This is a genomic window from Butyricicoccus porcorum, from assembly GCF_002157465.1.
In the GTDB taxonomy this organism is placed as follows: Bacteria; Bacillota; Clostridia; order Oscillospirales; family Butyricicoccaceae; genus Butyricicoccus_A; species Butyricicoccus_A porcorum.
This window is the reverse complement of record NZ_NHOC01000008.1, coordinates 1-54,058: the sequence shown is the minus strand read 5'-3', so window position 1 is coordinate 54,058 and position 54,058 is coordinate 1. Positions and strand designations below refer to the sequence as shown.

General features: G+C 50.2%; 69 protein-coding genes, 2 tRNA genes and 3 pseudogenes (1 of these 74 cut by a window edge). 60 read left to right on the top strand and 14 right to left on the bottom strand.

The window, feature by feature from the left end; genetic code table 11:
- The 5 genes from CBW42_RS09880 to CBW42_RS09860 form a co-directional block, all read left to right on the top strand.
- A protein-coding gene (locus tag CBW42_RS09880; protein ID WP_087020738.1) for a Bax inhibitor-1/YccA family protein crosses the window boundary here: on the top strand, positions 1–10 show its end. It extends 680 nt beyond the left edge of the window; the window shows 10 of its 690 coding nt (coding positions 681–690); the start codon falls outside the window, past its left edge; it ends in the stop codon at positions 8–10.
- A 95-nt stretch (positions 11–105) separates the two neighbouring features.
- A complete protein-coding gene (locus CBW42_RS09875) occupies positions 106–390 on the top strand; it encodes a Dabb family protein (RefSeq protein ID WP_087020735.1) in 285 nt (94 codons plus the stop codon).
- Between the two features lie 93 nt (positions 391–483).
- Entirely contained in the window at positions 484–1,251 is a 768-nt protein-coding gene (locus tag CBW42_RS09870; RefSeq protein WP_087020732.1) for a dihydroorotate dehydrogenase electron transfer subunit, read from the top strand.
- On the top strand, positions 1,251–2,159 hold the full coding sequence (locus CBW42_RS09865; RefSeq protein WP_087020729.1) for a dihydroorotate dehydrogenase: 909 nt from the start codon (positions 1,251–1,253) through the stop codon (positions 2,157–2,159). The genes CBW42_RS09870 and CBW42_RS09865 overlap by 1 nt, the downstream gene beginning before the upstream one ends.
- On the top strand, positions 2,156–3,313 hold the full coding sequence (locus tag CBW42_RS09860; RefSeq protein WP_087020726.1) for a bifunctional histidine phosphatase family protein/GNAT family N-acetyltransferase: 1,158 nt from the start codon (positions 2,156–2,158) through the stop codon (positions 3,311–3,313). Before CBW42_RS09865 ends, CBW42_RS09860 begins: the two co-directional genes overlap by 4 nt.
- 73 nt (positions 3,314–3,386) lie before the next feature.
- Here CBW42_RS09860 and CBW42_RS09855 read toward each other — a convergent pair whose 3' ends face one another.
- Positions 3,387–4,361, bottom strand: a complete 975-nt coding sequence (locus CBW42_RS09855; protein ID WP_087020723.1) for an alpha/beta fold hydrolase — start codon at positions 4,359–4,361, stop codon at positions 3,387–3,389.
- Positions 4,362–4,597: 236 nt separating this feature from the next.
- Here CBW42_RS09855 and CBW42_RS09850 point away from each other — a divergent pair, with 236 nt between their 5' ends.
- Entirely contained in the window at positions 4,598–4,897 is a 300-nt protein-coding gene (locus CBW42_RS09850; protein WP_205703632.1) for a DUF1292 domain-containing protein, read from the top strand.
- Between the two features lie 85 nt (positions 4,898–4,982).
- Here CBW42_RS09850 and ung read toward each other — a convergent pair whose 3' ends face one another.
- Positions 4,983–5,672 carry a uracil-DNA glycosylase gene (gene ung, locus CBW42_RS09845; RefSeq protein WP_087020720.1) on the bottom strand — a complete coding sequence of 230 codons (690 nt, stop codon included), beginning with the start codon at positions 5,670–5,672 and terminating at the stop codon, positions 4,983–4,985.
- 197 nt (positions 5,673–5,869) lie between these two features.
- On the opposite strand from ung, the gene CBW42_RS09840 reads away from it, so the two are divergent.
- The 7 genes from CBW42_RS09840 to CBW42_RS09810 all read left to right on the top strand — a co-directional run bounded on the left by CBW42_RS09840 (position 5,870) and on the right by CBW42_RS09810 (position 10,676).
- The gene (locus tag CBW42_RS09840; protein ID WP_087020718.1) at positions 5,870–6,244 is read left to right on the top strand and encodes a GntR family transcriptional regulator; all 375 of its coding nucleotides are present in this window, start codon (positions 5,870–5,872) and stop codon (positions 6,242–6,244) included.
- Positions 6,241–7,140, top strand: coding sequence for an ABC transporter ATP-binding protein (locus tag CBW42_RS09835; protein WP_087020715.1), 900 nt, complete (start codon positions 6,241–6,243; stop codon positions 7,138–7,140). The genes CBW42_RS09840 and CBW42_RS09835 overlap by 4 nt, the downstream gene beginning before the upstream one ends.
- Positions 7,115–7,960, top strand: coding sequence for a hypothetical protein (locus tag CBW42_RS09830; RefSeq protein WP_087020711.1), 846 nt, complete (start codon positions 7,115–7,117; stop codon positions 7,958–7,960). The genes CBW42_RS09835 and CBW42_RS09830 overlap by 26 nt, the downstream gene beginning before the upstream one ends.
- A 55-nt stretch (positions 7,961–8,015) precedes the next feature.
- Complete coding sequence (locus CBW42_RS09825; protein ID WP_087020708.1) at positions 8,016–9,449, top strand: hypothetical protein; 1,434 nt, start codon at positions 8,016–8,018, stop codon at positions 9,447–9,449.
- 235 nt (positions 9,450–9,684) lie between these two features.
- Entirely contained in the window at positions 9,685–10,377 is a 693-nt protein-coding gene (locus CBW42_RS09820) for a helix-turn-helix domain-containing protein (protein ID WP_165761130.1), read from the top strand.
- Between the two features lie 116 nt (positions 10,378–10,493).
- Positions 10,494–10,569: transfer RNA gene (locus CBW42_RS09815), tRNA-Thr, on the top strand.
- Positions 10,570–10,591: 22 nt separating this feature from the next.
- Positions 10,592–10,676 (top strand) — tRNA-Tyr (locus CBW42_RS09810).
- A 79-nt stretch (positions 10,677–10,755) separates the two neighbouring features.
- Here the strand turns inward: CBW42_RS09810 and CBW42_RS09805 are convergent.
- The 4 genes from CBW42_RS09805 to CBW42_RS09790 all read right to left on the bottom strand — a co-directional run bounded on the left by CBW42_RS09805 (position 10,756) and on the right by CBW42_RS09790 (position 14,560).
- On the bottom strand, positions 10,756–11,874 hold the full coding sequence (locus CBW42_RS09805) for a tyrosine-type recombinase/integrase (RefSeq protein ID WP_087020702.1): 1,119 nt from the start codon (positions 11,872–11,874) through the stop codon (positions 10,756–10,758).
- Positions 11,875–11,970: 96 nt separating this feature from the next.
- The gene (locus CBW42_RS09800; RefSeq protein WP_087020699.1) at positions 11,971–12,495 is read right to left on the bottom strand and encodes a hypothetical protein; all 525 of its coding nucleotides are present in this window, start codon (positions 12,493–12,495) and stop codon (positions 11,971–11,973) included.
- A 23-nt stretch (positions 12,496–12,518) separates the two neighbouring features.
- On the bottom strand, positions 12,519–13,910 hold the full coding sequence (locus tag CBW42_RS09795) for a BRCT domain-containing protein (protein ID WP_087020696.1): 1,392 nt from the start codon (positions 13,908–13,910) through the stop codon (positions 12,519–12,521).
- Positions 13,911–13,951: 41 nt separating this feature from the next.
- Complete coding sequence (locus CBW42_RS09790; protein WP_087020693.1) at positions 13,952–14,560, bottom strand: LexA family protein; 609 nt, start codon at positions 14,558–14,560, stop codon at positions 13,952–13,954.
- A gap of 64 nt (positions 14,561–14,624) precedes the next feature.
- Here CBW42_RS09790 and CBW42_RS15390 point away from each other — a divergent pair, with 64 nt between their 5' ends.
- From CBW42_RS15390 to CBW42_RS09705, 22 genes are all read left to right on the top strand, one after another.
- Positions 14,625–14,882 (top strand): helix-turn-helix domain-containing protein, encoded by a 258-nt coding sequence (locus CBW42_RS15390; protein ID WP_087020690.1) that lies wholly within the window; start codon positions 14,625–14,627, stop codon positions 14,880–14,882.
- A 109-nt stretch (positions 14,883–14,991) separates the two neighbouring features.
- Positions 14,992–15,420, top strand: coding sequence for a helix-turn-helix domain-containing protein (locus CBW42_RS09780; protein WP_087020687.1), 429 nt, complete (start codon positions 14,992–14,994; stop codon positions 15,418–15,420).
- Between the two features lie 16 nt (positions 15,421–15,436).
- Entirely contained in the window at positions 15,437–15,682 is a 246-nt protein-coding gene (locus CBW42_RS09775; protein ID WP_087020684.1) for a hypothetical protein, read from the top strand.
- A 31-nt stretch (positions 15,683–15,713) separates the two neighbouring features.
- Positions 15,714–15,890 (top strand): hypothetical protein, encoded by a 177-nt coding sequence (locus CBW42_RS14705; RefSeq protein ID WP_165761128.1) that lies wholly within the window; start codon positions 15,714–15,716, stop codon positions 15,888–15,890.
- A 23-nt stretch (positions 15,891–15,913) separates the two neighbouring features.
- Positions 15,914–16,621 (top strand): cell envelope integrity protein TolA, encoded by a 708-nt coding sequence (locus tag CBW42_RS09770; RefSeq protein WP_087020681.1) that lies wholly within the window; start codon positions 15,914–15,916, stop codon positions 16,619–16,621.
- Positions 16,622–16,645: 24 nt separating this feature from the next.
- A complete protein-coding gene (locus CBW42_RS09765; protein WP_087020678.1) occupies positions 16,646–16,849 on the top strand; it encodes a hypothetical protein in 204 nt (67 codons plus the stop codon).
- Between the two features lie 90 nt (positions 16,850–16,939).
- The gene (locus CBW42_RS09760) at positions 16,940–17,194 is read left to right on the top strand and encodes a hypothetical protein (RefSeq protein ID WP_087020676.1); all 255 of its coding nucleotides are present in this window, start codon (positions 16,940–16,942) and stop codon (positions 17,192–17,194) included.
- Complete coding sequence (locus tag CBW42_RS09755; RefSeq protein ID WP_087020673.1) at positions 17,178–17,903, top strand: hypothetical protein; 726 nt, start codon at positions 17,178–17,180, stop codon at positions 17,901–17,903. The genes CBW42_RS09760 and CBW42_RS09755 overlap by 17 nt, the downstream gene beginning before the upstream one ends.
- The gene (locus tag CBW42_RS09750; protein WP_087020670.1) at positions 17,900–19,204 is read left to right on the top strand and encodes a replicative DNA helicase; all 1,305 of its coding nucleotides are present in this window, start codon (positions 17,900–17,902) and stop codon (positions 19,202–19,204) included. Before CBW42_RS09755 ends, CBW42_RS09750 begins: the two co-directional genes overlap by 4 nt.
- 11 nt (positions 19,205–19,215) lie before the next feature.
- Positions 19,216–19,455: a hypothetical protein gene (locus CBW42_RS14470; RefSeq protein ID WP_133058290.1), complete on the top strand. Its 240-nt coding sequence runs from the start codon at positions 19,216–19,218 to the stop codon at positions 19,453–19,455.
- The gene (locus CBW42_RS09745; RefSeq protein WP_087020667.1) at positions 19,442–20,218 is read left to right on the top strand and encodes a ParA family protein; all 777 of its coding nucleotides are present in this window, start codon (positions 19,442–19,444) and stop codon (positions 20,216–20,218) included. Before CBW42_RS14470 ends, CBW42_RS09745 begins: the two co-directional genes overlap by 14 nt.
- Positions 20,211–21,596, top strand: coding sequence for a Spo0J and HipB domain-containing protein (locus CBW42_RS09740; protein ID WP_087020665.1), 1,386 nt, complete (start codon positions 20,211–20,213; stop codon positions 21,594–21,596). The genes CBW42_RS09745 and CBW42_RS09740 overlap by 8 nt, the downstream gene beginning before the upstream one ends.
- A 265-nt stretch (positions 21,597–21,861) precedes the next feature.
- Entirely contained in the window at positions 21,862–21,999 is a 138-nt protein-coding gene (locus CBW42_RS14700) for a hypothetical protein (RefSeq protein ID WP_165761127.1), read from the top strand.
- Positions 21,986–22,273, top strand: a complete 288-nt coding sequence (locus CBW42_RS09735) for a hypothetical protein (RefSeq protein ID WP_087020662.1) — start codon at positions 21,986–21,988, stop codon at positions 22,271–22,273. The genes CBW42_RS14700 and CBW42_RS09735 overlap by 14 nt, the downstream gene beginning before the upstream one ends.
- Positions 22,270–22,449: a hypothetical protein gene (locus tag CBW42_RS09730; RefSeq protein ID WP_087020659.1), complete on the top strand. Its 180-nt coding sequence runs from the start codon at positions 22,270–22,272 to the stop codon at positions 22,447–22,449. The genes CBW42_RS09735 and CBW42_RS09730 overlap by 4 nt, the downstream gene beginning before the upstream one ends.
- A gap of 53 nt (positions 22,450–22,502) precedes the next feature.
- Positions 22,503–22,661: a hypothetical protein gene (locus tag CBW42_RS14695; RefSeq protein WP_165761126.1), complete on the top strand. Its 159-nt coding sequence runs from the start codon at positions 22,503–22,505 to the stop codon at positions 22,659–22,661.
- 173 nt (positions 22,662–22,834) lie between these two features.
- The gene (locus CBW42_RS15385; protein ID WP_108721062.1) at positions 22,835–22,978 is read left to right on the top strand and encodes a cysteine-rich KTR domain-containing protein; all 144 of its coding nucleotides are present in this window, start codon (positions 22,835–22,837) and stop codon (positions 22,976–22,978) included.
- Positions 22,979–23,069: 91 nt separating this feature from the next.
- Positions 23,070–23,282, top strand: a complete 213-nt coding sequence (locus tag CBW42_RS09725; protein ID WP_087020656.1) for a hypothetical protein — start codon at positions 23,070–23,072, stop codon at positions 23,280–23,282.
- Positions 23,283–23,285: 3 nt separating this feature from the next.
- The gene (locus CBW42_RS09720) at positions 23,286–24,029 is read left to right on the top strand and encodes a rolling circle replication-associated protein (protein ID WP_087020653.1); all 744 of its coding nucleotides are present in this window, start codon (positions 23,286–23,288) and stop codon (positions 24,027–24,029) included.
- Positions 24,030–24,233: 204 nt separating this feature from the next.
- Complete coding sequence (locus CBW42_RS09715) at positions 24,234–24,557, top strand: HNH endonuclease (RefSeq protein WP_087020650.1); 324 nt, start codon at positions 24,234–24,236, stop codon at positions 24,555–24,557.
- A gap of 103 nt (positions 24,558–24,660) precedes the next feature.
- Entirely contained in the window at positions 24,661–24,996 is a 336-nt protein-coding gene (locus CBW42_RS09710) for a P27 family phage terminase small subunit (protein WP_087020647.1), read from the top strand.
- A complete protein-coding gene (locus CBW42_RS09705; protein ID WP_242969847.1) occupies positions 24,977–26,653 on the top strand; it encodes a terminase large subunit domain-containing protein in 1,677 nt (558 codons plus the stop codon). Before CBW42_RS09710 ends, CBW42_RS09705 begins: the two co-directional genes overlap by 20 nt.
- A gap of 131 nt (positions 26,654–26,784) precedes the next feature.
- On the opposite strand, the gene CBW42_RS09700 is transcribed toward CBW42_RS09705, so the two are convergent.
- On the bottom strand, positions 26,785–28,035 hold the full coding sequence (locus CBW42_RS09700) for an IS110 family RNA-guided transposase (RefSeq protein ID WP_108721061.1): 1,251 nt from the start codon (positions 28,033–28,035) through the stop codon (positions 26,785–26,787).
- Between the two features lie 277 nt (positions 28,036–28,312).
- Between CBW42_RS09700 and CBW42_RS09695 the strand changes: the two genes are divergently transcribed.
- The 25 genes from CBW42_RS09695 to CBW42_RS09590 all read left to right on the top strand — a co-directional run bounded on the left by CBW42_RS09695 (position 28,313) and on the right by CBW42_RS09590 (position 47,888).
- Entirely contained in the window at positions 28,313–29,497 is a 1,185-nt protein-coding gene (locus CBW42_RS09695) for a phage portal protein (protein ID WP_087020638.1), read from the top strand.
- Between the two features lie 21 nt (positions 29,498–29,518).
- Complete coding sequence (locus CBW42_RS09690) at positions 29,519–30,256, top strand: head maturation protease, ClpP-related (RefSeq protein ID WP_087020635.1); 738 nt, start codon at positions 29,519–29,521, stop codon at positions 30,254–30,256.
- Entirely contained in the window at positions 30,256–31,452 is a 1,197-nt protein-coding gene (locus CBW42_RS09685; protein ID WP_087020632.1) for a phage major capsid protein, read from the top strand. The genes CBW42_RS09690 and CBW42_RS09685 overlap by 1 nt, the downstream gene beginning before the upstream one ends.
- Before the next feature lie 84 nt (positions 31,453–31,536).
- Positions 31,537–31,842 carry a hypothetical protein gene (locus tag CBW42_RS09680; protein ID WP_242969846.1) on the top strand — a complete coding sequence of 102 codons (306 nt, stop codon included), beginning with the start codon at positions 31,537–31,539 and terminating at the stop codon, positions 31,840–31,842.
- Positions 31,811–32,170 carry a phage head closure protein gene (locus CBW42_RS09675; RefSeq protein WP_087020626.1) on the top strand — a complete coding sequence of 120 codons (360 nt, stop codon included), beginning with the start codon at positions 31,811–31,813 and terminating at the stop codon, positions 32,168–32,170. The genes CBW42_RS09680 and CBW42_RS09675 overlap by 32 nt, the downstream gene beginning before the upstream one ends.
- Entirely contained in the window at positions 32,151–32,489 is a 339-nt protein-coding gene (locus CBW42_RS14465) for a hypothetical protein (RefSeq protein ID WP_133058288.1), read from the top strand. The genes CBW42_RS09675 and CBW42_RS14465 overlap by 20 nt, the downstream gene beginning before the upstream one ends.
- Positions 32,470–32,919 carry an HK97-gp10 family putative phage morphogenesis protein gene (locus tag CBW42_RS09665; RefSeq protein WP_087020620.1) on the top strand — a complete coding sequence of 150 codons (450 nt, stop codon included), beginning with the start codon at positions 32,470–32,472 and terminating at the stop codon, positions 32,917–32,919. The genes CBW42_RS14465 and CBW42_RS09665 overlap by 20 nt, the downstream gene beginning before the upstream one ends.
- Before the next feature lie 10 nt (positions 32,920–32,929).
- Positions 32,930–33,541: a major tail protein gene (locus tag CBW42_RS09660; RefSeq protein WP_087020617.1), complete on the top strand. Its 612-nt coding sequence runs from the start codon at positions 32,930–32,932 to the stop codon at positions 33,539–33,541.
- On the top strand, positions 33,538–33,942 hold the full coding sequence (locus CBW42_RS09655; protein WP_087020614.1) for a hypothetical protein: 405 nt from the start codon (positions 33,538–33,540) through the stop codon (positions 33,940–33,942). Before CBW42_RS09660 ends, CBW42_RS09655 begins: the two co-directional genes overlap by 4 nt.
- 38 nt (positions 33,943–33,980) lie before the next feature.
- Complete coding sequence (locus tag CBW42_RS14690; protein WP_165761124.1) at positions 33,981–34,130, top strand: hypothetical protein; 150 nt, start codon at positions 33,981–33,983, stop codon at positions 34,128–34,130.
- An 11-nt stretch (positions 34,131–34,141) separates the two neighbouring features.
- Positions 34,142–37,096, top strand: a complete 2,955-nt coding sequence (locus CBW42_RS09650) for a phage tail tape measure protein (RefSeq protein ID WP_087020611.1) — start codon at positions 34,142–34,144, stop codon at positions 37,094–37,096.
- A 3-nt stretch (positions 37,097–37,099) separates the two neighbouring features.
- Complete coding sequence (locus CBW42_RS09645) at positions 37,100–37,912, top strand: hypothetical protein (RefSeq protein ID WP_087020608.1); 813 nt, start codon at positions 37,100–37,102, stop codon at positions 37,910–37,912.
- Positions 37,912–39,108, top strand: coding sequence for a phage tail protein (locus CBW42_RS09640; RefSeq protein WP_087020604.1), 1,197 nt, complete (start codon positions 37,912–37,914; stop codon positions 39,106–39,108). The genes CBW42_RS09645 and CBW42_RS09640 overlap by 1 nt, the downstream gene beginning before the upstream one ends.
- A complete protein-coding gene (locus tag CBW42_RS09635; protein WP_087020601.1) occupies positions 39,098–41,287 on the top strand; it encodes a M14 family zinc carboxypeptidase in 2,190 nt (729 codons plus the stop codon). Before CBW42_RS09640 ends, CBW42_RS09635 begins: the two co-directional genes overlap by 11 nt.
- 19 nt (positions 41,288–41,306) lie before the next feature.
- Positions 41,307–41,552, top strand: coding sequence for a hypothetical protein (locus CBW42_RS14685; RefSeq protein ID WP_165761123.1), 246 nt, complete (start codon positions 41,307–41,309; stop codon positions 41,550–41,552).
- A gap of 13 nt (positions 41,553–41,565) precedes the next feature.
- The gene (locus CBW42_RS09630) at positions 41,566–42,027 is read left to right on the top strand and encodes a phage holin family protein (RefSeq protein WP_242969845.1); all 462 of its coding nucleotides are present in this window, start codon (positions 41,566–41,568) and stop codon (positions 42,025–42,027) included.
- A complete protein-coding gene (locus tag CBW42_RS09625; protein WP_087020595.1) occupies positions 42,024–42,740 on the top strand; it encodes a DNA-methyltransferase in 717 nt (238 codons plus the stop codon). The genes CBW42_RS09630 and CBW42_RS09625 overlap by 4 nt, the downstream gene beginning before the upstream one ends.
- A 14-nt stretch (positions 42,741–42,754) precedes the next feature.
- The gene (locus CBW42_RS09620) at positions 42,755–43,729 is read left to right on the top strand and encodes a hypothetical protein (protein WP_087020590.1); all 975 of its coding nucleotides are present in this window, start codon (positions 42,755–42,757) and stop codon (positions 43,727–43,729) included.
- 88 nt (positions 43,730–43,817) lie between these two features.
- A complete protein-coding gene (locus CBW42_RS09615) occupies positions 43,818–44,099 on the top strand; it encodes a hypothetical protein (protein WP_087020587.1) in 282 nt (93 codons plus the stop codon).
- 140 nt (positions 44,100–44,239) lie between these two features.
- Positions 44,240–44,632 carry a four helix bundle protein gene (locus CBW42_RS09610; protein WP_165761122.1) on the top strand — a complete coding sequence of 131 codons (393 nt, stop codon included), beginning with the start codon at positions 44,240–44,242 and terminating at the stop codon, positions 44,630–44,632.
- Positions 44,629–44,874, top strand: coding sequence for a DUF6273 domain-containing protein (locus CBW42_RS14680; protein ID WP_330395852.1), 246 nt, complete (start codon positions 44,629–44,631; stop codon positions 44,872–44,874). Before CBW42_RS09610 ends, CBW42_RS14680 begins: the two co-directional genes overlap by 4 nt.
- Complete coding sequence (locus tag CBW42_RS09605) at positions 44,864–45,928, top strand: reverse transcriptase domain-containing protein (protein ID WP_087020581.1); 1,065 nt, start codon at positions 44,864–44,866, stop codon at positions 45,926–45,928. Before CBW42_RS14680 ends, CBW42_RS09605 begins: the two co-directional genes overlap by 11 nt.
- Positions 45,904–46,851 (top strand): DUF6273 domain-containing protein, encoded by a 948-nt coding sequence (locus CBW42_RS09600; RefSeq protein ID WP_087020578.1) that lies wholly within the window; start codon positions 45,904–45,906, stop codon positions 46,849–46,851. Before CBW42_RS09605 ends, CBW42_RS09600 begins: the two co-directional genes overlap by 25 nt.
- A gap of 1 nt (position 46,852) precedes the next feature.
- Positions 46,853–47,350: a carbohydrate-binding protein gene (locus CBW42_RS14830; protein WP_087020575.1), complete on the top strand. Its 498-nt coding sequence runs from the start codon at positions 46,853–46,855 to the stop codon at positions 47,348–47,350.
- A 103-nt stretch (positions 47,351–47,453) separates the two neighbouring features.
- Entirely contained in the window at positions 47,454–47,888 is a 435-nt protein-coding gene (locus CBW42_RS09590) for a hypothetical protein (protein WP_087020573.1), read from the top strand.
- A gap of 345 nt (positions 47,889–48,233) precedes the next feature.
- Here CBW42_RS09590 and CBW42_RS09585 read toward each other — a convergent pair whose 3' ends face one another.
- From CBW42_RS09585 to CBW42_RS09555, 7 genes and pseudogenes are all read right to left on the bottom strand, one after another.
- Positions 48,234–49,301, bottom strand: a complete 1,068-nt coding sequence (locus CBW42_RS09585; RefSeq protein ID WP_087020570.1) for a tyrosine-type recombinase/integrase — start codon at positions 49,299–49,301, stop codon at positions 48,234–48,236.
- A gap of 592 nt (positions 49,302–49,893) precedes the next feature.
- On the bottom strand, positions 49,894–50,724 hold the full coding sequence (locus tag CBW42_RS09580; protein ID WP_087020567.1) for a hypothetical protein: 831 nt from the start codon (positions 50,722–50,724) through the stop codon (positions 49,894–49,896).
- Between the two features lie 146 nt (positions 50,725–50,870).
- A pseudogene (locus tag CBW42_RS09575) lies at positions 50,871–51,197 on the bottom strand (integrase core domain-containing protein); the annotation flags it as partial.
- On the bottom strand, positions 51,176–51,421 hold the full coding sequence (locus tag CBW42_RS14825) for a hypothetical protein (RefSeq protein ID WP_205703631.1): 246 nt from the start codon (positions 51,419–51,421) through the stop codon (positions 51,176–51,178). The pseudogene CBW42_RS09575 and the gene CBW42_RS14825, both read right to left, overlap by 22 nt.
- A gap of 288 nt (positions 51,422–51,709) precedes the next feature.
- Positions 51,710–51,883, bottom strand: a pseudogene (locus CBW42_RS09565) (transketolase family protein); the annotation flags it as partial.
- A 98-nt stretch (positions 51,884–51,981) separates the two neighbouring features.
- The gene (locus CBW42_RS09560) at positions 51,982–52,941 is read right to left on the bottom strand and encodes a polysaccharide deacetylase family protein (protein ID WP_087020564.1); all 960 of its coding nucleotides are present in this window, start codon (positions 52,939–52,941) and stop codon (positions 51,982–51,984) included.
- 60 nt (positions 52,942–53,001) lie between these two features.
- A pseudogene (locus CBW42_RS09555) lies at positions 53,002–53,898 on the bottom strand (IS3 family transposase); the annotation flags it as partial.
- Positions 53,899–54,058 lie beyond the last annotated feature (160 nt).

The following is a 54,058-nucleotide window of genomic DNA, read 5'->3' as shown; positions in this document are numbered from 1 at the left end:
GCGGGACTGAAAAAACAAATTGTTTTCCGGCAGGACGGCGCAAGCCGTCTTGCTTTTTTTATGCCGTCTGTGTTACACTGGCAGCAGGAAAGGATGTGACAGAAAATGATTACACACATCGTTATGTGGAAATTCAAGGCAGGCGAAGAGGAAAACATGCACAAATTCCTCGACGGGCTGAAGGCGCTGGACGGTGTTATCCCGCAGATTCGCGGCATGCAAGTGCGCGTCAGCTGCAACGAGGCGAATGCTTATGACGCCGTGCTCATCTCGAAGTTCGATTCGCTGGAGGATCTGGATCTTTATAAAAACGATCCGCGTCATGTCGCGGTGTCGCAGCTGTGCAAATCCATCCGCGAGACGCGCGCCGCGATTGATTTTGAAGAATAATATCGGAATGCCGCTGTTTTATACAGCGGTATCTTTCTTTTCTGTTCAAAATCATGTACAATGATAGCAAGACCAACAAGGAGGTTTTTGACTATGTCCATACAGGAACTGTGTACCGTCCGGGAACGACAGGCGCTGAACAGCACGATGTTCGCGCTGACGATGGAAGCGCCGCGCATCAGCGCGGCAGCGCAGCCCGGACAGTTTGTTCATATTACATGCGGGGAAGCGAACCTGCTGCGCCGCCCGATTTCTATCTGCCAGGCGCAAGACGGCCTGCTGAAAATTGTCTTTGTCGTCAAGGGAGAAGGCACAAAATGGCTGTCTGAACGCAAAGCGGGCGATGTGCTCGATATTCTCGGCCCACAGGGTCACGGCTTTGACATGGATGCGCTCGGCGCACACCCGGTGTTTATCGGCGGCGGCATCGGTGTCCCGCCCATGCTGCTGACCATGCAGACGGCACGCGCAAACGGCGCACAGCCGTCCGCGATCCTTGGTTTCCGCAATCGCGATGCGGTCATTCTGGAGGAGGATTTCCAGGCACTCGGCACGACCTATGTCGCAACCGATGACGGCTCCTATGGCATCCACGGCTTTGTATCCGACGTGTTGGGGGCACATATTGAGGAATACACATCGGTCGGCTGTTGTGGTCCGAAGCCGATGCTCCGCGCACTCGCATCCATCGCGGAGGAGGCCGGCATTCCGTGCCAGGTCTCAATGGAGGAGCGCATGGGCTGCGGCATCGGTGCCTGCCTCGTCTGTGCCTGCGCACTCAAGGCAAAGGACGGCGAAACCCGCTATGGGCATGTCTGCAAGGACGGCCCGGTTTTTGACTCGAAGGAGGTGGAGTGGTAATGGCTGATCTTCGCGTGAATTTCTGTGGGGTAGAGCTGAAAAACCCCGTCACGACCGCGTCGGGCACGTTCGGCTTCGGTCACGAGTACGGTGAATTTTATGATCTGGGCGAGCTGGGCGGCATTGGTGTCAAGGGCCTGACGCCGGAGGAACGGCTCGGCAACCCGGCACCGCGCATTGCGGAAACTCCGATGGGTATCCTCAACTGTGTCGGTCTGCAAAATCCGGGCGTTGACCGGTTTATTGCTGAGCAGATTCCGTTCCTGCGCCAGTATGATACGCGTATTATTGCAAATGTCTCCGGCACCTCCGTCGAGGAATACGCTGGAATTGTTGAAAAAATTTCCGATGCCGATGTGGATTTGATCGAGATGAATATCTCCTGCCCGAACGTCAAGTGTGGTGGACTGACCTTTGGCACACAGCCCAAGATGGTCGAGGAGGTTGTTTCTGCGGCGAAAAAGGTCGCAAAGAAACCGTTGATTGTCAAGCTGTCCCCAAATGTCACGGATATCGCGGAAATTGCCCGCGCGGCAGTCTCCGCAGGTGCGGATGCGCTGTCCCTCATCAATACGCTGCTCGGCATGCGCATTGATGTCGAAAGTCGCCGCCCGATCCTGTCCAATATCATGGGTGGACTGTCCGGCCCGGCTGTATTCCCGGTTGCTGTTCGCATGGTCTATCAGGTGCATCAGGCCGTCGACGTGCCGATCATCGGCATGGGCGGCATCCGTTCCGGCCGCGATATTGTCGAAATGATGCTCGCAGGCGCTTCGGCGGTTGCCATCGGCACTGCATGCTTTGCCGACCCGATGGCGCCGGTCAAGGCGCTGCATGAGCTGGAGCAGTTCCTCGATGACCACGGCATTGCATCCGTCACCGAACTGACAGGAGCGGTGCAGATATGAGTACAACCATTTATCTCGTCCGTCACGCCGAGGCGGAGGGAAACATCGGCCGCCGCTGTCACGGACAGTATGACAGCCTGCTGACCAGACGTGGTCTGGAACAGGCAAAGGTTGTCGGCGAGCGATTTCGAAAGGAACCGATTGATGCGGTGTACTCCAGTGACCTGTGGCGCGCTCGCCATACCGCGCTGGCCATCGCGGAACCGCATGGGCTCCCGGTCATTGAGCGCAAGGCACTGCGCGAGATTGACATGGGTGAATGGGAGGACAAGGCATGGGCAGAGCTGCCGGTTGTTCAGCCGGAGCTGTATGATACGTGGTGCAACCGCCCGTGGCTGTGCCGTGCGCCCGGCGGTGAGACCATCATGGAATCCGGTGTACGCGCGCTGGAGGAAATGCGCCGCATTGCGCGCGATGAGGACGGCAAAACGGTCGTCGTTGTCAGCCATGGTTCTGCCATCCGCGGCATCCTGACGCGCGCGCTCGGCCTGCGCGACGATGAGATGATGCAGGTCGGCTGGGGAGATAATACCTGCGTGGCAAAGATGATTTTCCACGACGACGGATCGATTGAAATCCCATACCGCAACGACAATTCGCATCTGCCGAAGGAGCTTTCCACGTTTTATTCGCTCAAGTGGAGCGACAGCGTGGATGTGCCTGCGTCGCCGCAGATGTGGTTCCGCCCGGTTAACTGGGACGATGCGGCAGATAAGGCGATGGCGCTGGACCTGTTCCACCAGATTTACTGGCCGACCTACGGAAAAGACACCTATACCGACGCGCAGATTGAAGCACGGCTGCGCGGCTTCCAGTCGGTCACGCCGGATGCAGTTTCGTTTGGCATGGTTGACCGCGAAATCGGCGGTATTATTGCGATCAATACGCTGGAAAACCGTGACACGGAGATCGGTGAAATGGGCGGAACCTGCATTCTGGAAAAATTCCGCGGCTTTGGTTTTGGCCCGCAGCTGATCGGAAACGCCGTCAGCGTCTACCGCCGCATGGGGAAAAAGGTGCTCCAGGCGACCCCCGCCAAGCACAATCCCGGCGCGGTAAAATTTTATCAGCGCAACGGGTTTGATCCGGTGGGTGAATATACCGATGAATGCGGCGAATTTTTCATCTTACAGCGCAATATTGAAGTAAAATAAGCAGTAGGCTGCATAAAAAATACCGCAGGATTTCCTGCGGTATTTTGACGTTTCGAGGGAGGGGAAATGCCGTTCAGCTGTTTTGCATCTGCCCGGCGGCGACGGCGCGCTGTGCCAGCTGAGCTTCGAGCCAGCGGCTGATGTCACCGTATACCTCTTCCTTGTTCAGTTCATTCAGAATCTCGTGCCGGGCATCTTTGTAGAAAATCATATCGACATTGCGGCAGCCCGCTGCGCGGTAGCTGGAGGCGAGGCGCTTGACGCCTGTGCCGTAGCTTCCGACCGGGTCGGCGTCGCCCGCAAGAAACAACAGCGGAAGGCTGTTTGAAGTTTCCCGCATGCAGTTCAGACGGCTGCTGTTCTGCATCAGATAACACAGGTCGCGGAAGCCGGAGGCGGTAAAAATATAGTTGCATTTCGCGTCCGACTGAAACAGGGAGACAACCGCGCGGTCGCGTGTCAGCCAGTCAAACGGAGACTGGCAGTCCTGAATGCGTGTGGTGTAATGCTTGAATATCAGGCTGTTGAGCATGCTGCTGCGGTACATCGGCCCGTGTGATCGGATGACGGAATTGGCGAGATGGATGCCGATACCGGCTGCGGCGTTGGGGGCGGGACAGCCGCTCAGGATGCAGCCATCCAGATCACCGTCCGTGCAGCGTGCGAGATACAGGCGTACAATCATGGAGCCCATGGAATGCCCGAACAGGAAATACGGAAGCTCCGGCCAGCGGTTTTGCATTTTCTCTTTTAGTGTGGCGATGTCATCCACCAGCACGCGCCATCCGTTGTGCTGTCCGAAAAAGCCGAGTGCGCCGGAGGGGGGGACGGAAGAACCATGGCCGAGATGGTCATTGCCGCAGACAATGAAGCCGAGCGAGCACAGGTATTTTGCAAAGGATGTATATCGTGTGAAATATTCACACATGCCGTGGGAAATCTGCACGATGCCGCGAGGCTCTACATCGACCGGGCGCAGGATGTAATAGGAAATCGTTGCGCCGGAGCATGCACTCGGGTATGTGCTCTGTGTGCAGCGGATATTCATGCAGGCTTCCTCCTTTCGTTGTGTTATTATATCGCTAACGTATTGTATTCATATGATATCATACTCTCGACCAAATGAACGGGAGAAAGACAAAAGTTTACAAACGGTTTAAAATATAATTAGAAGGTGGAAAGGGGGATGCGTTGGGGGGTTGCACATGCTGCCGGGGACAGGTATAATAACAGATAGAAAAAGGGCGCCGCAGGCGTAAAAAAGATGGGAAGGAGAAGGATTGTATGGATAACAACATGGAAGAGCTGGACGGTGTCATGACGCTTATCAATGAAGAAGGCGAAGAGGTAGAATACGAATTTATCGACTCCATCACATATGAAAATGCGGAATATATCGTTCTGTTGCCGGTGGAACAGGAGGACTGTGAGCCGCCCGAGGACGGCTACGAGGCAGTTATCCTTGCGGTCGAGTCCGACGGCGATATGGAGAACTATGTGGCGGTCGATGACGAGGATATCCTCTCCGCGGTCTATGAGATTTTCAAGGAACGCTTTGCCGATCAGCTGGATTTTGCGGACTGATTTTGTACACAGAAAGACCTTTCACGGACATGTGCCGCGAAAGGTCTTTTTTTCTTCCAGGATCGATTGTATTTGCCGGGCACGGTCAGATGCCCTCCGGTTTTGTGTTGACAACATTCCAGTCGACCGGTTCGATGCCGTGGTCATACAGAAACTGGTTTGCCTGTGAAAAATGCCCGCAGCCGAAAAAGCCGCGGTGTGCCGACAGCGGCGAGGGATGCGCGCATTCGAGAATCAGATGCTGCGGCCGGGTAATCAGCTCCTTCTTTTTGCGTGCATTGGCGCCCCAGAGCAGGAAGACCATCGGCGTCTCACGTTCACCGAGCAGGGAGATAATGCGGTCGGTCAGAATCTCCCAGCCCTTGTCCTTGTGGGAATTTGGCTGGCCCTCGCGTACAGTCAGTACCGTGTTCATCAATAGCACGCCTTCGCGTGCCCATGGCACGAGACAGCCGGACTGCGGCGGGAAGATGCCAATGTCGTCGTGCAGCTCCTTGAAGATATTTTGCAGCGAAGGCGGCATAGGTACGCCGGGGCGGACAGAGAAACACATGCCGTGCGCCTGTCCTTCACCGTGGTACGGGTCCTGTCCGAGAATGACGATTTTGACATCCGAGTAGGACGTGTATTTGAGTGCGTTGAAAATATCCTTCATCGGCGGATAGACGCGCGCCGTGCGGTATTCCTGCTTCAGAAATTCGCGCAGCTGCAAATAATAGTCCTTTTCAAATTCATCTGCAAGCAGCGCGTCCCATTCATTTCCGATATTGACCATTGCTTCGGGTTCCTTTCATTTTTGGATGATCTTAGTATACCATGATCCGAACCGAAAAAAAACTGTAACCGATTTGTAGTTGTATTTGCTGACGGGATACAGTACACTATGCGTACTAAGAGTAATAGTACACTTATGAATCGATTCCTTGGTAATTGCGTTCCGCTATCGAAATTCAGAGAAAAGGAGGAAAAACGATGATACATCTGGACCTGCACGATCCACGGCCGATGTACGAGCAGGTGGTCGATCAGATGGAAATGCTCGCGGTGCGCGGCGTGCTGGAGGCGGATTCCAAGCTGCCCAGTGTGCGCCAGATGGCGATGGAGCTTTCCCTCAATCCGAACACCGTGCAGAAGGCGTACAGCGAGCTGCTGAGCCGTGGCGTGATTTATTCCGTGCGAGGAAAGGGAAATTTTGTATCGAGTGACTGTTCGCGCATCCGGCAGGAGAAGCTGGAGGAGATACGCAGTGCCATTGGCAGGCTGCTGGAGCAGGCACGTGAACTGGGGGCAACCACACAGCAGCGGAATGAGCTGCTGCGGTCATTTATGGAGGTGGAACAAGTATGATTCGGGCACAGGCTGTGCACAAGAGCTTTGGCAGTACGCCGGCGCTCGACTCCGTGACGGCGGAAATACGTACCGGCTCGATTTATGGGCTGATCGGTTCCAATGGTGCGGGCAAATCGACCTTTCTGCGCATTCTGGCAGGCATTTTGCGGCCGGACAGCGGATCGGTGACGATAGACGACCAGCCGGTTTTTGAAAATCCTGAAATCAAAAGCCGATGCTTTATGATTTCAGATGAACCATATTTTTTCTCGGGCTGCACGCCGCGGGATTTAAAAGAATATTACAAGACGATTTATCCGCATTTTGACGAGGCGCGCTTCCGCAGCCTGATGAACAATTTCGGGTTGGATGAACGGCGCAAGATCCGCACGTTCTCGAAGGGCATGAAAAAACAGGTGTCGGTCATCTGCGCGGTGTCCTCTGGCGCGGATTACTTATTCTGTGACGAGACCTTTGACGGGCTTGATCCGGTCGCGAGGCAGGCAGTCAAGTCGTTGTTTGCGGGCGATGTCGCGGAATTCTGTGCAACACCGGTCATCGCTTCACACAACCTGCGCGAGCTGGAGGATTTCTGCGACTGCATTGGGCTGCTGCATCGCGGCGGTATTCTGTTTTCGCGCGATCTGGACGACATGAAGCTGAATATCCAGAAAATCCAGCTGATTCCCGGCGACATCCCGGCACCTGAAATCCTGCGCGATCTGGATGTGATGGATACACAGCGCAGCGGACGCATGTTGACGGTCACGGTGCGCGGCAACCGTGCGGAAACCGAAGCGCGTCTGCGTGCAGCGAATCCGCTGTATTTTGAGCTTCTTCCGCTGTCGCTGGAAGAAATCTTTATTGCTGAAACGGAGGTGAACGGCTATGACGCGAGAAAGCTCATCGTTTAAGTTCCATACCCTGCTGTCCAACTGCTGCCGCAGGCAGGCGGCGCTGTTCACGCTGTCACTGGTTTCCATGCTTGCCGTTCTGCCGGTCGGCATGATTCTCACCATTCAGTCATTGCTGCGGTATGCCTGGGACAGGAGCGACCCCGATTCCTGGAGTAACATGGTGGACACTGTTCGCAGTGGACTGATGGCACAGGAGCTGGCGAATGTGGTGCTGATGACGCTGGCGGTTGTCGCAGGCATTGCGATGTTCCGCTATCTGCATTCGCGCAGCCAGACGGATTTCTTCGGCGCGCTGCCGGTTCGTCGCGGACAGATTTTTGCCGTCCGCGCGCTCACTGGTGCTTTGTCAGTCCTTCCGGCGTATTTGCTCAGCGTCGTGCTTACCTGCGGCGTATGTGTCGCCTACGGTTTTGCGGACGCCATCGACGGAACACAGCTGGCGTATTCGATTCTGACGCATGTTGCGGGCTTCCTGTTCATTTATGTCGTCAGTATTCTGGCGGCAATCCTTTGCGGGCACACATTGGTGTCGCTGCTCGTGTGCGGCTGGCTGCAATTTGGGCTGTTCTTCGGTGTTTATGGTGTGAGCTGCCTGTTGAATATCCTGTATCCGGCGCGTGTACCCGCGCAGCCGGACGGCGAGCTGTGGCTGTCGCCTCCGGTGGCGCTGTTCCGCATGACGACGGCGCTCAGCCAGCTGTGGACAGACCAGACGGATTATGCCATGCAGTGTGTGCTGCCCGCACTGGGCTGCCTGATTGCGACGGCTCTGATTCTCGCGCTGGTGCTATGTCCTGTGCCGCATCCGCAAGAGTGAACATGCGGGACTTTCCATCGCGTTCCCCGTCATTGAGCTGCCGTTCAAGCTGTATATGGTCAGCGTCGTCGGCATCGTGTGCGGACTGGTCTTTCAGGCTACGACCTGCGACTGGACGACGATGTTCCTTGGCATTGCCATCGGTGTGGCGGTTGCAGCGTGTGTGGTGGAGATTGTGTACGATCAGGATTTTCACAGCCTGTTCCGTCGCTGGAAGAGCACACTGATATTCGGTGCGGCGGCGGCGATTGTACTCGCCTGCATGGCGATGGATGTCACGCACTGGAACAGCACGCTGCCTGACCGGGAGGACATTGTCGGCGCGGATCTGTCGGCAGATGATCCGTCCTGGAGCTGCGGTACAGATTATGAAAACGGTTGCAGGGTGTACACCAGCTTCTCCATTCTGGGTGTCCCGGTGGAACGGGAAGAGGAATCGGAAGAAGCAATTCCAAGCCTGCTGGAGGAACCGGAAAACATAGATGCGATTTATGCTTCGGCATCCATGGGCGCACAGGCGATGCAGGGGGATCGCAGTACCGTCATGGATGGAACGTGGAGCTATGACGTCACATTCCAGTTAAAAAACGGAAAGATTTTCCGTCGCAATTATTACATGCCGTGTGAAACCGACCAGATTGCAGAGAACAGCACGAAAGTACGCTTTTCTCAGGAATATCTGAATGCACGTACAGCAATTGCACGGGCGGAAAAGAGAAAGCATCAGATTACCTTCCTGATGGTCGGCAACTATGTTGATGTTGGCGATATCAATTCGACGGGCAGCGGAAAAAAGATCAGCAACCAGAGCACGATCATCGACATTCTGGAAACACTGAAAGCGGAGTCCCTGTCCATCACACAGGAATATGCCGAAGCGCATGCACCCGTTGCGATCCTGCGTGCTGCTACACAGGATCTGATCGACCAGTGGGAAGGCGTCAATATAGACCTCTGGGACTGGTCTACCGATCAGGATGGTATATACGACATCCCGGTGTATGAATGCGAAACACGGACGCTGGCGCAGCTCAGGCTGTACGCGAAAGGCTTTGCCCCCGGCTTTGGAGATCAGAAGGTCACAAGTGTTGTTTCGACCGTTTACGACGACGACGGTACAGAGCATGAGACCGTCTATACTGAGCCGGATCAGATTGCCGAATGGAGCAAAAAACTCGTGCCCAGTTCGTTTGATTCGGTCATCGATCCGATTTACGGTCTGGATTATGAAAGCTATGTTGTAAAGCTGGCGGACGGCACAAGCGTTCAGTGCACCGCACATCAGGAGTCCGGCGCGGAGCGTGAGGGCGATGCTGCCAGCAGCACCGGAGTCGGCATCATCGGCGGAACGGATGGCCCGACCGCTGTCATAGTGACAACTTCCTTTGGTTCGCCCAAAGCAATCGTGGCAATTATCCTGCTCACGGTGGGCATCATCGCGGCTGTTGCGGCAGCCTGGCTGATTCACCGGCGCAGAAAACGGCAATAACACTGTGTAGTCAGAAACGACGGCAGCACCTGTGCATACGCGCAGGTGCTGCCTGCTGTCTGCGGAAAATCAGGGCGGAATACGGTTTATTTCCAGAGAAAACCGGAGAAAATGACACAATTGTTTGGTACAACACTTTACAAATAGTTATAAAACCAGTATACTATAAATACCAGACGCAGCCCTGCACGGCAGTGGTATGCGTGTATGCTTTTGAGAGATGGAGCAAACATCAATGGCAAGTGACTTTTCCCGTACTTTGGCGCTGCTGCGCCGCGAAAAGAGAATAAGCCAGCGGACAGCCGCCGGAGACCTTCAGGTTTCACAGGCCCTGCTCAGCCACTATGAGAATGGTTTGCGTGAACCAGGTCTCAGCTTTGTTGTACGCGCAGCTGATTACTATGGCGTCTCCTGCGATTACCTGCTGGGGCGTAGTATGTCGCGCGACGGCGGCACGGCACTCGCACCCACTCCGGCGGAGGCCGGGGAGGACGAGGCGGACAGCGCAGTGCTCAACAAGAAGCTGGTTGCGGATTCCGCATGCGTCCTGCTGGATGCCGCGGCAAAATCCGGCTCACAGCAGCTGGTGGACGAGCTGACGACCTATCTTTCAACAGTGGAGTACAAGCTGTTCCGCTATCTGTATGCGGCGGACAAGTCCAACCCATCGGAAGCCTTCCGCACCGATGAGGATCGCTTTGACGCGCTGTGTGATGCACGCATGAAGCTGACCGAACTGCGCATCCGTTGCGCGGCGAACGGCGGCGGTGCGCTTGGCCTGAAGCAGGAGGATGCGGAGCTTCCTGATCTGTCGCTGGCGGCACTGCCGGATGATTATCCCGGTCGCGCGGAGTCACTGTTGCATGTCCTGCAAAGCGTTTCTGATTCCATTGAAGAGTTCGATCAGACCACTCGAAAAAAGAAGTGAGTCGAATGAAAAAAGTTTTTCAAAAATTTTTGAAAAAAGTGTTGACAGATCGAATGCTTCATGATAATATATAACACGTCGCTGAGAGAACACAGCGGACGACAAAGGCGCGGCACGCTGGTGTAGCTCAGTTGGTAGAGCAGCTGATTTGTAATCAGCAGGTCGGGGGTTCGAGTCCGTCCACCAGCTCCACTTTCTGCGATCAAGTGAATATGGGAGGTTTCCCGAGTGGCCAAAGGGGGCAGACTGTAAATCTGTTGTCAACGACTTCGGTGGTTCGAATCCACCACCTCCCACCAAGCTTTCAAAGCCCGAATCGTAAAGATTCGGGCTTTTTTCTGTACTTTTTTCGGTTGTGAAAAATTTTGAGCTAACTATCTATTGGCTGTTGTTGCCTGCTTTTGGCTCTCTTTTGTCGTGGTTTTTGTCGTGGTTGGCAGCTTCGATTTCTGTGCGCATAGCGTCAATATCTGCATGTACATATGTGCCTGCCGTGACGTTGATGTCCTTATGACCCAGGATCTGCTGGATCGTGTAAATGTCCACCCCGTGACGGCGAAGGAACGAACCGTAGGTGTGCCGCAGCTCGTGCGAGGTGCATTGCAGTTCCGGCGGGAGACCTCGCATAAATTTCTCTAGTATATCGGTCCACTTGTCAGGCCTGCGAAAATCTCCAGTGCGGGAAGGGAATATCCAGATTGATTTCTTCGGCTGCTGCCGGAGTACGTCCAAGGCTTTTCCGTTCAGCGGGATCGTGCGATAGGACTGGAATTTTGGGGGATTGACGCTGCATTTCCCTCCGCTCTCTGCAATCGCACGGTTCACGGTCAACGTCTTTTCCCTTAGGTTGATATCTGTCCACTGCAGGCCGCACAGTTCCCCTCGACGCAGACCGGTATTCAGCAGCAGGATGATCTCCGGGCGCTTGCCTTCGGCATATTGCTCCAGAAGATCTATTTGCTCGTCCGTCAGAGCCTTCTTGTCGTGTTTTATCTGCTTGCTGGTATACTTGATGTGCTTGACGGGGTTGCGCTCGCACAGGTCATTCTCAATGGCCGTATCAAAGATTGCCGACAACATAAAACGGTTTTTGTTCAAGAAGGACTGCGATTTGTTTGCCTTGATGGAAAAGTATTTTTGGACGTCGGCCTGCGTGATGTCACGCAGCTGTCTGCGACCGAAGTAGGGGATCATATGATTGTAGACATACGCTTCGTAGGTCGACCGATATGTTGCGTCGGATACAAATGGCTGTTTGTATACCTCAAGCCATGTTTCGGCCCATTCCGAAAACAGGGCGGATTTACGCACAGGATCGCCCAGATTTGATTTTTCTTTTGCCATCGACTGTTTATATTCCTCGGCCCTTCTTTTTGCGTCAGCGACGCTCTTCGCGGAGTAAAAAGATTTTCGGATAGGCTTTCCGTTGCGATCACGTCCTATTGTGACCTTGATCTCGAACGTGCCATCCGCTCGTTTTTGTCGTTTTCTTGCCATGGTTTATTTCACCTTCCAATTGGAACAAATGTTCGATTGCACGGGTAAAGATTTGCCGCCCCGCAGGGCGGCGAGCACTTCTTGAGTTGTAACGAATCAGTTTTCCTTCACTTCATATGTAGCTGCTTTATAGGTGACTATCTGTCCGTCCGGTTCATCGGAATCGTACTGAACAACTTCAACGTCATGCTGACCAACGGAAAGTGCATTCCCTGAGAGGTCGAGAGAGATCTGGCTTTCTCCAAGCTGCTCTTTTGTGTTCAGCATGCCATCCACATAGATGTAGGAGAGATGTGCGCCGTCGAAATCTATGGTATCCAATCCGATCTGAATCAGGATATCTTCATCTGACACAAACAGAACAGGAACAACATCGTCTTCGGATGTGCCGGATGCTGTGGAAATATACATTGTACCAGCACCGGTGTCAGCATAATCACCTTCCGGAAGATCCCTTTTGGAAACCGTTTCCGATGCATCCTGCTGCGAGCTGCTGGTTGCTGCTGATCCGGCGTTGTTATCAGGCTGTTCAGTTTTGCCTGCACTGGATCCGCTGCAGGCCGACAACATGGATATTGCCATCAGCGAGGCTACGGCAATTACAAAAAATCGTTTCGTCATTTCAGATTCCCCCAATATTCAAATTAAATAGTTTTATTCTTTCCGTAAAAAATTCTGCCCTTCCTGAGGTTTTGGCGATATTGGCAGCCGCCCTTAAGTTCCGGATCAGGCTGAATGCATTTCAGATTATCGCTACACTGTAAATAACGCGAGCAACATCCGAATTGTTCAGAGCTGTCAAGCCAACATTTCTCGTATACGTCAACAAGTGCATCTTGGAATTGTGTGATGTCAACCTTTGACAGCTCTATTCGTTTCCACGGCGTCGTAGCCATTTTCTGTAGATCAAGCGAAGAAAAACGTCGCTGAATTGCAGATGCAATATATAGATAGACCGTTTGTTTTCCTTTCACTGAAAAGCACGGCTTATCAAACATTGTGATTGCTGCATCAGTATCTCTGTTTTTATAACCTTTCACGCAGATTTTTGATACATCATATCCCTCGTCTGCCTGAAGAATTAACTTTTTAATTTTCTCGCAGAGAAGCTGTGCTTCGGTTTCGTTTTCATCTTCATCGGCGGAATCATAGGTATCCCAGAAATCAAGCTCATTTACAATCATGATGCGGTTGCCTGCTTTTCGCAGGGATACGGCTTTTTCAACTTTTCGGCCATAGCAATTAAACATCCAACATGGATTGCCTTCATTGCCGACGATCAGAAAATCAGTTTTCTTTGTGACGTTATTGTTGAAATGACCACCGCGTTCTGTAATCATTTCTGCGATTTCATCTCGTTTTGCACGAGATGATGTGCCGGTGAAACAAAACGTCTTGCCTTTGATTGATATTTCTGGTTCACGAGCGCAGATTCCATCAACTGCATATTTCTCCTGAAGGTGTTCAATTTCAACCTGAGAAATATTCATGGAGTTTCTGGTATCTACGAAGTTTCCAAGCAGAGCTTTTAAGCGAAGAGTTTCTTCTTCACTTACAGACCAATCTTCCAGCACCTCGCAAACAACACAGTATATTTCATCGTATGGATATGTACCAGTGAGGTTTTTGCGATCCTTGAGCCAGTGGTATAAATTTTTCACCTCATGGTCGTTAATCACGTTATCTGACAGAATGCCATGAATTATTCCGTGCAGTTCCTGAATATCATGCGTTTCAATATTCTGAGAATCTAAATTATCAGCATACTGCTCACAGTATCCGAGAATGTTCCCGTATGTTTCACGAGACAATTCGCCATTCGCAAGAATTTCTTCGACATAGGGGATAATTTTATTAAAAGGTGGCTGCTTGATATAATCCCGTTGTAAATTACACCAGTTTGCCAGCTCGCTGATTTCCTGAATGTTAATGCTTTTATCGAAAGCTATTCCGGTAATAATTCCATGAAGTGTATTCAGCGCTTTCTGTAGTTCTGCTTTTGTGCAAAACATGCGGTAATCTTCTAGTTCTTTCATATCTTCCCCCGATTCGTGTCCAATTTGGACACGTTTTTTATTTAGAATCTATTTTTACCTCGCAGCTCCACAACCTTGCCAAGGATCTGCACGGGTAATTCTACAATTTCTCGGTTTGAGTAAAATATCGTATCAAATGCAGGATTGTTCGGGATCAGCGCAATTCCGTCCTCGCTTTTTTTGATCCTTTTCACGGTGGCTTCGTATCCGTTGACTAATACAATGGCCGTGTCTCCGCTATCGACATCCTCCTGCTTGCGCACGATAATAACGTCGCCCTCTAGGATGCGCGGTTCCATCGACTGTCCACGGACGCGCAGGCCAAAGTGCTCGCCGGTTGCCGCCATCTCCGGAGAAATTTCCTCCCAGTCGAGGATCTCTTCGATAGCATCAAACGGGATGCCTGCCTGAACCCTACCAAGTACAGGGATTTTGATCCCCTTACGCTTAGGGGTAGGCTTAGGTTCTTGACCCAATAGAAAATCCGTAGATACATCAAAGATACCCGCAATTTTAACTAGGGTATCATTGTCAGGCTGGCTTTCATCTATTTCCCACATTGAAATAGTACTTCTCGAAACTCCGAGCATTTCTGCAAGCCTAGCTTGGGTAATTTTTTTGTTTTTTCGCAACTCTTTTAATATTTTCATACAATCACCATAATTGAATTATACGTCAATAATCTTGACATTTCAATTGGCCCATAGAAAAATAATGCCATTTATATTGACATTATGTGAATGGAGTGTTATCATAATGCCAAGGAAATTGGCAAAAGGAGGTGAGAGGATGCTTAAAATAGGAGCTGCTCGGAAAGAAGCTGGAATTACACAGCTGGAATTGTCAAAAATCTTGAACATTTCTAGGTCAACAATATCCATGTGGGAATCTGGAGCATCCAATCCTACTGTCGAGATGTTGCCAGACATAGCGAGGGCGCTTCATTGTACTATCGACGAATTGTTCCCCTGATTTCAGAATAGCCGATTTTTGTTGTGAATACCATGCACGCCGGATACCGTTTTTTCGCGGCGAACCGGTAATAAAAATACCGCCTGGAGGCGGTAGGAGGTGACGCTATATGCAGAATATATATCAGTCAGCCCGGATGGCTGCCGGACTGACGCAGGAAAAAGCAGCGGAGCTGCTGAACATAAGCGTGGAGTCCATCCGGGCTTACGAAACCGACAAGCGCGTTCCGCCAAATCAGATCGTCAGCGATATGACGGATATTTATCAGACTCCGCATCTCGCGTTGCAGCATCTGCGGCAGGATCCACTGGCGCGAAACTGGCTGCCGGATACGCAACATCGCACGCTGGAGCAGGCGACAATACGTCTGTATCGCCAAATCAGGGAATTTGCCCTGAATCATCGGACGGACGAGCTGATCGACATCGCCGAAGACGGCGTAATTGACGAGAACGAGCGCCCGAAATTTGACAAGATTATGACGGAGCTGGAAGAGATCGTGAACACGGTGTATTCTCTCCGGATAGATGGATGCTGAAAGGAGGACGACTTCCGTGAACGAAACCATTGCAAAGCTGGAGGAGATCTGCCAGAAATATCCGCAGTCAATTCCTGTTGCGGTTGCAGCGGAATTCGAAGGGATTGATCCGGAAACGCTGCGGACAGCACTGAAAAACAAGACGTGTCCGTTCGGGTACATATCGAACCCAGGATACCGGGCGAAGTTTGTGATCCCAACGCTGACGTTCTACATGTTCCACACATGCGGTCGGGTGTTCGACACCGGCGCGGTTGTTTGAGGTGGCACATGGATTGGAGCTACGGGAGAAAATGCATCGGATTGCAATGGCATGTGCGTCTGCGGCAAATATGTCTGCGTCAGGTCGTTGCCACGATGCGCCGAACCACATTGAACTGGAACGCCAGCGGCGTTTAATGGCAAAGAAAAGCGCCCAGCGGGACTGCCATCCGACCGAGCGCAAAACACTAAATACACCATTATTATGAGGAATGAGAAAGGAAATGTCAACATGCATTCGCAGTCTGTATGCAATGAGGATTGCTTCCACTGCCCGTATCCGGATTGTGTACGGGATGATCTCACGGCAGCTACATACGCGGAATTGGCAACGCTTGAAAAGACTATCATCAATCCTCCGACATTGAAGCAGCAGAAGGTGGCTGCGTACAATCGTGCCTACCGTGAAGCCAACAAGGAGAAGGTGGCTGCGTACAATCGTGCCTACCGTGAAGCCAACAAGGAGAAGGTGGCAGCGTACAATCGCGCCTACTATGAAGCCAACAAGGAGAAGGTGGCAGCGTACAATCGCGCCTACTATGAAGCCAACAAGGAGAAGGTGGCAGCCCAGCAGCGTGCCTACCGTAAAGCCAACAAGGAGAAGGTGGCAGCCCGGCAGCGCGCCTACCGTAAAGCCAACAAGGAGAAGGTGGCAGCCCGGCAGCGCGCCTACCGTAAAGCCAACAAGGAGAAGGTGGCTGCGTACAATCGTGCCTACCGTGAAGCCAACAAGGAGAAGGTGGCTGCGTACAATCGTGCCTACCGTGAAGCCAACAAGGAGAAGGTGGCAGCCCAGCATCGCGCCTACTATGAAGCCAACAAGGAGAAGGTGGCCGCCCGGCATCGCGCTTACCGCGAAGCCAATCGCAGGAAAAGAAAAAAAGCGCCCAGCGGGACTGCCATCCCAGCAAGGCGCAAAGCAAATAATACATCTTTATAATAGCCGGAGAAGGAGGAGAAGTCAATGAAAGATTACTTTTTTCTCGATGGAGGAGTGTATGGTTCTGCCATGGACGAGATCAGCAGAAAATGCCCTGCTATGCTGCTCCCAGGTATATATTCTAAGAAGCAGAAGCAAAGATTAGAGAAAATCGCGAAGAAACATAGATGTTCTGTCCGCTGGGTAAAGGTTGGGTATGACGATGAAGATGACAATGAGTGTTATTGATCAGATTATACGGTGCGTGATTTGGACGGCTGTGGGCGTGATCCTCAGCTGCGAGATCCTCATGCACGTGATTTGAAAGGGGCTGTCACTATGTCGTCGAATTATTATGCCGGGGCTGTTGGGCAGCTCCGGCTCGAAAAGGATCGGATGGTCAACTACCTGATCGGCGGGGATATGAACTATTATTCCCGCGACGAAGTCAATCAGATAATTGGAGCCGGACGCGCAAGCGCGAATGTGCTCGCCCTCATGGGACTAATTGAAGACAATGAAATGCAGGCGATTTATCTTTTGATCGCTGAAGCAATGAAACAGATGGGTGTATGGGATGCAGTATTACTTTGAATCCGAAATTGCGGAGAAGTTTTCTGTTGAAGAAGCAATTTTTGTCCATAGCGTCCATTTTTGGTGCTGGAAAAACGAATGCAACGGCAAGAACTTTTCTGACGGGAGATATTGGACATACAACACTGCTAAAGCGTTGGCAAAGCTGTTCCCGTTCTGGTCTCCCAGCCAGATCAATCGCATCATTGAAAAATGCAAAAATGATGGATTGATTCTTGTAAAAATTGAGAACAAGAAATCTATGGACAGAACACGCAGTTTTGCAATTACCGATTTCGTAAAATCCATTTACCGAAATCGTGATATCGATTTACCGAATTCGGAAAATTCATCTGACGAAAACGGAAAATGTTATAAGGAACAGTTAGGGACACAGATAGGGACACAGATAAAAGCGGCAGAGCCATTGGATTGTCTGGATGCAGGGATCAGAAAACAAGCGCTTGCGTTTGTTGGGGATGACGATGATTTGCTGGAGGCATTGGACGGATTCTGCCAAATGCGCAAGAAGAAGCGTAATCCGATCACCACAGCCCGGGCGATGAAACTGACGTTGAACCGTCTGAACGAGTACAGCGGAGGAGATCGGCGCGTAATGGTACAGTTGCTGGACAACAGCACAGAACGTGGCTGGACATCTATCTATGAGCCCAAGAAGTCTTTCCTTGCTCCAGAACCAGAGAAAAAGAAACGAGGTGATTTGTTTTGAATCAGCAGATAAAACCACCGGAAGTTGGTGCTCAGGAAGCTGTACTGGGTGCAATGGTTATCGAACCGGCGCTTGTACCGGAAATCATGAGGAAAGTATCTGCCGAGGATTTTACAGATCCGACTTGCCGGAATGTATACGACGCAATTCGGAAATTGGCGATATCGTCACGGCCTGTTGATGCTGTCACGATTTTGGGACAACTGGGGCCAGAATATCGGTCATATATTTCCGGTCTTATGGACGTGACACCGACCACAGCTGGATGGGAAACGTATGCAGATCAGATGAAAACGGAGTCGCAGATCTTTCGTGCACGGAAGATATTTGGAAAAGGCATGTATGCGGCAACGAAAGAAGAAATGCAGCAGGCAATCAGCGATCTGGCTGGAATCTTCGTTAATGTCGGAAAGGCAGAAGCGATCCCACTGCACAAGGCGCTGTTGGACGCAACCAAAGAACTGGAGAAAGAACCGCATTACTTGAAATTTGGTATTGATGCCCTTGACGATGGGAGATTATTTGCCGAATATGGCGACATGATCATCATCGGTGCACGTCCCAGCGTTGGTAAAACAGATTTGGCATTACAGTTCGCAAGAGAAATGTCCATGAAGGACAAAGTTGGATTTTTCTCGCTGGAGACCGCTGTGCCGAAGCTGGCAACCCGGTGGCAATCTGCATCTGCGACAGTATACCTGGATCATTTAAAAACTCGAAAATTAACACAAGGAGAATACATAGCAATTGCGCACGCGAACAATCGAGACTCGAAATACTGTGATATGCACTTTGTATCAGCAGCTGGAATGACAACAGATGACGTGATCGATGTAAGCATTAAAAATCAGTTCAAAATTATTTTTATCGATTATTTGCAACTGATACAAGGAAAAGGAGAACGGGACGAAACTGTACGAATTTCCAATATTTCGATGGCACTCCACAGGTTTGCGCAGGGGACTGGAACCACAGTGATTGCGCTTTCGCAGTTGTCTCGCGCCGGAAAAAATGGTGCGGGCATGGAAACGCTACGCGGATCTGGTCAGATCGAACAAGATGCGGACATCGTGTTTATGCTGGAACTGAAAGATCCAGATGATCCGGATTCCATGCGAACCTTGTCCATCGAGAAGAACAAAGAGGGCAAGAGAGGGCACTGTATGCTGCGTTTCGACGGTGGTCATCAGCGATTTGAATATGTGCCGCCATATCGAAAGACTGAGAAATCAACGGAACGGCCGAAGAAAGCTACTGCGGAACAGATGAATATGTTTCCAGATCGACGGGACGCAATTTGAGGTGATGGAACATGAAATATAACTATTCGGACGAATTGAAGTCCGTGTTTAAGGCATTATCGAGAGTACGAAAAGCCAGAGGTTATGCAAAACTTGCGGATAGCGCTACCGATCCAATCCATGGGCCAGTTTTGCGTAATGCATATCTTGTTGGATTGAAGTGCGAACTTATCCTGTTACGTTCAGCTTTGGATAAATGGATTTCTGCCGGTGCACTAATGGAAAGGAAATCAAACGATGAAAACAATTAGTATTATCAATCTGAAGGGCGGCGTTGGCAAGACTACGACCGCAGTTAACCTGGCCTATGCGCTGGGCGAGGAGATGGGTTATCGTGTCCTGTTGATCGACAACGACAAGCAGGGCAATGCCAGCCAGCACTATGGCGTACATAGCTATGATGCCCCCAGCATTGCAGACATTTTCGAGGGGCGGGCGACGTGCCTGGGCGATGTCATCGAGCATACGGGGTATGACAATATCGACATGATTCCGGCAAACATGGACTTGCTGGATGCCAATGTGCATCTGATCTATGATGAAGTCCCGCGGCAGCAGATATTGCGGGATGCGCTTGGGGTGGTGCAGGATGATTACGATTTCTGTATCATCGACAACGCGCCGGACATCAATATGACGACGATCAACGCACTGGCCGCATCGGATTTTGTTGTCGTACCGGTCAACAGCGATGCCTATGCAACGGACGGCATTGACCGCATGATGGATATCATTGACGATGCGCGGAAGTTCAATCCTGATATTGCGCTTGCAGGATGCGTCTTATGCAAGTACCAAAACAATGCCGCAAATCAGCAGATGCTGCAGTTCCTGCAAAGCTATCCGCAGTATTGCGCTTTTGAAACTAAGATTCGGCTTACCCCGAAGGTGGACGAAAGCACATTCTACCGTGCGCCGGTCTTCGATTATTCGCCTCGATCGGCGGCGACGGCGGACTACCGGGAATTTGCTGTGGAATTGCTGGTGAGGATCGGAGCTGATGTAGATGGCTAAAAAAGACTTCATGGCGGCGTTTCTTCGGGAACGCGAACAGTCGGAAGCTGTGTCCAAATTGGACACAGTAAATGTTACGCCTCTTGCGACCAATATGATTGGAGAAAGCTCTGATAACTTCTATCATGTTGATGACATTGACGATCTTGTTGAATCTATCCGGGAACATGGTCTTTTACATCCGATTGTCACAAATAACGGTACTACTGTGATTTCCGGTCATCGGCGTTTGGCTGCGTATCGCCGCCTATTGGCCGAAACTGGCGATGAAAAGTATAAGATGATTCCATGTATTGTTCTTCATCCTGCCGATCCTATTGAATCGGAAATGATGATGATTGAAGCGAACAGCACCGCGCGTGTCCTGACACCATACGAATTGATGGAACAAGCAAAGCGGTATGATGCGTTGCTGGTCAAAGCGAAAGAACATGGATACGAATGCGAAGGGCGACGCCGCGACATTGTTGCCAAGATGATGAAAGTCGGCCCGGCAAAAGTGGGACGATATGCTGCCATTGACAAGCATCTGAATGAAAACTGGAAATTCTTGTTTCAGCAGGGTGAAATATCGGAATCTGTTGCCTATGAAATCTCCAAGATGGATATGCATACGCAGGAATCCATGCTGGATATATTTTTAGACGATGACGGGCATGTCAACGTAACGCTTGCAGATGTACAGCATATTGTTGAATACTTGCAGAAAGAAAAAGAAGAACCTGATCCGGAGCCGGAACTGGAACCACAGGTGCCAGAACCTGGAAAGCCTGTACAGCATGACCTTAAACCTACTTCCAACCTGAAAACAGAACATGAAGAAACACTTGATAAATGGCGTAAGTTGGCAGAGGAACAGGAAGCTGCCGAATCCCAAGAGCAGGAGCCTGAACAAAAACCTGTCAGCTGTGAAAAGTCTTTGGATCAACTGGACGGGCTTCTCGCAGGCGTTCCGCGTACAGATGAAAAATTTTCGCCATATGCCTGCATCGGTCAGAGGTTTAAGCAACTTAGGGAAGAGCGGGGCTTCACACGCAAGCAGATGGCAGATTTTCTCGGCTGGTACAATGGGACGTATTCCGCCGTAGAAAACGGAGATGCAACATCTATTGATCGGCTGTGCGAGGCTGCCAAGAAGCTGGGAGTATCACTTGATTGGTTGGTTGGTTTCAGCGACAACCGCACCGGCGGCATTTCCGTCCGGAATGGACGCGACCGTCTGACGCACGAACGATGCAGCGGCACGAAATCCGGATACTGGTCGCCAGCAAAGAAGGACGAGCTGATCGACCGGTTAGCTGAATATGAAAATGCGGAGGATGTCGATGAGAGAAAATTATTGCACATGGTACGAAAAGAAACTGAAGGACATATATGAATCTGACAGAACAGGACGCGGATCCGTACAACCCCGCAGGATTTGAGGAAGGAGGTTGCTGAATTGAAAGCGTGCCCGCACTGCGGATCCAATATCGGATTATACAGCAAAGAACTTGCTAGATATGACCAGTATTATAAATTTACGGGTGAGCCGGATGGATTTAGCGATTTATGTTCTATTGTCAAAAGGAAGACAACTCCGTTATATTGTTACGTTTGTGATAGGAAAGTTACTACGTGGGAAAAGCTGGTGGAGGACAGCAATGGGTAAAATTATCATTGCAATTATTATTGCTGTTCTCGTCATCGATGTCTTGATCGTGTATTCCTGCTGCGTTGTATCGGGCAGGGCGGACAGAGCAGCGATATCTTTGTGGGAGGATAAGTATGGACAAAAATAACGATGATATCGAAATTGATGACATCATACAGGCGCTGCGCCGTATGGCTACGGAAACCGGCAGCTTGAATTGTTTGGGCTGTGGGCATGAGCATAATTGCAGTTTACGCGGCTGTGCCGTATTGATGGAAGCGGCCGAAAAACTGGGACAGTTGAACACATTCGACCGCACGCATAGCTACACGATGCTAAAGCGGATCAATACGTTGGAAACAGAAAACGAACTGCTGCGCGGTGCACTGGCATCGTGCGGACAAGGAGGGAGTATATCGTGAAGATCGGGCAGATCATTAGGCTGCGCGTGAAGCCTGACGGCACGCGGGTTTATGGAAAAGTCGTTTTTGTTCACCCGCAAAAGCGATATATGACGGTGGAACGTGATGTCCCGTTTGGCGGGAAAATCCGGGAAACGGTTTACATGGGGCGGCGCAGAGGCCGCCGAGGAGAATAAATCAAGAAGTGGGGCGGCGCTGCGGCGTCGCCTTTACCATTTGGAGGGATTTGATGGAGAATAGACGCAGGGCACTGACCCGGCCGCAGCTGATGCAGCGCATCGGGCAACCGATTGAAATTATCGACCTTTGGTCGGGACGGAGATGGACGCAAGCATTTGACGGCGATCTGCGCGGGTATCATATCGCGTGGATTGCATTTGCGGTGTAGGAGGGGGAAGTCGATGAGAAAATGTCCGGTAAACTGCCCGATGTATAACTATGAGGAGCGCCGCTGCATGCAGTGCGGGCGGTACATACGGTTCTTGACGTCGTGCCCAGCGCGACGCATTGAGCAGCAGCTAGCAGAAAAATCCTTGACAAATCGAGAGAGGTAGCTGTATTATGGGAGGCAAAGGAATGGAGTATCAATGGGTATGTTGTCCGCAATGCGGAAAAAAGCTGATACGACGATATGCGGATACGCATGTGCAGTCCCTGCATTTGCACTGCAAGCATTGCAAGGTGGAATCCGTGTTTGATTTTTGATAGATGTTGAGCCTGAGCCTGTGAGCCTGAGCCGTATCTGATGCAATCTATGCGTCAGGTGCGGCTTTTTGTTTTTTGGAGGTGCGACAGTATGGGAACGTTGTGGGATTTGGCGCAGGAATATAGGGCGAATCAGTTGCCAATTGAACGTCGTTTGGAGGATCTTCGGACGGAACTGGCGCAGACCACATCGTTGGAGGCTAGCCGTCGTCTACGGCATAGAATCAATGTACTGGAGAAAATGTTGGCAGATTCCAGACGATATGTCTTTGAAATGGAGCACTATTACGATACCGAGGAGTAAACTATGGCGAAGCGAAAGAAGATGATCCGCGCTGGTCGGATGGTGTTGGGTATTATCTATACTGCACCGAATCCTCGCGATCCGGAACATGTCCGGGCAGCGAAATCAAAAGTTTCCACAGCTGCGCGCCAGCGGATGAACTTCAAATGTTCTTGTCGTAAATTAGAATTGCTTCTGGCTGCAAATTTTGATACCAGAGATATTGTATTGACACTTACATATCGGGATACTGATTTGCCAGCTGATAAAGCTGGAGCAGTGCGTCGCATCCGACGATTTGTGCGTCAGCTCCGAGAGGAACGTGCGAAGAACGGGCAATGCTTGAAATATATCTATGTCACAGAAAGCAAGCACGAGCATGGTCGTTGGCATCATCATATAGTGATCAATGGCACCGGTGCTGATATCGAAATCATCCGTCGATTGTGGAAGTGGGGTGACGATATCGATTTGGAACCGCTTGACATCTATGGATATGAAGGTCTTGCACAGTATCTAACAAAAGAGCCGAAGGATGGGCATAAAAAAGTCGGCGAGCGTATGTGGTCACAGTCGAAAGGCTTGGCGCGTCCGGAAGTTGAATCCGGATGGGCAAAAGATCATGAGACGTTGACGCCACCACCGGGCGTGATTGTTCTGGCGAACGAATCGCAGCAGAACGAGTTTGGCAGCTATGCGTATATCAAGTATCTTGTACCGGATTATAAGCCGCGCAAGGTCAGACCGAGCCGGAGAAAAAGAGAATAGCGTATATTTTTCTGACTTGAAACCATAGTATAACTTATTGTCGGGGATTTGAGAGCCGTTGACAATCTGGTGCAGATCGAGTATTATGGAGATCAGAGTTGAATAATTTCTTGAGCCTGAGCCTGCGAGCCTGAGCCATCACATCATCCGCACATTGCGTGCCGGTGGTGTGGTGGCTCTTTTTGTTTTTCCGGAGGTTTACGCATGGACATCAAGCATCTGGTTGACACGGGCCAGGAACTGCAATTTTACACATCGGCGCTATGGAAACGAGAGCGGGCCAAGGTTCTTGACTTGGATAAACACGAATGTCAGCTGTGCAAGCAACGTGGTAAATATACGCGTGCTGTGATAGTGCATCATGTCAAGCATCTGCGTGACCGACCAGATCTAGCGCTCTGTGTGTTTGATCCCGAGAGCGGCGAGCGACAGCTCGTTTCGTTGTGCCGGGCCTGTCACGAGGAGCAACATCCAGAGCGATTTAATCAGCATCAGCCGAAGAAACCGATCACGGAAGAACGATGGTAAGCCCCCGGTTGTTAAAAACGCGTTTTAAGCTGCGTTTTTTCTACTCGGTTGGGTGCTAGACTTTCGAGATTTCCTCTCGCGCACGCGAAGGGGGGTGGGGTGTATGACAGAAAAAACAAAAGATTTTACCAAGACAAAAAAATACAAATCTATCCGGCAGGATCTGCTTGACCAGCTGGAACGAAACGGCACATGCGGCGAACACTACACGGATCTGGTGCATGATTACATGGATTTGTGGGTTGAAAAGAAGCTGCTGTCCGAGGATATCCGAGTTCGTGGCGTGACAGTCACATACAACAACGGCGGCGGGCAGTCCGGTGTGAAGAAGAATGATTCCATTCAGGAGAAAATTCGAGTGTCACAGCAAATGCTCAACATCCTGAACGCCCTGGGTATCAAACCGGCACAGGAAGCGGATGACGATGACGAGTTGTAATGCAATAAATCCACATATCTTGCGGTACATTGAGGCCGTAGAGCAGGGCACCATCCGGAGCTGCGTTGAACAGCGTCAGTTGGTGTCGTATGTGCGTACGTGCTTTGAAACGGAGGATATCTACACAGATTCGGAACAGCTGGAGCATTACCTGCATCTTGCAACGTATTTCCCGTTCGAGACAGTTTTTCCATGGCAGGTATTCTTTGTCGGTTTACACTTGTGTACATACTGGCGGGAATCTGGAATGCCTCGCTGGCCGGATGCGCTCGCGCTGATCGGACGCGGTGCCGGCAAAGACGGCACAATCGCATGGATGTCTCTGTGCTTACTGTCGCCGTATAACGGGATTCGTGCGTATGACGTTGATATCTGCGCAAATAACGAGGATCAGGCGATGCGTCCGGTTGAAGATGTAATTGCAGCATTGGAAACTCCGAGTCAAGCGAAAAAACTGAAGAAGCATTTTTACTGGACAAAGGAGAAAGTTGTTGGGCTGAAGACCAAGTCCACGATGAAGGGGCGGACGAACAGCCCGAAAGGCAAGGACGGCCTTCGGAGCGGTATTTGTATCTTCAATGAGATCCACCAATATGAAAATTACAAAAATATTGATGTATTTACAACCGGATTGGGAAAGAAACAGCACCCGAGGCGCACGTATTTTTCGACCAATGGCGATGTACGGGATGGCCCGCTGGATGACCTGCTGAATACAGCAAAAGAAATTCTGGATGGTGCTGTGGATGATAATGGTTTTCTACCGTTCATCTGCAGGCTGGGCAGTAAGAAAGAGATTGACGACCCTAAAAACTGGGAGATGGCCAATCCATCCCTGCCGTTCTTGCCGGATTTACAGCAGGAAGTTCAGAAGGAGTATCGACAGTGGAAAAAGGCCCCGGATCAGCTGCCTGCGTTTCCGACAAAGCGCATGAATTTAACGCCGACTGCCGTAGAAATCGCTGTAACAGACTGGGAGAACATCAAGGCTACAAACAGGGAACTGCCGGACCTGACCGGATGGACCTGTGTATGTGGAATTGACTTTGCAAAGCTGCGTGACTGGGTATCGGTTAATCTGCATTTTCGCCGAGGCGAGGAACGCTTCGATATAAGCCATTCATGGGTGTGCGTTCAATCTCCGGATTTGTGGCGTATCCGTGCACCGTGGCAGAATTGGGCAGAAGTAACGGCAGTAGATAAGCCGGAAATACCGCCGAGTTTTGTTGCTGATTACATTGAACAGGCACAACAGAAGTATTTTGTGAAGAAGATTGCAATGGATAGCTATCGTTTCGCCCTGCTTGCACGAGAATTGCAGCGGATTGGTTACTCCACGGAATCAAAGACGATTCATTTGGTTCGCCCTTCTGACGTCATGAAGATTCAGCCGGTAATTGATTCTCTTTTCACAAATCAGCATTTCACATGGGGCGATTGTCCGCCGTTGCGATGGGCAACCAATAACACAAAGTTGGTTCGTTCCGGCAGAGCAGCGGGAACAGACACAGGCAATTTTTATTACGCAAAAATCGAGGCGAAGAGCCGAAAGACTGACCCGTTCATGGCACTGGTGGCTTCAATGGTAATAGAGGATGCGCTGGGGGCCGGCGTGAGCTATGACGAACTGCCTGATCTGGGTGTAATCACGGGATGAGCCTGCAAATAAAAAGTCAAGCCCCAAATGAGCTTGACGAGAGAAAAATTTGCAGATAGTAGGTGGAGAAAAAGGGCAACACAAAAAGGCCGCCGCAAAAGCGCCGACCTGAAAAGTCAGATGGCAGTTGGTTACTCCGTGCGCTGCAATCCTGTGGATTCCATGTCCACAGGCGGTAGATTCTCCAATGTGGCAAGATAGGCCATGACCTTGGCGTAATAGCGGCGCAGGAACTTGTTCCCTGCCGCCGTCATGTAGACGTAGTAGGGTTTGCCCTCGGCTCGTTTCTTGTCCAGGAACTGGAATACCGGCTCGTCCAGGGGTGCGCGTTGAAGGTAAACGGTCATAATGTTGAACAGCGTCTTACGCAGATATGGCGAGCCTCTCTTGGTGGTCTTGTTCCTGCATGAATGGTAGTCTCCGGATTCGTTGGGCGCGGGGTCAATACCTGCGAAAGCAACGAGGGACTGTTTACGCTGAAAACGGCGCACATCACCGATCTCCGCCATAAGCTGCGGTCCAAGGGATTCTCCGACGCCGTACATCTGCATGACAACAGGGTACTCCGGAAGCTGGGAGGCCAGCTTGTTCATCTCTGTGCGGTAGGTTTCCACGCTGCGGGAGATAGCCGTAAGCTGGTTGGCGGCCTCCTGAACGAGTGTTTTTGTGACGGAGGTCTTCTGCACCAGTACAACAGCAGACTTCGCCAGGGCGTATACCTCGGCTGCTTTCTCCATGCTGAACTGGTAGCGATGGCGCTTACACCACTTGCGGTAACGCTCCGTGAAAGCGTTCTGACTGCAGCCACGGACACAGTCAGCGTGCCAGAAGTCATGTGTGAATTCGACCCACTTTTGCGTACCATCGCTGCGCACAGGGCTGTCAAAGAGCTTGCGAATGCCCGGGAAGGATTGCTCTTGGAGAGCGATCAGATTGTTTGCAGTAGCAGTTTTCTGCTTGGAAGCCAACTGAAACTGACGGTTTAGGGTTTTCAGATCATATCGAATCGTATCCATGGGAGTATAATCTCGCAATTCTGCCCAATTGTCAAGCGCATACTTGGCGATCTTCATAGCATCTGCCTTGTCAGTCTTGACCTTGCGCAGAGAATTATTACCGTACTCCTTGATGAGCAAGGGATTGACAGCCGAAACGAAAAGTCCGGCTTCATGGAGAACCTTGGCAATCCCCTCATAATAACGTCCGGTATGTTCCATAACGACCCGTGTTTCACCCTCGATGGCTTTCAATTGCTGTGCCAGAGCTGTCAGATCCTCTGCACTGTGGCGCACGTCAAAGGGAATCTGCACGACCTCACCAAAGGGACGGAGAACAGCGACTGTGCTCTTTCTGCTGGAAACATCGATTCCTGCTGCGTTCATGTTCATCACTCCTGAAAAGAATTTGCAATGGACAAAGCCATTCTACCCATTGCCGATTCTATCTGTTTGATGACACGAACACTCCGGCTCTACCTGCACAAATCGAACGCTGCGAATAGGAGGATGGCTGACTGACTCATCTACGGGCGTGAATGCCCTTGGAGGTTCGGGTCAGACCATTACCTTCCTATTCTAACAGCTTAGGCAACGAGTTGTCCCGGCTCGTGGCTGGCTACCACACATCCGGGGCAAATATATAGTAACAGGAGGTGAGAAATTGGGGCTGAATTTTAAACGCTGGTTATTGCAAAAACTCGGCGGAGATCAGGCGCAAGTATCGAATGAAGATGTTACCGCCGCAGAAATGTTTGGTCTGTCTGCGGAAATTCATGTGAGGGAACTGGCGTTTTGGCAATGCACGAACATGATTGCAAATGCAGTCAGCAAATGTGAGTTCAAAACGTTTCAAAACGGAAAAGAGATCAAAGGCGATGAATATTATCGATGGAACGTAGAGCCGAATAAAAACCAGAACAGCAGCGTTTTCCTGCAAAAGATGATCTCGAAGTTGTTCTCCGAGAATGCAGTTCTGGTGGTTGAGGCGAGTGACGGTCAGCTGCTGGTGGCGGACAGTTACAGCCGAAAGGAATATGCCTTGCTTGAAGACGTGTTCACGCAGGTCACAGTCGGAGACTTTGTCTTTAAACGTTCGTTTACGCAATCCGATGTGCTCTTTATTCCGCTACACAGCCGGAATATGCGCCCCCTAGTCAATGGATTGTACGAGACGTACAAGAAACTTATCGAGTACGGAATGAAGTCATATACCAAATCACGCGGCATGAAAGGTGTACTGAGCATCGACACAATGGCGGCGGGAGACCCAAAAGCAAAGGAAATCTTTGAAAGCATCAAAAACGAAGGGTTCAAAAGATTCGCGGACGCTGAAAATGCTGTTTTGCCGATGTGGAAGGGTATGGATTACACCGACATTGGCAGCAAAACGTACTCCAACGAGGGCACACGCGACATTCGCGCGATGATTGATGATGTATCCGATTTCACAGCGCGGGCATTTGGCGTGCCACCTGCATTGCTGTCCGGAGATGTGCAGGGCGTGAGCGATGCACTCGACCAGTTCTTGACGTTTTGCATTGATCCACTGTGCGACATGCTTAGCGAAGAAATCAACCGGAAATTATATGGAAAGTCTGTGTTAAATGGGGATTATTTGCAGATTGATACCAAATGTGTGAAGCATGTTGATCTGCTCAGCGTATCGACTGCGATCGATAAGCTGATTTCGTCTGGTGCGTTCTGCATCAATGATATCCGCGTGCTGGTCGGAGAGCCTCTTATTGAAGAAGAGTGGGCGTATAAGCATTTCATTACAAAAAACTACTCAACGGTGCAGGATTTGTTAGCTGCGCTGAATCAACAGATGGATCCTAATACGGGATAAATACTCGGAGGTGAGATTTTAATGAAAAAGTATTACATGCTCGAGCAGGATGGGACCGCTGCCAGCGTGACGATCTACGGGGATATTACTTCGTGGCCATGGGAAGAGAGCGACGTCTCGGCTTATCTGCTCAGCAAACAGATTGACGGCATTGATGCGGATTTGATTGATGTGTATATCAATTCTTATGGCGGGGAGGTGTCCGAAGGTCTGGCGATCTACAATGCCTTGAGACGTCACAAAGCGAAGGTTGCCACACACTGCGACGGATTTGCGTGTTCTGCGGCGTCTGTAGTATTCATGGCAGGCGACGAACGCTTGATGAGCGACGCTTCGCTGTTGATGATCCACAACGCATGGAACTATGCTTGCGGAAATGCGGCAGAGTTGCGAAAAGCTGCAGATGATCTGGATGTAATCAGCGACGCGGCAGCGAATGCATACAGAGCCTGTGTAAATATCGGAGATGATAAGCTGAAGGCGTTGCTTGATGGCGGGACGTGGATTGCGCCGAAGGATGCCGTGGATATGGGATTTGCTACTGCGATCCAACGGGATTCCCATAGTGGCACGCCGACAGCATCCGCCCGCAGTCATATCATGGAATGCCTGCTGCAGCCGAAGTCTGGCGCACCGGCAAGCATTGATGTGGGTGATCTGGCCAGCAAACTTGCTGAAGAAATGAAAACCCGCATGCAGCAGAATCCACCGCGGGACAACAAATTTATGAGCGCATTGATGCGCGGAAGGAGATTGTGATGAGGAATCTTGATCTGATCAGACAGGAGAATGAACAGTTTCGTAATCAGCTTGCAGCAGCTGTACAGGATGGAAGTCCGGATGCTGTAGCAGAGGCATTTACTGCGTATGCCAGACACATTGAGGATTCCGTTATAGCAGAGGCACAGAGTCTGGCACATACCACAGATGCAAGTATTCTGGCTTCGCGTGGTGTGCGTCAGCTGACCGGCGAAGAGCGCAATTATTACTGCAAAGTAATTGATGCAATGCGTTCTGATAACCCGCGTCAGGCGCTGTCCTCGCTGGATGTGGTGCTTCCTAAAACGACGATTGATGCAGTTTTTGGGGATCTGACCAATACCCACCCGCTTCTGGATGCTATCAATTTCCAGAATACGTCCGGATTGGTAGAGATTATCGTAAACACTGGTTCGAAACAGCTGGCCACCTGGTCTGCGCTTAGCTCCGAAATTGTAAAGGAGCTGACTGGCGGGTTTAAGAAGATTGGTATGGAACACAACAAGCTGGCGGCCTTCCTCCCAGTGTGCAAGGCGATGCTTGATCTCGGACCGGAATGGCTCGACAGATATGTTCGCACACTGCTCTCCGAGGCGATTTATCTGGGACTGGAAGAATCGATTATCAATGGTACCGGTAAGGACATGCCGATTGGCATGAATCGTCAGGTCGGCGATGGAGTAACGGTAACCGGAGGTGTGTATCCCGAGAAGGAGACTGTGGAACTGACTTCGCTGGACCCGATCACCTACGGTATCCTGCTGTCTGGCATGTCTACGACACCGAATGGTAACAGCAGAGTGATTGAAAGTGTTCTGATGATTGTTAATCCGAAGGACTATCTGACCAAGATTATGCCGGCAACCACTGTGCGTGGGGCAGATGGAACATTCACCCGGAATGTATTTCCGTTCCCGACTACAGTCATTCAGTCTGTGCAGGTTCCGGAGGATCGGGCCATTATTGGTCTTGGCGACCGGTATTTCATGGGTATTGGTACAGCCAAATCGGGCAAGATTGAGTATTCCGATGAATACCGCTTCCTGGAAGATGAGCGTGTCTACCTCGTAAAGTTGTACGGACACGGTGAGCCGCTGGATAACAATGCGTTTGTGTATGCAGATATCTCTGGTCTGACCCCGTATGTACAGGAAGTTACTGTTACGGGCACGGTAAACACTAAGGAGCAGACGTAAGAGACACACCGACTTCGTGTCCAAATTGGACACGAGGTCGGTGACTGCTAAGGTTCCGGCATAAGCTGGGAGGTAACGATACAGTTGACGGACGAAATTTTGTTCGCTGCGCGAAATTACCTGAATATCACGTGGAATGATGCTGGGGAGAATGAAAAACTCTCTGGCATCTTATCCAGAGGTATGCAGTATCTAAATCAAATCGCGGGGACTGAACTGGATTACGAGGCAGAAGATTCCCCCAAAGCTTTGCTATTTGAATATGCGCGCTATGTCCGTGCGGAAGCACTGGACGAGTTCCAATCGAATTATCTGCACGAATTGCTGTCGCTACAAATTCGAGAGGAGGCGAAGCGATATGATTCGGAACAGTCGGACACAGACGTTTAATGATGGAATAGTGCATATTTACAATGTTTCGGATTCAGCTGAAGATGGAAATATGCCCGCAGAAAAGTTGACGCCTAAGGAAACGCTGAGATTTCATAGGCGCACGATCGGACTGACGCGGTATTATACAGCGCTGCAAGCAAATCAACAGGTGGATGCGGTTATCCGTTGCCCATATCGGAGAACAGTATCCGCGCAGGACATTGCGCAAATCGAAAAGAAACAGTACCGGGTAACGCTGGTACAGGTTCCAGAGGATATTGTACCGCCTGTGATGGATCTGACGCTGGAAAGGTTGGAACAAGATTATGAGCTTGCAGAAAGTTAAGAACGCCTTGCTGACCGTAGGCGTACCAGTAAATCACTATTCAGCGATCAAAAAACCGAATAGGTACATTGTTTGGGCGGAGGAATCCCAGGCGTCTGCGATTTGGGCGGACGAGCGCATGGTCGATCAGGCGATTCAGGGCACGATCGACTATTTTACACGCACGGAATACGATGCGAATGCGGAGGCTATAGAGCAGGCATTGAATGATACACAAATTTCATTCGCGTTGAACAGCGTGCAGCGTGAGGACGAAACAGGATATATCCATCACGAATGGATTTTTGAGGTATTTGCAGATGGCGACGATTCGGTTTAAACGCGGCGACGATTATATTTTGAAACTTGAACGGGTCGGGAGCGAGGCTGATGAAACCACCCGGCGTGCACTGTATGAGGGCGCAAAGGTTGTCGCCGATGCTGTAAAAAACAATATCCGAAATCTGCCGTTATGCGATGCAGAGAAGTACATTCTTCGCGATTTGGAGGAATCTTTTGGAATTACACCGATGCGGTCAGACAGAGGTGGATGGGAGGTAAAGCTGGGATTTGACGGCTATGGCAGTCGAAAAACAAAAAAATATCCACGTGGCCTGCCAAATCAATTAGCTGCCCGAGCAATTGAAAGCGGAACGAGTTTCCGCCCAAAACATCCATTTGTCCGGACTGCGGTAAATGCAGCGCGCGGGCCGTGTCGGGAAGCTATGAAGCGGCAAATCGATGAAGACATTGAGAAAATCATGAAATGAGGCGAAAAATATGGCAAGTATTGGTCTGAGGTATCCGTACTATGCGAAATACAACTACAATGAATCGACTGGAGAAGTTACGTATAGCGGCGGAGGACTGCTTGGAAAGGCGGTAGACTTTTCTGCAAAAATTGAAAGCGGAGATGATAACAATCTGTATGCTGACGACGGAGTAGCAGAATCCGACACCAGCTTCGGCGGAGGAGAATTGACCATTACGACTGATGACCTGACGCAGGATGCATCCGCCGATATTATCGGCGTAAAAATATCGGAGACTACTGTCGGAAGCGAAAAGGTGACGGAGCTGGTATACGATGAAGACATGCAGACGCCGTATTTGGGATTTGGTGTAATCATTCCGCGCAGAAAAAACGGCGTAACGAGCTACCGGGCTGTTGTTTTTTTGAGGATCATGTTTTCCGTGCCGGAGGAAGCGGCCAAAACGAAGGGGAACAAGATCGAATGGACGACGCCGTCATTAACGGCAACAATCCTGCGCAGCGAGGCTGAGAAAAGCCCGTGGAAGCGCGAGACAACGGTGGAGTCGCTGGCAACAGCGAAGGCGTATATCAAACAGATTCTGAATATCACAGATGCGACTACAGGAGGAACGGCATGAATCGGTTGGTTGACTATAAAATTGGAGGCCGCACGATGCGGTTGAATTTTTCGGTTGCTGCGGCTGAAGCTCTTGCGGAGACGAAAGGAACTTCTGATTCCGCATTGGCAGAAATTGATGAACTGAACAAAACGGATCCTGATCAGGGAATGGTCAAGCTGCTTGAGCTTTTCATTCTGATGGCAAAGCAGGGAAAGCGATATTGTGATATCGTTGGCGAATCATGTGATGAGCCGTTTACGCTTGAAGAGATGAAGACGCTTGCACCGCGATCTGGAGAAGAGCCACAGCAGATTTTTGATGCGGTTCTTCTTGCCGTGCGGAACGGAGGCGCGCAAACCGTTGCGGTGGAAGCGGAAAAAAACGTGGAAACCGCGCCCGACAGTCAGGAAACCGACTGACGAGAGCGTGGTTTTTATATTGGGGCGGTGTGTTAGGCATGGAGCGGAAGCTCCTGCTCAGCACGCCGATCGGAGAATTGTTTGACCTGATCGCCTGCTGGCAGATTGCCAGAGGCGCAGAAGAGAAAATCATCTATGATGATCCGGCAGATGAGTTTGACGCAATGGTACCGGAGGACTGGACGTAAGGAGGCGAGCCATGAGCTACGATATCGGACCCAGAATCGGAATCGAGGGCGATACACAATATAAGGCCGCCTTGCGTGCAATCACATCTGAAACGAAGTCTCTTGCGGCCGAGATGAAGGCAGTAGAATCCTCATTTACATCCGCGGATGGCAAGGAGTCCAAGCTTACCGCCACAAATAAGGTTTTGCAAAAGCAGGTTGCAGCGACCTCTCAGCAAATCAGCATCCTCAACAAGCGATATGCTGAGGAAAAGAAGAAACTCGATGAGCTCGATGCAGCACTGTTTGAAGCAAAAGAAACGTTTGGCGAAAATTCGGAGGAAGCTGCGAAGGCACAGAATGCCTACAATCGACAGGCTGAAGCTGTCAACAGACTCGCGACACAGATCAACAATGCGCAGGCAGATTTAAATAAATTCTCCGGACAGTTACGGCAAAATGAGCAGGAACTGTCGGAGTTTGGCGATTCCACTGACGATGGACGCACCGCACTCCAGCGTTTGACAGATGAGATCAGCAGCCAACAGTCGAAAATGGACGGGCTGCAAACCGATTACAAAAATGCTGTGTTGACGTTTGGTAAAACCTCAACGGAAGCACGGCAACTGGCGGGACAAATCAAAAAGCTGTCCTCGGAGTTATCTGACAACGAGAAAAAAATGAGCGATGTAGAGGATGCGGCCAGTAACATGGCAGGCTCTCTCAGCAGTGGATTAGATGCGGCAGGTGCAGCGATCGCTGGCGCAGCTGGCGGAATTGCGTCGGCGATCACCGGCAAAATCATTGATACTTTGCATGAGGCGGCTTCTGCGGCAGTAGAGTTTGCTGACCAAACGCAGTCATCAATGGGAGACCTGGCTGCACGCACGGGGGCGACAGGAGCAGAGCTGGAGAAGCTAGGCGATGTAGCAGAGACGGTTTATAAACACAATTTTGGAGATTCTCTTGATGAGGTCTCTGAGAATGTGTCAATTGTCAATCAGTTGCTCGGGGATATGCCTGCCGAACAGATGGAACAAATCACTGAGTACGCGATGGGCTTGTCTGACGCATTTGATTATGAAGTATCCGAAAGCCTTCGTGCAGCCAAAACGCTATATCAGAATTTTGGAACAAGCGGAGAGGAAGCGTTCAACCTGATTGCGCAGGGTGCGCAAAATGGTTTGGATTACTCCGGAGAGATGCTAGACAGCATCAGCGAGTATAGTGTTCAGTTTAAAAAAGCTGGATTTTCTGCCGAAGATATGTTCAATATTTTCGAATCTGGCGTTGAGGCTGGGGCGTTCAATCTAGACAAAATCGGCGATGCGGTTAAAGAGTTTTCCATCCGCGCTGTTGACGGCAGCAAAACTACAGCAGATGGATTCAAGCAGTTGGGTCTTGATGTTGATGAAACTGCAGAAAAGTTTGCAAAGGGCGGAGACAGCGCAAAAGAAGTATTCTATGAGGTCATTGATGGACTTGCATCGATGGAAGATCCTGTCAAGCAAAATCAGGTAGGTGTTGAGCTGTTCGGCACAATGTGGGAGGATCTAGGACCGGAGGTTGTTACGCAGCTGGGCAGTATCCGTGATGGGTACGATCAGACCGCTGATACCATGCAGGAGATCAATGACGTACAGTATGACACGCTCAAGGACAATATATCTGCAATTGGGCGCGTTATACAGACAGATCTTTTGACACCGATCACAGACCGGTTAATGCCCACGTTATCCGGAGTGCCAGATGCATTGGATGGAGCGTTTAAGAGTGCAGGCGAAGCGCTGAATGATCTGAAATCCACAGTGCAACCGGTATTTGATGCGCTGGAGGCATCGATGGAACCGGTGCGAGAAAATCTGAGCGAAGCGTGGGATGAACTGCAGGAGGCTGGAGCGCAGCTTGCGCCACTGATTGAACCCATCGGGCCGGTGGTTGAAGGTGTTGCAAAAATCCTTGGAGGACAATTTGTAGGTTCGCTGGGACTGGCGGCAGGTGCTATTTCTGGCATTACCGGCGCGCTTTCGGGTGCGATCGAAATGTTTTCCGGTCTGGTTGAAACTGCTGGAGGCGCGCTGCAAGTTGTCGTTGGCCTTGTCACCGGAGACGGCGAACTTATAAAATCTGGATTCGAAGACATGAAGAGCGGCGTCACGACCACGTTTGGCGGAATGTGCGACACTGTTACTGGCGCGGCAGGCGGATTGTTTTCGGGCGTTTCGGCTTATTTTGGCAGCCTTGCGCAGTCCGCAGGGATTGATGTCGAAGGCATGAAAACTGCCGTATCTACCAAGTTTGGGCAGATGAAAGAGGCGGCCACAACAAAAATGAGCAGCATGAGTACGTCGATCGGCACACATCTCGCGAATATCAAGGGTTCTTTTTCGACGAACATGGAGAGCGCGAGATCTACGGTGAGTTCGAAAATGGACAGCATTAAAAAGGCGTTTTCTGAAAAAATGGAGTCTGCCAGAAAAACGGTTAACGAAGCAATTGATAAGATCAAAAGCGCGTTTAATTTTACGTGGTCTTTGCCGAAAATCAAACTCCCTCATTTTTCGATTACCGGTTCGTTTTCTCTGTATCCGCCATCTGTACCAAAATTTTCGGTCAGCTGGTATAAAAATGGTGCAATATTTTCGTCTCCGACATTGTTTGCTACAGCTTCCGGGATGAAGGGTGTCGGAGAGGCGGGCGCAGAGGCTGTGTTGCCGCTTTCCACCCTGTGGGAAGAGATGGAAAAGCGCCTCACAGCAGCTCTGGAGAACATCAATGCATTTGGAACCGGTGCATCATCAAACGCCGCGGTCGATACTGCTGCTATTATTGCTGCCACGCTGGATGCTCTGTTCGCGCGTTTGGGCACAGGCGGATTGGAGCTGAAACTTGTGGATGGCGCAGAACGCATACTTGCAAAAGCGATGGCTCCCGAGATAAGTGCGCAATTGGCGTACTTGGCGGCATTGGAAGGAAGGGGCGTGTGAGAAATGATTGGGAATTTCAGCATAAACGGTATACATATCAGGTCGCTTGGGTTTAACACGCTGACAGACAGCTACATTCATTCGCCAAAGCCGAAGATCAAACAGACAGAGATCAGAGGAAGCTCCGACGTCTTCGATACGACCGAATACGGAGGTTTTGTGGCCTACGACAGAGGCGAAATCGTGACAACAATCGGAGGGAAATTTGCGAAATCAATGTGGCCGTACAAAAAGACCGAAATTTCCCGGCTTGTGAACGGAAAGCTGTGCAAACTCATCTTTGACAGAGATCCGGGATATTATTTTTTGGCGAGAGCATCCAGCGTGGTACCGAGCTTGACTGCATCACGAATTGGCAGCATCAAAATCACTTGGACCGCAGAGCCATACAAATATGAAATTTCCGATGGAACGGAGCCGCAGGAATGGGACACTGTCGACCTGATGGACGGTGTGTTCCGCGAGTACGAGCCGACCGTTGTTTCGGGATCGGAGATATTTGAGATTGTCGCTCGGGACAAGCCGGTTGCGCTGGAAATCGAGATTATTGACGACGGCAGCGAGGATTGGCCTACAAGCCTTGGCGATATTTATGTGTCGCATGCGGAATCTGCCGACGCGACCAAGTGGTATGATCGCACAAACATAGGCCCGGTACCGGAATACACGGACGACAGCGGCGTGATCCATGTAAGTGTATTTCGCCCGCGCGTGACGCTTCCGGAGTTTTTGTTCGGTGCCGGTACGACGCATTATGTGAAAGTCGAGGGCAACTGCACAGTGCAGATGCACTATCGGGGAGGCGTGCTGTACTAATGCGTATGATTTGTGTCAGCGCCGCACAGCGGCCGCCTGGCATCTATAAAATCGAGCTGCTGGATCTGCGCGGCGAGAAAATCGGCGTGTTGCATTATCCGCACAGCCCCAACATGTTAATTGACCCGGTGATGTCGCGCGGCGTCAACCGGGCAGGCACGCTGAAATTTAATATTTCGGTTGAGCACCCATACTACGAGTACATTGCTGACCGGCAGTGTTATTTGCGCGTGTGGAGGGATGGGAGGCTGATCTTTGAATGTCGGCCGATTCCACCGATCACCCGGGCAGACGGCATTAAATCCGTCACTTGCGAGGGCGCGCTGGCGTACCTAAACGACACGATCCAGTGGAGGAAGACCTATCATGATACATCGCCTGCGGAATACCTGCAGGATAAGATCGACTGGCACAATGCGCGCATCGGAGATGACGATCCGATGCGACAGTTTACGTCGGTCGACTGTACCGTCACCAACAGCACGGACAACGTCTATCGGCAGGACAACGACCTGCCGAACACCTTGACAAACATCCGGAAAAAACTGGTAGAACGGCTGGGTGGATATGTCGATGTCACGTATACCGTGATGACGGAAGAAGGCGGAAATGGAAACGTAGTATCGCAAACGGTAGAAAAAGGTCTGGAATATATTCCGGATCTGCCGAAGCTGGAGGGGCAGGAGGTGCGCGCAGGTGTCAACCTGCTGTCCTGCGAGACAGCGGCATCATCGGATGATTTTTACACGGTACTTATTCCTCAGGGCGCGACGCTGGAGGGGAGTGATTATCCGCTGGATATCCAATCGGTAAACGACAATCATACCTTTGTGGAATGTGCTGACGGTGTTGCGCAGTATGGCCGTATTTGGGCAGTGAAAACATGGCAGGACGTCACGGATGCTGCGAACCTGAAGGAAAAAGCGCAAGCCGACGTGGACAGCCAGCTTGACCGGCCGGAGTCAATTACCGTCAGCGCAGCTGACCTGTATTATTCCGGTGACAGTGATGCCCCGCTGGAATACGGCCACAAAATCTATGTAGCCGACAGTGCGGACGGCGTGTCCGGCTGGTTTGACTGCACGGACGAGGAAATCCATATTGCAGACCCCAGCCAGAACACATACACGCTTGGCTGCCGTCGATCCAGCATCACGCAGCTGGCCGGCGAATGGAGAGTGAAATATGGCAGTTAACATTACGCAAGAGGTCGAGAATATCCGCAATGCAACCTATGCACGGGATGTGCGGAATGCGATGGCGGACAGTCTGGCGAAGATGGCGGGCGTAGCTGGAGATGACGAGACCTTTGAACGCTATGTAACGGAAGCTACAAATCAGTATTTGCAAGAGCACCCGGATGCCGTTGCCCCGACAGATGAGCAGGTCAATGCCTGGCTGGATGCCAACGGTGTAACAACCGGCGCAACCGCCGAACAGGCGGAGCAGATCCAGCAGAACACACAGGACATCCGTTTATTTACAGAAGAACTTGAAAACAATATCAATTCACTCTCTCTGTGGGAAAGCGGACAGATCAATTCGGATGGAACGAACAATACAAACAACACCCGAATCCGCACGATCAGCTACATACCCGATAATGTCATTCGCGTCAAAGCGGACGATCAGGCAAATGTCAGGGCACAGTTGTATGCCGCAGACGGTACATTTGTGAAGGTGTCCGATCTTGGATTTACACAGGATTTTTTGGTTGCAGATGTGCTGGCAGAAGATGCGCAGGCATCAAAAATCCGGTTGATTGCCAGACACGTAAAAACGACGACGGCGATTGACACAGATTATGCGGAACATATTCAGCTGCTTACTCTGACGGACACGGAACTGACTGCCGCCGGAAAGTCGGCAGACGCAGCGGCAACCGGTGCGGCGATTGCGGCGCTGGAAAAAACAGACAGCGACCAGCAGTCACGAATCTGTAGTATTGACCATATCCTGTCCCCGGTGTGGGAACAGGGTCACATCAAGACTGCGGATGGTACAGACGGTTTGCCGACTGCAAACAGTTTTGCCCTGCGTATCCGAACAGGCTTTCTGCCGGAAGATGTGCGGAAGATCACAACGTCCCGGCTGGGATGGCTGTATCTGTTCCGCTATGACAAAGACGGAAATTTTGTGGATTATATCGATTACGAGGCGTCAGCAGAGGTGACCGATTTCGACCACAGCCAATATTTATACCGTGCGATGCTGCGCGACGGCTTGGATTATGGCGCTGCGACGGATCTGTCCTACACGGCGTATGTCAAAATCGAAAATAAGATCAACCGACCGCTTGTGCGGTTTGAAATCGACTATACTATGCGCGATGTATCCGGCGATTTGTCTGGCGTGGATTTATCTGCCGACACCCTGTCGGAGAAAACGCTGGAGCAGGTGTACAGTCTGTTTGACGGGCTGGTTACAGCGTATCCCGACTATGTGACAAAATCAGATGCAGCGGGGCTGTGCAGTATGACATACCCCGATTATGCCAACGGCGTATCGGGCAGCAGCATATATGAAGATACGCCGGCGTATCAAACATATTTGTACAAATTTTCAGAATCCAACGAATGCGCCGGAAATGATGGCACATGCAGAAAGGCGAAGCTGCTGATGATCTGCGGCGTGCATGGAAATGAATATGCCGCACCATACAATGCCTATCTGTTTGCAAAGCAGCTGTGCGACAGCGTTTTGACAGACGAAAATTTCTTCAAGCTGCGGGCGGCCTTTGATATCTATATCATCCCGTGTCTGAATGGCTATGGCATGTACCACGGACTGCGCGGCAATGCCAACGGGGTAAATATCAACAGAAATTTCCCTGTTGAGGACTGGAAGGTGCGGAGCGAAGATACGAAGGACACAGCAGCGAACAATTACAGTGGCCCATCTGCCGGAAGCGAATTTGAAACACAGCTAGTCATGAACATAACGGATTTGATTCAGCCGGATATGTGCATTGACCACCACAACTACAACAAGGAAAAATGGCAGTTCTATACAACGGTATGTGATTACCGATGGCTGGGGTTGATGTATCAGTCGTTGGTGGACTGTTCGTGCGCATTCAAAAAGAACTATCCGCAGTATTTCGGAACCGGATTTTCCCTTCTGGTAGATAAATCCGGCGCGGCGCCATCCAGCGTGTCGAAGGATAAGACGCTTTGTACGGCGTCCAAATGGTGGTATGAAAGCGGTATGACATTCGCCGCCACAGTAGAAGCAGCCGTGTCAATCAACTATACCGACGGCGTTTATACGGATACCACTACAAATTACTACGGTATGGACACGTTATCCGTCGCAGAATATACGCTGCGCAATGTGGTTTTGCACGCGGCACAGTATGTGCTGGAGAATCGATGATTAAATGGAGGTATTCATTATGAAAAAGATTATTGCTACTGTTTTAGCAACTGCCATTATTCCCACATCCACACTGGCTTGCACACCACGGTACAAGCCCGCTGTGCCTGATGTGATGGCACAGGTACGTGTGTCGGCATCAAAGGCCGGTACCGCTGTAAAAAACAATGAAGGGAATAATCCTTCCTTGGCGGCGGCTTTGGCAGCGGCGGCGGCTGCAGCTGGTGCTGCTGCTGGTTCCTCCGTGTCTTCCGGGAATAATTAAGGAGGATAAACACGTGAACGATTATTTGATTTGTTTTAAGGTATCAGTGGCCGCATTCGTAACGGCTGTCGCTGCGTTTCTCGGCTGGAAGGGCATTTTGTGTTTCGCATGGGTCGCCGCCATGGCGATTGACTATGCATCTGGTACGGCGGCCGCATGGAAGTCTGGTCACTGGTCGTCCAGTGTGGCCCGACAGGGGCTGTGGCACAAATGCGGTATGATCTTCGCGGTTGCGGTGGCTGCGATCGCAGATGGCGTGATGGACGTTGTGACAACCAATTTGCATCTGGGCATCAGCTGGCCGGGGCTTGTCCTGCCGCTGGTGCTGACCTGGTACATACTGACGGAGCTGGGCAGCGTACTGGAAAACGCTGCTGCCATGGGGGCACAGATCCCACCGTTTCTGTCCAAGGCGCTGGCGGCCGCGCAGGATGCAGTCGACGACAAAACTGACGGAGGGGGCGGCGATGGATGAAGTTACTTTGTGGGGATTGCCTGCACCTGATGCAGGACATCCCTGACGGCAGCGTGGACATGATCCTGTGTGATCTGCCGTATGGCACGACGGCATGCCGATGGGACAGCGTGATCCCGTTTGACCCGCTGTGGGAGCAGTATCGGCGCATCCTGAAGCCCGACGGCGTAGCTGTGTTATTTGCGGCGCAGCCCTTCACAACGCAGCTGATCAACAGCAATATGCGGGACTTCCGCTATTGCTGGTACTGGCGCAAGGCCAACGTGACCGGCGGCATCTTTGCCAAGGTGCAGCCCATGCGATGCATCGAAGATATCGCGGTGTTTTACCGGCGCAAGCCGACGTACAACCCACAGGGCCTGCGTAAGCTGGACGGCGGCAAAGTCAATGCCGCGAGTAAGTCCAGCGTATACGGCCAGAAGAAGAATCCGTCTGTGCAACTGTACACTGGATACCCGCATCATCTGCTGGAGTTCCGGAAGGATGCGCACCAGCTTCACCCGACACAGAAGCCGGTTGCACTGTTGGAGTATCTGATCCGCACCTATACAGTACCGGGCGAAACCGTACTGGACAACTGTATGGGCAGTGGATCCACCGGCGTCGCATGCGTCAACACCGGTCGCGATTTCATCGGGATGGAATTGGAACGGAAATATTTTGATATTGCATCGGAACGTATTTCAGCTGCCCGGAGACAGGCAGCTGCATGAGAGGAGGAATCACATTGGGCTATTCAGTCAAGTTCCAGACGGAAGAGAAATACAAATCGATCAGCTACGGCAGCAACAGCATCTATAATTCCGCCTGCGGGCCTGCCAGCCTGTGCAATGCCTTACAGGTACTTGGTATTGCGGATATCAGCATCCCGACGATGTGCCAGCTGGCGGTCAGCTGCGGTGCGCGCGTAGACGGCGGCACTGTGATGACCACACTGCTGCAGTCAGCCGCCCCTAAGTACCATTTTACATACCGCACCACCAGCAAAAATGCGGAACTGCTGGCGCACCTGAACGCTGGTGGTGTGGCCATCCTGCACAATGGCAGCGCCTACAAGCTGTTCTCCAACAGCGGGCATTTTGTGATGGCCGCAGCGGCGTCTGGACAGACGATTACCGTGCTGGACAGCTACTGGTACAGCGGGAAATATACCGCGTCGTCCATCCGGCGCAACTATGTCAGCGTGGTGGAAAAGGGTGTAGTCAAGACCAGCCTGACGCAGTGCGGCAAGGCTACGATCGACCGCAGCCCGAGCTACTACCTGATTTCGCGCGAGGTTATCAGCGACACTAAAAATACAGAAAAGGACGTGGAAGATATGACAGAATCGGATGTAAGGAAGATCATCGCAGCAGAAGCTGAAGCGCAGGCAAAGAAAGCCGTATCCAACTGGGCAACGGATGCATGGAATGCCGCCGTATCCGCGGGCGTGTTGGACGGAACAGCCCCGCAGGGTAATTTGACCCGCGAACAGTTTACCGTCGTCTTGCGCCGTCTGGGGCTGGTTGGCGGCAGTGATACGCCGTCCGGCTGGGCAGCAGATGCGTGGACAGCAGCAACCGATGCCGGTGTGCTGGATGGTACCAACCCGCATGGGATTGTGACCCGCGAAATGCTGGCTCAGGTGGCGTTTGCACTGGGTCTGCTGGACGTGGTACAGGTAGACGGCGGAACGATGGAAAGCCACAAGTCCACAGAATAATTCACAGTACGCACCGGGTAATATACCTGCTTCCCTTTACAAAAAATATAAGTTAGTTATTATAACTTCTGAAAAGGAGGTGCATCGCATGATAGATGCGGTAAGAAAAACCTGTAATGCAGGTGAAAAAACCGAATTTAAGTTCCGCGCCACAAGCATCGCGTTCAGGGTCAAAAATTTTACGTCTGGTCCGGTATGCGTCTGCCTGCGGGAATGGGATGATAGCCAGTCCATTATGGTGTCCGCCGGAATGGCGGAAACGGTCGTGTCCAACAGAGAGCCGACCGAAATGATGCAGCGGGGCACGACCGCCACCGTCATCGTGACAGCCGAACAGACGGGAACTGTGGAGGTGATCCGAGATGACTAAGCGATCGAGCGAATTTTGCGTCATGCCGTCGGGCGGGAGCTCCGGAGGCGGATCCAGCGGAGTATCGCTTGCGGCCGTTGAGGTGTTTGTGGCCGACTATAGCGTTGCCGCAGATGTGTCCGCGGAGGCGGGTGTGGTTGATGTCTACAAACGTCTCCTCGTCAGCTGATTTTCAGCTGGCCAACATGGCGGACGATCTACTTGCGCTGACGCTAGATCTGTGCGGGCGCAAAGACGACAAAACACCGCGGTTTCCACGGTTGCTTTATGACGGCTATGTGTCGCAGATCATCGCCGCCGCAGTCGCGATCCAGAAAAATATCATCATGGCCAACGAGATGCGCAGGTCGGAGGCGCGCATCAAACTGCAGCAGGATGCCGCGGCACACTGCATCTGGTTGGTACACATGATCCGCATTGCGGCGGAAAATGGCTGGATCAGCGAGAAGCAGCGCGATCGCTGGAGCAAACTTACGGTCAATGTCAAGTGGAAAATCGTTGCGTGGATGAAATCCGACACTAAGAAACGATAAAATATGGGGCAGCCCTGATTTCTGCAGCGGTCAACTGGTGGCTGCGGTCGGCAAACTCCGAGACGCAGTTCCGGTACGTGAACACCAACGGCAACGCCAACAGCAACAATGCGACGAACACCGGCAACTGGATGCGCCCCGATCTGGCGGAAACTAGCAGAAAGCCCGTCAAAGGAGGGCTGTCCCTGATACAAAATATCAATGCCGAGACCATGAGGGAGCAGGCTATACATGATATTTGATTATGATATATTATACCGTGCCTGGCAGAATTCCAGCCGTGGAAAGCACGGCGCACCGAATCAGGCGCGGTATGAATATTATCTGGAGGAAAACCTTTATCATCTGCAAGCGCAACTGGAGTCCGGCACCTTTTGTCCGTCTCCGCTGCGCACAAAGCAAATCTACATCCCAAAGCGCCGGGTTGCCCAGGTGCCCAGTCTTGTAGATAAGGTTGTTCAGCACGCCATCTGCGACAATTACGCCTATGATGCGCTGACAAGACCGCTTATCAAGGAGACTGCGGCTTGTATTCGCGGGCGCGGAGCGCGGTATGCGGTAGATCTGTTCAAGCAAAGCCTGCATCGGTTTTACCGGAAGTGCGGGCATCGTCCGTATATCCTGAAATGTGATATACATAGCTATTTTGCGACCATTCCACATGGTCGGTTGAAAGCCCTGGTTGAACGCTATATTCTTGATGACGATGTCAAACGCATCATGCTGCAGTTTGTGGACATGACGGAGGTTGGGCTTCCGCTGGGTCTTCAGCAATCTCAGCTGCTTGCAAACTTGTACTTATCGGAGATGGACCACAAAATAAAAGAGCAATTCCATGCCAAATATTATGGACGGTACATGGATGATTTTTATATCATATCGGATTCCAAAGCGGAGCTTCAGACGGTCTGGAGCTGGCTGGCTGATTACCTGGCAGGAATCGGGCTGCAATTGAACCCCAAGACGGACATTTATCATGGCGATGTGGATTTTCTGGGTTTTACCTTCCGGTTGACGGAAACCGGGAAGGTCATCGTCCGACTGCGGAAGGACAAGCGTAAGGCGCAGAAAAACCGCGTCCGGTTGATGGCGCGGCAGATTGAGGAAGGCAAGTTATTTCCGGAGCAAGCGGCACAGTCGTATGCCGGCTGGCGTACACATGCGCTGGAGGGAAACTGCAGAAATCTTGTTTTGAAAATGGATGAACGATTTGATAATCGCCTGCGGGAAGCAGGATATGAATTGAAGATCGAAGGAAGGAGTGTGGAAATATGTCCCGCACAATTGCGGAATTGACCGCAGGAGAAAAAGTATATCTGGATGAAACAATAGACGGAGTATTATCCCATGTGCCGTACATATATCTTGGACAGGACGATAGTGGAAATTGCATCATCCTGCGTGAGGCCGTTGCCATCCAGAAGCGCATGCACAGCGCCAACGTGGCCGTTTACGACGGCTGCGAGGCAGATGTGTGGCTGGAGGACGAGGACGCCGGATACCTGAGCCGCTTCGATGCGGCCACAAGGGCAGCCTTGGTATCCACCCAGATCAAATGCAACAGCATCACGACCGGAGAGATCGGTGTGATCGCGCGCAGGTGCTTTTTATTGTCGTATACAGAATTGGGCTATGCGACAACGCCGGACGAAGGCGCATCGTATCTGGCTGCCTTGCAGACAGCAACCGGCAAAACCGGAGATAATGCGCGCATCGCATACAACTCGGCCGCTGCAGCGGTCAGCTGGTGGCTGCGGTCGGCAAACTCCGAGGCGCAGTTCCGGTACGTGTACGCCAACGGCGTCGCCATCAGCAACAATGCGACGAACACCGGCCTCTGGATGCGCCCCGCTTTATCGGTCGCGCCAGCGACCATCGTGTCCGATGGCACGGAGGACACAATCTATCTGCTCCCAGATAGCGCCAAGGCGTACCGGGAGGTCGATGCAGTTGTGTACGTCGGATCATCCGATAAACGCCCCAAGCGGGCAAGGGTGATGGTAAATGCAGTAAACTGCACCAGCCTACAGCTGCGTGTAAGTAACAATGCAAAAGATGCCAGTCCGACATGGGTCAGCGTCACCAATGGTGGAACAGCCGATCTGCCCAATACCACCAAAACCACAGACGCATGGGAGCTGGGTGTGAAAATCTATGCCACATCCGGAGGTCGCGCGGAAATCGGCGAGCCGGTGGTTATAGCGGAAATGGAGGAATAATATGCCACGCATCACAGAATACATCAGCCGGACAGCGCAGGCAAATGAAAGCGCAGCAGCAGCGGAAGTCCTTACCGGCGGCAATGTAACGCCGGAACGCGCGCACCAGCTGCGCAGCGCAATCGAGGTCGCAGTGGAATCGTTTGATGATAGCATCGCGCTGGACTATCCGGAACTGGTTCAGCTGTGGTATCCCGGTACGGCCTACGCTGCGGACCAGCGTGTGAACTATAATGGCACCCTGTACAAATGTTTGCAGTCCCACACGGCGCAGGCCGACTGGTCTCCGGATGCGGCACCGTCGCTGTGGGCGCAAATCTGTGAGACCCACGCGGGCACCGCAGACGATCCTATCCCGTATGAGGGCAACATGGAGCTGACCGAAGGCCTGTACTACACGCAGGACGGCGTGATGTACCGCTGCACACGCAGTACCGGACAGTCGGTGTACCATGTTCTGGCGGAGCTGGTGGGGATGTATGTGGAGGTACAGGTATAATCAATTTATCAGTTTATCAGTGAGATTTTCTCTCTCCATTTGTTGACAAGATTTTAGCGATACGATACAATGTTCTCGCAAATAACTTTTAGGAGAAATGAAAATGTCATATGATTTCAACATTCTTTTTGTATCAGGATGCACAATTACCGCTCTTGGTCACGGTAAGCAGATCAAGATCTCAACGGTTGAGTTTGACCAATCCAATTTGGATGCGATCAAGCAGGCAGTAGAAAATGGAAATTGTATCTGTGGAAAACAGACCATCTGCGCTCGACAGTTGACGATTAGCAAAAAAGATATTGCTTGGATGGAAACTAATCCTTTTCAAAAATACCGCGTTGTGTTAGATGTCCTTATATCGAATGCGGGGTCTAACATCGTAGACTCTCCTTTGATCGAGCTGGGCTCTGTAATCTTTGATTTGGCCGGAAGCTCGTCTAGATCGGAAGATGGTCAGGAAATTGTGACATTCCAAAGCGTTCCTATTCGGCTTTATCCGGATTGTGGTGGGTATAAGGTTTTGCTGGATAGGTAGTAATGTCCTTTTGTCGTATTTTTGTCGTATCCTCCGTGAAAAAATAAAAAAGTTCACAAATGAGTGTGTTTGTGGATGAAAATGCAATTTTGTTTGCGATATTGTTGCGACAAGGCAGACTGTAAATCTGTTGTCAACGACTTCGGTGGTTCGAATCCACCACCTCCCACCAAGTATTAAAGGCTCATTCCATTTCGGAATGAGCCTTTTTTCGTAACTTTTTTGGGATTCTCGGTTTCGGTGACTTTTCTGCAAAAGTCGTTTACGATTGGTTTAGACAGGGAAATTTGGACACAAACTGGACATGGATTTATCAGACTCATCCTTCTCGGGATGGGCTTTTGCTTAGTACGGCAGTTTGTTTGCGGCTTCAATTTGTGCTGCAATGTCAGGATGGGTATATCGTTCTGTCACAGTTGTAGAACTATGACCGAGGGCGGTCTGGATGACACGAAGATTGACATTCTGGTTAACCAACTGCGTGGCATAGGTATGCCGGCAGGCGTGGGGGCTGAGATACTTCACTCCACATTCCTGCAGGAAGGATTTATACTTGTTGTGGAATGTGTTGTAGCTCATCGGTTTTCCGTGCCGGTTCGGGAAAATGTATTCAGATGTCTTGGCAATCATGGGGATGGTTTTCTGCACGGTTTCAGACAGGGCAACCGTCCGGGTCTTCCGTGATTTTGTCCACTCTCTGATTTCCCAGCCTCCGGCTTCTGACTTGGCATAGACACGCTGAATAAGCAAGGTGCCGTCATCATGTATATCTGTCCATTTCAGCGCCGCCAGCTCCTCATAACGGCATCCGGTGGACAACAGCCATAAAACAGCATACCCAAATGGATTTTGCGCACAGCGGGCAATTATGAGCCGGATTTCGTCCAGCCCGTAGAAGTGTGTTTTCTCCTGCGGAGATCGGATAGGGGAAACAGCTACCATCGGATTCTTTACCATGTAATCATTAGCAACAGCAGAATCTAGAATCATCCGCAATTCAGTGCGGATTGCTTTCTGAGCCGAGAAACTGAGAGAACGCTTCGTCTGCAAAAACTGTTCAATCATCATGGCATTGACGTGATCGACACGGACACTGCCAAGAGCGGGTGTAATATGCTTGTCTAAATACAGTTTGTAATTTTTGTATGTACCGTAGACGATGCTGTCCTTTCTGGCTGCAAGCCAAGTATCGCCCCATTCGGCAATGGTTGGTGGCTGCCTCTCCGGAGCCGGTTCATGCAGCGAATCGGTGTAGACTTTCAGCGCCTTTCGGCAATCAGCCTGTGTCTTTCCGGTAAATGTCTTACGCTTCTTCGTTCCGTCCGGCATTTCAACCATAGTACGTAAGCGCATCTTGCCGCTGGGCAGCTTTTCGTAAGTGCCCGAACCGTAATTTGAACGTGATCTGCTCATTTCGGTCAACTCCTTTACTTTACATTTTGAGTATGGTAAAATAAAGGGGCAGATCAAACCTAGCAAATTTTATCTGCCCCCTTATGGGTTCCCGTCTTGGTGCGCCAACACTAAGGCGGGATTTTTTGTTGAAATTAGTTGTATGCTATGCTATGCTGTATTCGGCACTACCAATAACGGTAGGCGGTTGTCCCTCCTCGGAGGGCTTCTTACCCTCCAATCTGAGCGAGAGGAGGGATGCCCTATGGTTACATACGAAGCGTTATTCGCTTACACGATGGTACTAATAGGCGTTGTGTCTCTGGTCATCCAGATAACAAAAAAGAAGTAACCGCCAGCTCCGGGAAAAGTTGCGGTTACTTCTAAAGTAAAACATCTTTTCAGGGACAACCGTCTATCGGTAGTGCCCTTTTTCTATCTTTAGTATAACCGCTTATAATAGAATTGTCAATGAATATATACGTTGTTTAAACATTCTAAAGTTCTTTGAGGTCGTTTAAATCAGGAATAAATTTATGAAAATGCAATGAGATGAGTATTCAACCTACCCCTTATATCCCGCCCTGATGCGCCAACACCAGGACGGGATTTTTTATTCAACCAGGGTTGCTGTGCAACGCTCTAAGGTGATGTACTGACCGTCTTTTACAGTCACGTATCTCACATCATTGAAACTTGCGTTAGTAACCCAGCTAGATACTTCACCAGAGCTGTCATTTGCAACAAGATAATATGCTGAGGCAGAGCCTGTAGGAGTTACTTTGTATTCTCCGGCAGGGATGTCAATTCCAACTTTATACATTCCAGCAGAGATAATATTTGAGTTGTTGCTATCAGATGCGGAACTGTCCGAGTTTGAATTGTCTCTGGTAAGTAGTTGAGGTTCTTCGAGCATATTTTCTTTGCCCTGGACACAACGGTCAAGACCCTGCGTAGCTGAATATATTAAATCCAAACCCAATTGCACATCACCGGTCGTTGTAGTTCCACAGGCGTTGGAGATTTGCTGGAATCCGTCGATTGCTTCTTGGCAGTATACTAAGACACGCTCGTGCAAGACTAATCTGGATGACGGTGCGTTCATATTTTCAATTTTTCGCACAGCTTTAACACCATCAACTTCATAGCCTTCTAATTCAGCTATCCATGCAGTATCAACATCATCAGATGTTGAATTGGAAACAAGTTGTAACATGTTTGTGTGAACTGTCATAATATCAGTTGTATACGACATCAAGTAGAGGTCGTAGTCGTCTGCTGTAAGAGTTGCGCCAGTTGATCCATTGTCGGACGTTGCGGTTTTGAGAGATTCTTGGGTATCATCCGTTGCTTTAGAAGTTGTTCTTCCTGTGCTACTACATCCTGTTAGTGCGGAAAGAAGCAGTGCGGAGGAAATCATAAGAGCGAGTGTGTTGTTTTTCATATGTTTATTCTCCGGTTAGTCGTGCTAATGTGCAGCACATAAAATCTATTTTTCTCTTAATATTATACTTAGTTTATATATTTATATTATATTGTTGTGGTCAAGCTTTTTTGTAACACTTTGACCTGATTTTTACTGCATAGGTTTTACGCCCCGTAGCGTGCCTCGAAAGGCGTTTTGTAATTATTATAAGAATGCGGTCGTTCATGGTTATAATGGACATACGCAAATTCTTCGATGGATGTATATAATTCTTTCTCAGAATGATAGTAATGATGATTTATCAATTCATTCTTGAGAGTGTTGTAATATCGCTCCATAGGGGCATTATCGTATGGATATCCAGCCTTGCTCATACTTTGCGTTATACCAACTGATTCGCAGTATTCTGTGAATTCCTTTGAGGTATACTGGCTTCCCTGATCCGAGTGAAGAATCAGGCAGCTGGGATCTAAGCCCGGCTGGGAATCAATTCTTGAACTGTATACAAACTGCGAGATTTTTCTTCCGTCACCGAATACAGGCTTGTGTCCGACAATTTCTCGTAGTACCTACGATCCGACTTAAACACTTCCCAATCATATGTATGTAATCGCTGAATGATCTCCTCATCTACACCCATCTCACGGAGCTGCTGTTCCTCTGCGTTCTTCCATTTGAGCCACTTTTTTTCGGCCTGTGCCTTGTTATAAGACATAAAAATTCCTCCGATTCATCTAAATTTGGTAAAAATTCAGATGAGCCGGAGGGGATCGGCACAGATATACACACGCCATATGAATTGAGATACACACAGAATGACAATATGATTCACACAAGCTTGTTTAATTCATATGTATCATGAAGTTATAATATATTGTCCGTGTCGTCATCTTATTTTCTGTATCATATGTCTGGCTTTAAAAATGATTTTAAAAATAATGCACCACTGGGAAGGCGTATGTCCCAGTGGTGCATTTGTTCCTATCAAAAAAGAGAAATTTGCTTACTTACTCATCAGAGTCTTTGTCTGCTCCACAATATTTTCGGCGCACAGACCAAATTCATCATTGACGCCGATTCGCTTAACCCGTACTGGATTTTTTTTGGCAAAGACACTGCAAACTGCCTTGCCCAGGCCGCCAATAATATTATGCTCCTCAACGGTAACAATCTTTCCACAACATTATTTTGTACATATACAGCTACTGCGCAAACAATAAGCAGCAGGGTAAATATCCATCTTCTCATTTTCATAACGGATCCTTTTTATAATCATTATTTCACGTATCCCTCTGCCAGATACTGCAACAGTTCAACTGCTGTTGTATCCTCTGACACATTAAACCTCCCTAATTGATATAAAGTTTCCGGTCGATTTTGAACAATAATATTTTTATGGTCACTTTTCGTAGTTAATGTAATCTTATACCCCATTTCATGTACAACTTGTTCTGTCAGCTCAGAATACTGTCCCTTCGGATAGGCCAGTGCAAATAATGTGCTTTCAGTATGTACAGTATACTCGTCCTGATATTTTTTTAAATCATCCCGGAGTGCCTTGATATACACATCATCATCTTCCCCCTCTAACTGCGCTGCAGATTCCCGAACAGGCTTCTGTGTTTCTAATTTTGCCGTCTGATGCATGTCATAGGTATGAGACTGTACCTCTATCAATCCTGAATTCATCATCTCTACTGCTTGTTTGTAAGAAAAATGTGGTGTGATCGGGATATTAGTATCGCCATATGTTTGATATCCAATTGTTTTTCCGATTGCAAAAATAATTGCTTTCATTTGATATTCCTTCAACAGAGGATATGCCCGTTCATAATTACTCAAATATCCGTCATCAAACGTAATACACATCGGTTTAGCCGGTAAATCTTTTCCATAATAAACATACTCTATCAGTTGAGACATCGAAACCGGTTGATATCCCGCATCGCGGATCGTCCTCAAATCCTTTTCCAGAGTTGCCTGTGTTATGACCCACGGGTTGCTGCTCTCATCATCAATATGATGGAACATCAAAATAGGTATTACTGCTTTTTGGGCAGGCTTAGATTCTCCGGATATCTTTTCCTCTGCATTCTTACTCACACCAAATACCGTTTGAACTTGCTCACTGTATATAATCTGAGTTCCATACTGATATAATAAAATGAACAGTGTTGATGCGATTATTATCCCCCATAGTTTTCTAATCCTTTTTGATTTTTCCTTATTACTCATATAAATCTCCCCCTCAGGTTGGAATTGTCAAGAAAAGTGCAGTCTAAAAACTCACAAATTTTAAGCAGCAGATGAATGATACATATTGTGGTAATGTGTCTTATAAACAGCGGGTGGAAGCCCTAAGGGATTCGACGTATATACTCGCTTCCGATTATAGTAGATAAACACATATCGAAAGATAATAGATTTAACCTCCGCCATTGGCATTCGGTAAGTAGGAATTCTATAGAGCAGTTCCTTCTTCAAAGTTGCGAAGAAGCTCTCCATTCGGGCGTTATCGTAGCAGTGTGCCACACCGCTTAAGCTCTGCAGCATACCATATTCAGAAAGTTTTTTCTTGAACGCCTCGCTGGTATACTGGCTTCCGCGATCGCTATGAAGTGTCGCGCCTCGAACCGGATACCGGCAGGCAACTGCCTTGAGTGTATTGATACAAAGTTCTTTTCGCATATTGTCATCCATCTGAAGAGAAAGAATCTCACCGTTAAAGCAATCCATAATCGGGGAAATATAGAGTTTTCCGTCCAGGCAGCCGATCTGCGTGATATCTGTCAGCAGTTTTTGATACGGGGTATCAGCCCGAAAATCCTGCTTGATCAGATTTTCCTCCTCTTGAATTTCGGTGGCAGCGCGTGTTAAACCATGCGGACGTCTGGGTCTGCCGTGAATCAGACCTTTTTCGTGCATAATTCGCCTGATTCTACGTTTTCCTGTGTGGAATCCGTTCTGCTCCAAGGCAAGCTGCATTCGTTCCACGCCGTAATTGTCATTATAATCGGATTCATTCATAATCCTGTCTATTGCCGCCGAAAGAAGCGCGTCCTTAGACGGCTTACTGAGATTCTTCAGATATCGATAATATCCAGATTCGCTTATATGAAGAATTCTGCATAATAGTTCCACACTCCACTCCTTATCTGAATCTGTCTGTATAGAGTGGATAAAGCGGTATCGCTCATGTGCTTTTACTTCTTTCGGCGCGCTGCGAAAAAACCAAGAGCCTCCTGAAGTATATCGTTAGCTCGTTGGAGCTCTTTGACTTCCTTCTCCAGCTCAAGCATTCTTCGTTCCTGCTCGCTTGCCGGCAGTTGTTTATGACCACTTCCTACAAATG

What these genes read in the sequence shown, in the direction of transcription:
- CBW42_RS09875 (WP_087020735.1), top strand. Translation starts at nt 106, where the DNA reads ATGATTACACACATCGTTATGTGGAAATTCAAGGCAGGCGAAGAGGAA.
- CBW42_RS09870 (WP_087020732.1), top strand. Translation starts at nt 484, where the DNA reads ATGTCCATACAGGAACTGTGTACCGTCCGGGAACGACAGGCGCTGAAC.
- CBW42_RS09865 (WP_087020729.1), top strand. Translation starts at nt 1,251, where the DNA reads ATGGCTGATCTTCGCGTGAATTTCTGTGGGGTAGAGCTGAAAAACCCC.
- CBW42_RS09860 (WP_087020726.1), top strand. Translation starts at nt 2,156, where the DNA reads ATGAGTACAACCATTTATCTCGTCCGTCACGCCGAGGCGGAGGGAAAC.
- CBW42_RS09855 (WP_087020723.1), bottom strand. Translation starts at nt 4,361, where the DNA reads ATGAATATCCGCTGCACACAGAGCACATACCCGAGTGCATGCTCCGGC.
- CBW42_RS09850 (WP_205703632.1), top strand. Translation starts at nt 4,598, where the DNA reads ATGGATAACAACATGGAAGAGCTGGACGGTGTCATGACGCTTATCAAT.
- ung (WP_087020720.1), bottom strand. Translation starts at nt 5,672, where the DNA reads ATGGTCAATATCGGAAATGAATGGGACGCGCTGCTTGCAGATGAATTT.
- CBW42_RS09840 (WP_087020718.1), top strand. Translation starts at nt 5,870, where the DNA reads ATGATACATCTGGACCTGCACGATCCACGGCCGATGTACGAGCAGGTG.
- CBW42_RS09835 (WP_087020715.1), top strand. Translation starts at nt 6,241, where the DNA reads ATGATTCGGGCACAGGCTGTGCACAAGAGCTTTGGCAGTACGCCGGCG.
- CBW42_RS09830 (WP_087020711.1), top strand. Translation starts at nt 7,115, where the DNA reads ATGACGCGAGAAAGCTCATCGTTTAAGTTCCATACCCTGCTGTCCAAC.
- CBW42_RS09825 (WP_087020708.1), top strand. Translation starts at nt 8,016, where the DNA reads ATGGTCAGCGTCGTCGGCATCGTGTGCGGACTGGTCTTTCAGGCTACG.
- CBW42_RS09820 (WP_165761130.1), top strand. Translation starts at nt 9,685, where the DNA reads ATGGCAAGTGACTTTTCCCGTACTTTGGCGCTGCTGCGCCGCGAAAAG.
- CBW42_RS09805 (WP_087020702.1), bottom strand. Translation starts at nt 11,874, where the DNA reads ATGGCAAGAAAACGACAAAAACGAGCGGATGGCACGTTCGAGATCAAG.
- CBW42_RS09800 (WP_087020699.1), bottom strand. Translation starts at nt 12,495, where the DNA reads ATGACGAAACGATTTTTTGTAATTGCCGTAGCCTCGCTGATGGCAATA.
- CBW42_RS09795 (WP_087020696.1), bottom strand. Translation starts at nt 13,910, where the DNA reads ATGAAAGAACTAGAAGATTACCGCATGTTTTGCACAAAAGCAGAACTA.
- CBW42_RS09790 (WP_087020693.1), bottom strand. Translation starts at nt 14,560, where the DNA reads ATGAAAATATTAAAAGAGTTGCGAAAAAACAAAAAAATTACCCAAGCT.
- CBW42_RS15390 (WP_087020690.1), top strand. Translation starts at nt 14,625, where the DNA reads ATGCCATTTATATTGACATTATGTGAATGGAGTGTTATCATAATGCCA.
- CBW42_RS09780 (WP_087020687.1), top strand. Translation starts at nt 14,992, where the DNA reads ATGCAGAATATATATCAGTCAGCCCGGATGGCTGCCGGACTGACGCAG.
- CBW42_RS14705 (WP_165761128.1), top strand. Translation starts at nt 15,714, where the DNA reads ATGCATCGGATTGCAATGGCATGTGCGTCTGCGGCAAATATGTCTGCG.
- CBW42_RS09770 (WP_087020681.1), top strand. Translation starts at nt 15,914, where the DNA reads ATGCATTCGCAGTCTGTATGCAATGAGGATTGCTTCCACTGCCCGTAT.
- CBW42_RS09765 (WP_087020678.1), top strand. Translation starts at nt 16,646, where the DNA reads ATGAAAGATTACTTTTTTCTCGATGGAGGAGTGTATGGTTCTGCCATG.
- CBW42_RS09760 (WP_087020676.1), top strand. Translation starts at nt 16,940, where the DNA reads ATGTCGTCGAATTATTATGCCGGGGCTGTTGGGCAGCTCCGGCTCGAA.
- CBW42_RS09755 (WP_087020673.1), top strand. Translation starts at nt 17,178, where the DNA reads ATGCAGTATTACTTTGAATCCGAAATTGCGGAGAAGTTTTCTGTTGAA.
- CBW42_RS14470 (WP_133058290.1), top strand. Translation starts at nt 19,216, where the DNA reads ATGAAATATAACTATTCGGACGAATTGAAGTCCGTGTTTAAGGCATTA.
- CBW42_RS09745 (WP_087020667.1), top strand. Translation starts at nt 19,442, where the DNA reads ATGAAAACAATTAGTATTATCAATCTGAAGGGCGGCGTTGGCAAGACT.
- CBW42_RS09740 (WP_087020665.1), top strand. Translation starts at nt 20,211, where the DNA reads ATGGCTAAAAAAGACTTCATGGCGGCGTTTCTTCGGGAACGCGAACAG.
- CBW42_RS14700 (WP_165761127.1), top strand. Translation starts at nt 21,862, where the DNA reads ATGGGTAAAATTATCATTGCAATTATTATTGCTGTTCTCGTCATCGAT.
- CBW42_RS09735 (WP_087020662.1), top strand. Translation starts at nt 21,986, where the DNA reads ATGGACAAAAATAACGATGATATCGAAATTGATGACATCATACAGGCG.
- CBW42_RS14695 (WP_165761126.1), top strand. Translation starts at nt 22,503, where the DNA reads ATGGAGAATAGACGCAGGGCACTGACCCGGCCGCAGCTGATGCAGCGC.
- CBW42_RS15385 (WP_108721062.1), top strand. Translation starts at nt 22,835, where the DNA reads ATGGGAGGCAAAGGAATGGAGTATCAATGGGTATGTTGTCCGCAATGC.
- CBW42_RS09725 (WP_087020656.1), top strand. Translation starts at nt 23,070, where the DNA reads ATGGGAACGTTGTGGGATTTGGCGCAGGAATATAGGGCGAATCAGTTG.
- CBW42_RS09720 (WP_087020653.1), top strand. Translation starts at nt 23,286, where the DNA reads ATGGCGAAGCGAAAGAAGATGATCCGCGCTGGTCGGATGGTGTTGGGT.
- CBW42_RS09715 (WP_087020650.1), top strand. Translation starts at nt 24,234, where the DNA reads ATGGACATCAAGCATCTGGTTGACACGGGCCAGGAACTGCAATTTTAC.
- CBW42_RS09710 (WP_087020647.1), top strand. Translation starts at nt 24,661, where the DNA reads ATGACAGAAAAAACAAAAGATTTTACCAAGACAAAAAAATACAAATCT.
- CBW42_RS09705 (WP_242969847.1), top strand. Translation starts at nt 24,977, where the DNA reads ATGACGATGACGAGTTGTAATGCAATAAATCCACATATCTTGCGGTAC.
- CBW42_RS09700 (WP_108721061.1), bottom strand. Translation starts at nt 28,035, where the DNA reads ATGAACGCAGCAGGAATCGATGTTTCCAGCAGAAAGAGCACAGTCGCT.
- CBW42_RS09690 (WP_087020635.1), top strand. Translation starts at nt 29,519, where the DNA reads ATGAAAAAGTATTACATGCTCGAGCAGGATGGGACCGCTGCCAGCGTG.
- CBW42_RS09685 (WP_087020632.1), top strand. Translation starts at nt 30,256, where the DNA reads ATGAGGAATCTTGATCTGATCAGACAGGAGAATGAACAGTTTCGTAAT.
- CBW42_RS09675 (WP_087020626.1), top strand. Translation starts at nt 31,811, where the DNA reads ATGATTCGGAACAGTCGGACACAGACGTTTAATGATGGAATAGTGCAT.
- CBW42_RS14465 (WP_133058288.1), top strand. Translation starts at nt 32,151, where the DNA reads ATGAGCTTGCAGAAAGTTAAGAACGCCTTGCTGACCGTAGGCGTACCA.
- CBW42_RS09665 (WP_087020620.1), top strand. Translation starts at nt 32,470, where the DNA reads ATGGCGACGATTCGGTTTAAACGCGGCGACGATTATATTTTGAAACTT.
- CBW42_RS09660 (WP_087020617.1), top strand. Translation starts at nt 32,930, where the DNA reads ATGGCAAGTATTGGTCTGAGGTATCCGTACTATGCGAAATACAACTAC.
- CBW42_RS09655 (WP_087020614.1), top strand. Translation starts at nt 33,538, where the DNA reads ATGAATCGGTTGGTTGACTATAAAATTGGAGGCCGCACGATGCGGTTG.
- CBW42_RS14690 (WP_165761124.1), top strand. Translation starts at nt 33,981, where the DNA reads ATGGAGCGGAAGCTCCTGCTCAGCACGCCGATCGGAGAATTGTTTGAC.
- CBW42_RS09650 (WP_087020611.1), top strand. Translation starts at nt 34,142, where the DNA reads ATGAGCTACGATATCGGACCCAGAATCGGAATCGAGGGCGATACACAA.
- CBW42_RS09645 (WP_087020608.1), top strand. Translation starts at nt 37,100, where the DNA reads ATGATTGGGAATTTCAGCATAAACGGTATACATATCAGGTCGCTTGGG.
- CBW42_RS09640 (WP_087020604.1), top strand. Translation starts at nt 37,912, where the DNA reads ATGCGTATGATTTGTGTCAGCGCCGCACAGCGGCCGCCTGGCATCTAT.
- CBW42_RS09635 (WP_087020601.1), top strand. Translation starts at nt 39,098, where the DNA reads ATGGCAGTTAACATTACGCAAGAGGTCGAGAATATCCGCAATGCAACC.
- CBW42_RS14685 (WP_165761123.1), top strand. Translation starts at nt 41,307, where the DNA reads ATGAAAAAGATTATTGCTACTGTTTTAGCAACTGCCATTATTCCCACA.
- CBW42_RS09625 (WP_087020595.1), top strand. Translation starts at nt 42,024, where the DNA reads ATGAAGTTACTTTGTGGGGATTGCCTGCACCTGATGCAGGACATCCCT.
- CBW42_RS09615 (WP_087020587.1), top strand. Translation starts at nt 43,818, where the DNA reads ATGATAGATGCGGTAAGAAAAACCTGTAATGCAGGTGAAAAAACCGAA.
- CBW42_RS09610 (WP_165761122.1), top strand. Translation starts at nt 44,240, where the DNA reads ATGTCTACAAACGTCTCCTCGTCAGCTGATTTTCAGCTGGCCAACATG.
- CBW42_RS09605 (WP_087020581.1), top strand. Translation starts at nt 44,864, where the DNA reads ATGATATTTGATTATGATATATTATACCGTGCCTGGCAGAATTCCAGC.
- CBW42_RS09600 (WP_087020578.1), top strand. Translation starts at nt 45,904, where the DNA reads ATGTCCCGCACAATTGCGGAATTGACCGCAGGAGAAAAAGTATATCTG.
- CBW42_RS14830 (WP_087020575.1), top strand. Translation starts at nt 46,853, where the DNA reads ATGCCACGCATCACAGAATACATCAGCCGGACAGCGCAGGCAAATGAA.
- CBW42_RS09590 (WP_087020573.1), top strand. Translation starts at nt 47,454, where the DNA reads ATGTCATATGATTTCAACATTCTTTTTGTATCAGGATGCACAATTACC.
- CBW42_RS09585 (WP_087020570.1), bottom strand. Translation starts at nt 49,301, where the DNA reads ATGAGCAGATCACGTTCAAATTACGGTTCGGGCACTTACGAAAAGCTG.
- CBW42_RS09580 (WP_087020567.1), bottom strand. Translation starts at nt 50,724, where the DNA reads ATGAAAAACAACACACTCGCTCTTATGATTTCCTCCGCACTGCTTCTT.
- CBW42_RS14825 (WP_205703631.1), bottom strand. Translation starts at nt 51,421, where the DNA reads ATGTCTTATAACAAGGCACAGGCCGAAAAAAAGTGGCTCAAATGGAAG.
- CBW42_RS09560 (WP_087020564.1), bottom strand. Translation starts at nt 52,941, where the DNA reads ATGAGTAATAAGGAAAAATCAAAAAGGATTAGAAAACTATGGGGGATA.